Origin of the sequence: Roseobacter sp. AzwK-3b (genome assembly GCF_000170875.1) — a bacterium.
Lineage (GTDB): Bacteria > Pseudomonadota > Alphaproteobacteria > Rhodobacterales > Rhodobacteraceae > Roseovarius > Roseovarius litoreus.
The window spans coordinates 508,630-564,093 of sequence record NZ_ABCR01000001.1 but is presented as its reverse complement, the minus strand read 5'-3'; the positions used below and the strand labels follow the sequence as shown (position 1 = coordinate 564,093).

At 59.5% G+C, this 55,464-nt stretch carries 59 protein-coding genes (2 of these 59 cut by a window edge); 23 read left to right on the top strand and 36 right to left on the bottom strand.

The genetic code is table 11. The features are described 5' to 3' along the window. From RAZWK3B_RS02585 to RAZWK3B_RS02575, 3 genes are all read right to left on the bottom strand, one after another. Window positions 1-120: the 5' portion of a helix-turn-helix transcriptional regulator gene (locus RAZWK3B_RS02585; RefSeq protein WP_232279468.1), read on the bottom strand. Its footprint begins 96 nt before the window's first position; 120 of the gene's 216 nt are visible here — the first part of the coding sequence; it begins with the start codon at window positions 118-120; the stop codon falls past the left edge of the window. Window positions 121-188: 68 nt separating this feature from the next. Next, entirely contained in the window at window positions 189-1,010 is an 822-nt protein-coding gene (locus tag RAZWK3B_RS02580) for a hypothetical protein (RefSeq protein WP_007811909.1), read from the bottom strand. A 73-nt stretch (window positions 1,011-1,083) separates the two neighbouring features. Then, complete coding sequence (locus RAZWK3B_RS02575; protein ID WP_007811908.1) at window positions 1,084-2,277, bottom strand: tyrosine-type recombinase/integrase; 1,194 nt, start codon at window positions 2,275-2,277, stop codon at window positions 1,084-1,086. A 229-nt stretch (window positions 2,278-2,506) separates the two neighbouring features. Here RAZWK3B_RS02575 and RAZWK3B_RS02570 point away from each other — a divergent pair, with 229 nt between their 5' ends. The 6 genes from RAZWK3B_RS02570 (at window position 2,507) to RAZWK3B_RS02545 (ending at window position 6,332) form a co-directional block, all read left to right on the top strand. Continuing rightward, on the top strand, window positions 2,507-3,118 hold the full coding sequence (locus RAZWK3B_RS02570; protein ID WP_007811907.1) for a ribonuclease D: 612 nt from the start codon (window positions 2,507-2,509) through the stop codon (window positions 3,116-3,118). A gap of 3 nt (window positions 3,119-3,121) precedes the next feature. Continuing rightward, window positions 3,122-3,736, top strand: a complete 615-nt coding sequence (gene lptC, locus RAZWK3B_RS02565) for an LPS export ABC transporter periplasmic protein LptC (RefSeq protein ID WP_007811905.1) — start codon at window positions 3,122-3,124, stop codon at window positions 3,734-3,736. A gap of 5 nt (window positions 3,737-3,741) precedes the next feature. Continuing rightward, entirely contained in the window at window positions 3,742-4,245 is a 504-nt protein-coding gene (locus RAZWK3B_RS02560) for an LptA/OstA family protein (protein ID WP_007811904.1), read from the top strand. Window positions 4,246-4,248: 3 nt separating this feature from the next. Continuing rightward, window positions 4,249-5,007 (top strand): LPS export ABC transporter ATP-binding protein, encoded by a 759-nt coding sequence (gene lptB, locus RAZWK3B_RS02555; protein WP_007811902.1) that lies wholly within the window; start codon window positions 4,249-4,251, stop codon window positions 5,005-5,007. A gap of 246 nt (window positions 5,008-5,253) precedes the next feature. Continuing rightward, window positions 5,254-5,817 (top strand): ribosome hibernation-promoting factor, HPF/YfiA family, encoded by a 564-nt coding sequence (gene hpf, locus RAZWK3B_RS02550; protein WP_007811900.1) that lies wholly within the window; start codon window positions 5,254-5,256, stop codon window positions 5,815-5,817. A 50-nt stretch (window positions 5,818-5,867) separates the two neighbouring features. Continuing rightward, window positions 5,868-6,332 carry a PTS sugar transporter subunit IIA gene (locus RAZWK3B_RS02545; RefSeq protein WP_007811899.1) on the top strand — a complete coding sequence of 155 codons (465 nt, stop codon included), beginning with the start codon at window positions 5,868-5,870 and terminating at the stop codon, window positions 6,330-6,332. A 10-nt stretch (window positions 6,333-6,342) separates the two neighbouring features. Here the strand turns inward: RAZWK3B_RS02545 and RAZWK3B_RS02540 are convergent, their stop codons facing one another. From RAZWK3B_RS02540 to cysQ, 8 genes are all read right to left on the bottom strand, one after another. Then, window positions 6,343-7,776 (bottom strand): sulfotransferase family 2 domain-containing protein, encoded by a 1,434-nt coding sequence (locus RAZWK3B_RS02540; RefSeq protein ID WP_007811898.1) that lies wholly within the window; start codon window positions 7,774-7,776, stop codon window positions 6,343-6,345. A 6-nt stretch (window positions 7,777-7,782) separates the two neighbouring features. Then, on the bottom strand, window positions 7,783-9,483 hold the full coding sequence (locus RAZWK3B_RS02535; RefSeq protein ID WP_037294809.1) for a DUF5927 domain-containing protein: 1,701 nt from the start codon (window positions 9,481-9,483) through the stop codon (window positions 7,783-7,785). Between the two features lie 16 nt (window positions 9,484-9,499). After that, entirely contained in the window at window positions 9,500-10,486 is a 987-nt protein-coding gene (locus RAZWK3B_RS02530; RefSeq protein ID WP_007811896.1) for a glycosyltransferase family 2 protein, read from the bottom strand. A 151-nt stretch (window positions 10,487-10,637) separates the two neighbouring features. Continuing rightward, window positions 10,638-11,660 carry a glycosyltransferase family 2 protein gene (locus RAZWK3B_RS02525; RefSeq protein WP_007811895.1) on the bottom strand — a complete coding sequence of 341 codons (1,023 nt, stop codon included), beginning with the start codon at window positions 11,658-11,660 and terminating at the stop codon, window positions 10,638-10,640. 42 nt (window positions 11,661-11,702) lie between these two features. Beyond that, window positions 11,703-12,686, bottom strand: coding sequence for a UDP-glucose 4-epimerase GalE (gene galE / locus RAZWK3B_RS02520; protein ID WP_007811894.1), 984 nt, complete (start codon window positions 12,684-12,686; stop codon window positions 11,703-11,705). Window positions 12,687-12,704: 18 nt separating this feature from the next. Beyond that, a complete protein-coding gene (galU, locus tag RAZWK3B_RS02515) occupies window positions 12,705-13,598 on the bottom strand; it encodes a UTP--glucose-1-phosphate uridylyltransferase GalU (protein ID WP_037294808.1) in 894 nt (297 codons plus the stop codon). A gap of 125 nt (window positions 13,599-13,723) precedes the next feature. Next, the gene (locus RAZWK3B_RS02510) at window positions 13,724-14,524 is read right to left on the bottom strand and encodes a 3-deoxy-manno-octulosonate cytidylyltransferase (protein ID WP_007811891.1); all 801 of its coding nucleotides are present in this window, start codon (window positions 14,522-14,524) and stop codon (window positions 13,724-13,726) included. Beyond that, complete coding sequence (gene cysQ / locus RAZWK3B_RS02505; protein ID WP_007811889.1) at window positions 14,524-15,321, bottom strand: 3'(2'),5'-bisphosphate nucleotidase CysQ; 798 nt, start codon at window positions 15,319-15,321, stop codon at window positions 14,524-14,526. The genes RAZWK3B_RS02510 and cysQ overlap by 1 nt, the downstream gene beginning before the upstream one ends. 137 nt (window positions 15,322-15,458) lie before the next feature. Between cysQ and RAZWK3B_RS02500 the strand changes: the two genes are divergently transcribed. Beyond that, complete coding sequence (locus RAZWK3B_RS02500; RefSeq protein ID WP_007811888.1) at window positions 15,459-16,280, top strand: ABC transporter permease; 822 nt, start codon at window positions 15,459-15,461, stop codon at window positions 16,278-16,280. A gap of 14 nt (window positions 16,281-16,294) precedes the next feature. On the opposite strand, the gene RAZWK3B_RS02495 is transcribed toward RAZWK3B_RS02500, so the two are convergent. Continuing rightward, a complete protein-coding gene (locus RAZWK3B_RS02495) occupies window positions 16,295-16,903 on the bottom strand; it encodes an alpha-ketoglutarate-dependent dioxygenase AlkB family protein (protein ID WP_007811886.1) in 609 nt (202 codons plus the stop codon). Window positions 16,904-17,113: 210 nt separating this feature from the next. On the opposite strand from RAZWK3B_RS02495, the gene dnaK reads away from it, so the two are divergent. Further along, a complete protein-coding gene (gene dnaK / locus RAZWK3B_RS02490) occupies window positions 17,114-19,030 on the top strand; it encodes a molecular chaperone DnaK (RefSeq protein ID WP_007811885.1) in 1,917 nt (638 codons plus the stop codon). A 77-nt stretch (window positions 19,031-19,107) separates the two neighbouring features. Continuing rightward, window positions 19,108-20,265, top strand: coding sequence for a molecular chaperone DnaJ (gene dnaJ / locus RAZWK3B_RS02485; RefSeq protein ID WP_007811884.1), 1,158 nt, complete (start codon window positions 19,108-19,110; stop codon window positions 20,263-20,265). A gap of 63 nt (window positions 20,266-20,328) precedes the next feature. Here the strand turns inward: dnaJ and RAZWK3B_RS02480 are convergent, their stop codons facing one another. Then, window positions 20,329-21,012: an IS6 family transposase gene (locus RAZWK3B_RS02480; RefSeq protein WP_007811879.1), complete on the bottom strand. Its 684-nt coding sequence runs from the start codon at window positions 21,010-21,012 to the stop codon at window positions 20,329-20,331. A 444-nt stretch (window positions 21,013-21,456) separates the two neighbouring features. Here RAZWK3B_RS02480 and RAZWK3B_RS02475 point away from each other — a divergent pair, with 444 nt between their 5' ends. Together RAZWK3B_RS02475 and RAZWK3B_RS02470 are read left to right on the top strand one after the other, a co-directional pair. Then, window positions 21,457-21,732, top strand: a complete 276-nt coding sequence (locus tag RAZWK3B_RS02475; protein ID WP_007811883.1) for a hypothetical protein — start codon at window positions 21,457-21,459, stop codon at window positions 21,730-21,732. After that, window positions 21,732-22,064, top strand: coding sequence for a type II toxin-antitoxin system RelE/ParE family toxin (locus tag RAZWK3B_RS02470; RefSeq protein ID WP_007811882.1), 333 nt, complete (start codon window positions 21,732-21,734; stop codon window positions 22,062-22,064). The genes RAZWK3B_RS02475 and RAZWK3B_RS02470 overlap by 1 nt, the downstream gene beginning before the upstream one ends. Window positions 22,065-22,270: 206 nt before the next feature. Here the strand turns inward: RAZWK3B_RS02470 and RAZWK3B_RS02465 are convergent, their stop codons facing one another. Together RAZWK3B_RS02465 and RAZWK3B_RS21905 are read right to left on the bottom strand one after the other, a co-directional pair. Further along, window positions 22,271-23,053, bottom strand: a complete 783-nt coding sequence (locus RAZWK3B_RS02465) for a LysR substrate-binding domain-containing protein (RefSeq protein WP_198133231.1) — start codon at window positions 23,051-23,053, stop codon at window positions 22,271-22,273. A gap of 27 nt (window positions 23,054-23,080) precedes the next feature. Further along, window positions 23,081-23,179 (bottom strand): helix-turn-helix domain-containing protein, encoded by a 99-nt coding sequence (locus RAZWK3B_RS21905; protein WP_353611279.1) that lies wholly within the window; start codon window positions 23,177-23,179, stop codon window positions 23,081-23,083. Between the two features lie 123 nt (window positions 23,180-23,302). Between RAZWK3B_RS21905 and RAZWK3B_RS02460 the strand changes: the two genes are divergently transcribed. The 3 genes from RAZWK3B_RS02460 (at window position 23,303) to radC (ending at window position 25,637) form a co-directional block, all read left to right on the top strand. Beyond that, complete coding sequence (locus RAZWK3B_RS02460) at window positions 23,303-23,908, top strand: NAD(P)/FAD-dependent oxidoreductase (protein WP_007811880.1); 606 nt, start codon at window positions 23,303-23,305, stop codon at window positions 23,906-23,908. A 33-nt stretch (window positions 23,909-23,941) separates the two neighbouring features. Next, complete coding sequence (locus RAZWK3B_RS02455; RefSeq protein ID WP_007811879.1) at window positions 23,942-24,625, top strand: IS6 family transposase; 684 nt, start codon at window positions 23,942-23,944, stop codon at window positions 24,623-24,625. 247 nt (window positions 24,626-24,872) lie between these two features. Continuing rightward, entirely contained in the window at window positions 24,873-25,637 is a 765-nt protein-coding gene (gene radC / locus RAZWK3B_RS02450; RefSeq protein WP_007811878.1) for a RadC family protein, read from the top strand. Here the strand turns inward: radC and RAZWK3B_RS02445 are convergent. From RAZWK3B_RS02445 to secA, 3 genes are all read right to left on the bottom strand, one after another. Next, window positions 25,634-27,193: a substrate-binding domain-containing protein gene (locus tag RAZWK3B_RS02445; protein WP_037294807.1), complete on the bottom strand. Its 1,560-nt coding sequence runs from the start codon at window positions 27,191-27,193 to the stop codon at window positions 25,634-25,636. The two genes, radC and RAZWK3B_RS02445, sit on opposite strands and share 4 nt — an antisense overlap. 24 nt (window positions 27,194-27,217) lie before the next feature. After that, the gene (locus RAZWK3B_RS02440; protein ID WP_037294806.1) at window positions 27,218-28,279 is read right to left on the bottom strand and encodes a hypothetical protein; all 1,062 of its coding nucleotides are present in this window, start codon (window positions 28,277-28,279) and stop codon (window positions 27,218-27,220) included. A 95-nt stretch (window positions 28,280-28,374) separates the two neighbouring features. Beyond that, window positions 28,375-31,077: a preprotein translocase subunit SecA gene (gene secA / locus RAZWK3B_RS02435; RefSeq protein WP_007811874.1), complete on the bottom strand. Its 2,703-nt coding sequence runs from the start codon at window positions 31,075-31,077 to the stop codon at window positions 28,375-28,377. Window positions 31,078-31,263: 186 nt separating this feature from the next. On the opposite strand from secA, the gene RAZWK3B_RS02430 reads away from it, so the two are divergent. Genes RAZWK3B_RS02430 through mutT form a run of 3 tightly spaced genes read left to right on the top strand, consistent with a single transcriptional unit; the run spans window position 31,264 to window position 33,749 of the window. Continuing rightward, on the top strand, window positions 31,264-32,121 hold the full coding sequence (locus RAZWK3B_RS02430; RefSeq protein WP_007811872.1) for a peptidylprolyl isomerase: 858 nt from the start codon (window positions 31,264-31,266) through the stop codon (window positions 32,119-32,121). A 3-nt stretch (window positions 32,122-32,124) separates the two neighbouring features. Then, window positions 32,125-33,354, top strand: coding sequence for a bifunctional glutamate N-acetyltransferase/amino-acid acetyltransferase ArgJ (gene argJ / locus RAZWK3B_RS02425; protein ID WP_007811870.1), 1,230 nt, complete (start codon window positions 32,125-32,127; stop codon window positions 33,352-33,354). Next, window positions 33,351-33,749 (top strand): 8-oxo-dGTP diphosphatase MutT, encoded by a 399-nt coding sequence (gene mutT / locus RAZWK3B_RS02420; protein WP_007811869.1) that lies wholly within the window; start codon window positions 33,351-33,353, stop codon window positions 33,747-33,749. Before argJ ends, mutT begins: the two co-directional genes overlap by 4 nt. 70 nt (window positions 33,750-33,819) lie before the next feature. Here the strand turns inward: mutT and infB are convergent, their stop codons facing one another. From infB to pip, 5 genes are all read right to left on the bottom strand, one after another. Then, window positions 33,820-36,309 carry a translation initiation factor IF-2 gene (gene infB / locus RAZWK3B_RS02415; protein ID WP_007811868.1) on the bottom strand — a complete coding sequence of 830 codons (2,490 nt, stop codon included), beginning with the start codon at window positions 36,307-36,309 and terminating at the stop codon, window positions 33,820-33,822. Next, window positions 36,306-36,938 carry an RNA-binding protein gene (locus tag RAZWK3B_RS02410; protein ID WP_007811867.1) on the bottom strand — a complete coding sequence of 211 codons (633 nt, stop codon included), beginning with the start codon at window positions 36,936-36,938 and terminating at the stop codon, window positions 36,306-36,308. The genes infB and RAZWK3B_RS02410 overlap by 4 nt, the downstream gene beginning before the upstream one ends. A gap of 23 nt (window positions 36,939-36,961) precedes the next feature. Then, entirely contained in the window at window positions 36,962-38,584 is a 1,623-nt protein-coding gene (nusA, locus tag RAZWK3B_RS02405) for a transcription termination factor NusA (RefSeq protein ID WP_007811866.1), read from the bottom strand. 2 nt (window positions 38,585-38,586) lie between these two features. Next, window positions 38,587-39,159: a ribosome maturation factor RimP gene (gene rimP, locus RAZWK3B_RS02400; RefSeq protein ID WP_007811865.1), complete on the bottom strand. Its 573-nt coding sequence runs from the start codon at window positions 39,157-39,159 to the stop codon at window positions 38,587-38,589. Window positions 39,160-39,437: 278 nt separating this feature from the next. Continuing rightward, entirely contained in the window at window positions 39,438-40,412 is a 975-nt protein-coding gene (gene pip / locus RAZWK3B_RS02395) for a prolyl aminopeptidase (RefSeq protein WP_007811864.1), read from the bottom strand. A 48-nt stretch (window positions 40,413-40,460) separates the two neighbouring features. Between pip and ubiG the strand changes: the two genes are divergently transcribed. Continuing rightward, window positions 40,461-41,207, top strand: coding sequence for a bifunctional 2-polyprenyl-6-hydroxyphenol methylase/3-demethylubiquinol 3-O-methyltransferase UbiG (gene ubiG / locus RAZWK3B_RS02390; protein ID WP_007811863.1), 747 nt, complete (start codon window positions 40,461-40,463; stop codon window positions 41,205-41,207). A 3-nt stretch (window positions 41,208-41,210) separates the two neighbouring features. On the opposite strand, the gene RAZWK3B_RS02385 is transcribed toward ubiG, so the two are convergent. The 4 genes from RAZWK3B_RS02385 to RAZWK3B_RS02370 are packed head-to-tail and all read right to left on the bottom strand — an operon-like array spanning window position 41,211 to window position 43,506. Next, window positions 41,211-41,657 carry a MarR family winged helix-turn-helix transcriptional regulator gene (locus RAZWK3B_RS02385; RefSeq protein WP_007811862.1) on the bottom strand — a complete coding sequence of 149 codons (447 nt, stop codon included), beginning with the start codon at window positions 41,655-41,657 and terminating at the stop codon, window positions 41,211-41,213. Next, the gene (locus tag RAZWK3B_RS02380; protein ID WP_007811861.1) at window positions 41,657-42,487 is read right to left on the bottom strand and encodes a carbon-nitrogen hydrolase family protein; all 831 of its coding nucleotides are present in this window, start codon (window positions 42,485-42,487) and stop codon (window positions 41,657-41,659) included. Before RAZWK3B_RS02380 ends, RAZWK3B_RS02385 begins: the two co-directional genes overlap by 1 nt. Then, window positions 42,484-42,741, bottom strand: coding sequence for a glutaredoxin 3 (grxC, locus tag RAZWK3B_RS02375; protein ID WP_007811860.1), 258 nt, complete (start codon window positions 42,739-42,741; stop codon window positions 42,484-42,486). Before grxC ends, RAZWK3B_RS02380 begins: the two co-directional genes overlap by 4 nt. 33 nt (window positions 42,742-42,774) lie before the next feature. Further along, complete coding sequence (locus tag RAZWK3B_RS02370; protein ID WP_037294803.1) at window positions 42,775-43,506, bottom strand: ComF family protein; 732 nt, start codon at window positions 43,504-43,506, stop codon at window positions 42,775-42,777. Window positions 43,507-43,524: 18 nt separating this feature from the next. Between RAZWK3B_RS02370 and RAZWK3B_RS02365 the strand changes: the two genes are divergently transcribed. Continuing rightward, on the top strand, window positions 43,525-44,334 hold the full coding sequence (locus tag RAZWK3B_RS02365; RefSeq protein ID WP_007811858.1) for a methyltransferase domain-containing protein: 810 nt from the start codon (window positions 43,525-43,527) through the stop codon (window positions 44,332-44,334). Between the two features lie 57 nt (window positions 44,335-44,391). Then, window positions 44,392-45,453 carry a ferrochelatase gene (hemH, locus tag RAZWK3B_RS02360; protein WP_007811857.1) on the top strand — a complete coding sequence of 354 codons (1,062 nt, stop codon included), beginning with the start codon at window positions 44,392-44,394 and terminating at the stop codon, window positions 45,451-45,453. 190 nt (window positions 45,454-45,643) lie between these two features. Here the strand turns inward: hemH and RAZWK3B_RS02355 are convergent, their stop codons facing one another. After that, window positions 45,644-45,832, bottom strand: coding sequence for a hypothetical protein (locus RAZWK3B_RS02355; protein WP_007811856.1), 189 nt, complete (start codon window positions 45,830-45,832; stop codon window positions 45,644-45,646). 141 nt (window positions 45,833-45,973) lie between these two features. After that, entirely contained in the window at window positions 45,974-46,576 is a 603-nt protein-coding gene (locus tag RAZWK3B_RS02350) for a L,D-transpeptidase (RefSeq protein ID WP_007811855.1), read from the bottom strand. A 169-nt stretch (window positions 46,577-46,745) separates the two neighbouring features. On the opposite strand from RAZWK3B_RS02350, the gene dalA reads away from it, so the two are divergent. After that, complete coding sequence (gene dalA / locus RAZWK3B_RS02345) at window positions 46,746-47,261, top strand: divisome-associated lipoprotein DalA (RefSeq protein WP_037294800.1); 516 nt, start codon at window positions 46,746-46,748, stop codon at window positions 47,259-47,261. Window positions 47,262-47,268: 7 nt separating this feature from the next. Here dalA and RAZWK3B_RS02340 read toward each other — a convergent pair whose 3' ends face one another. The 6 genes from RAZWK3B_RS02340 to RAZWK3B_RS02315 form a co-directional block, all read right to left on the bottom strand. After that, entirely contained in the window at window positions 47,269-47,766 is a 498-nt protein-coding gene (locus RAZWK3B_RS02340; RefSeq protein ID WP_007811851.1) for a L,D-transpeptidase family protein, read from the bottom strand. A gap of 80 nt (window positions 47,767-47,846) precedes the next feature. Beyond that, entirely contained in the window at window positions 47,847-49,088 is a 1,242-nt protein-coding gene (locus RAZWK3B_RS02335) for a class I SAM-dependent RNA methyltransferase (protein WP_007811849.1), read from the bottom strand. Beyond that, entirely contained in the window at window positions 49,085-50,230 is a 1,146-nt protein-coding gene (locus RAZWK3B_RS02330; protein WP_037294798.1) for a CCA tRNA nucleotidyltransferase, read from the bottom strand. The genes RAZWK3B_RS02335 and RAZWK3B_RS02330 overlap by 4 nt, the downstream gene beginning before the upstream one ends. After that, window positions 50,227-50,832: a CoA pyrophosphatase gene (locus RAZWK3B_RS02325; protein WP_007811847.1), complete on the bottom strand. Its 606-nt coding sequence runs from the start codon at window positions 50,830-50,832 to the stop codon at window positions 50,227-50,229. Before RAZWK3B_RS02325 ends, RAZWK3B_RS02330 begins: the two co-directional genes overlap by 4 nt. Beyond that, window positions 50,819-51,814 carry an Hsp33 family molecular chaperone HslO gene (hslO, locus tag RAZWK3B_RS02320; RefSeq protein ID WP_007811846.1) on the bottom strand — a complete coding sequence of 332 codons (996 nt, stop codon included), beginning with the start codon at window positions 51,812-51,814 and terminating at the stop codon, window positions 50,819-50,821. Before hslO ends, RAZWK3B_RS02325 begins: the two co-directional genes overlap by 14 nt. Before the next feature lie 133 nt (window positions 51,815-51,947). Next, entirely contained in the window at window positions 51,948-53,156 is a 1,209-nt protein-coding gene (locus RAZWK3B_RS02315; protein ID WP_232279467.1) for a PP2C family protein-serine/threonine phosphatase, read from the bottom strand. Between the two features lie 208 nt (window positions 53,157-53,364). Between RAZWK3B_RS02315 and RAZWK3B_RS02310 the strand changes: the two genes are divergently transcribed. Next, a complete protein-coding gene (locus RAZWK3B_RS02310) occupies window positions 53,365-53,697 on the top strand; it encodes an Hpt domain-containing protein (RefSeq protein WP_007811844.1) in 333 nt (110 codons plus the stop codon). Here RAZWK3B_RS02310 and ilvA read toward each other — a convergent pair. After that, window positions 53,694-54,932, bottom strand: a complete 1,239-nt coding sequence (gene ilvA / locus RAZWK3B_RS02305; RefSeq protein WP_007811843.1) for a threonine ammonia-lyase IlvA — start codon at window positions 54,930-54,932, stop codon at window positions 53,694-53,696. The two genes, RAZWK3B_RS02310 and ilvA, sit on opposite strands and share 4 nt — an antisense overlap. A 141-nt stretch (window positions 54,933-55,073) precedes the next feature. Here ilvA and RAZWK3B_RS02300 point away from each other — a divergent pair, with 141 nt between their 5' ends. Beyond that, on the top strand, window positions 55,074-55,464 hold the beginning of the coding sequence (locus tag RAZWK3B_RS02300) for an argininosuccinate synthase (protein WP_007811841.1). It continues 836 nt past the right edge of the window; only the first 391 of its 1,227 coding nucleotides appear in the window; the start codon lies at window positions 55,074-55,076; the stop codon falls past the right edge of the window.

Genomic DNA, 55,464 nt, shown 5'->3' with positions numbered 1-55,464 from the left:
GATATCGCCATAAATTGCGCTGCGCGAGCGGTTGCCCAGCTTGGCGGAAACCTCTTTAAGCGTCAGATAGCGTTCGCCTTGCGGCGCGGCCATGTGTTTTGCGTGCAGTCGTTTCGGCATTTCGCAACATCCTTTTTGCGTTTCGGATGATGCGATGGTGTTCTCCTTAGTACGGGGAATAATCCGCTTTATTTCTCCGGCGCCTGCCTCTCTCTCAGGCCAAGCTGAAATCCTTGATGCCGCAAGGTGTCCAAGCGGGCGTCCCAATCGCAGGCGGCGGACAGTTTTTCAATTCCGTTCTGTGTATTGGGTATTGCCTGATAGATCGCCGCGGCTGCCGGATCGTGAGGCTTGACCACGTCACGCCACGCGGCCGCAATCACCTCGACTATCGCGCCAGCGCCCTGGCTTTCTCGCACGCCAACGTAGGGAAGCCCGCTGGCCCCCCGCGCATAGCCTAGCAGGTGCGCCGCGACCTCCTGGCTACGCCGCTTGGGATTGGGTCCGCGCTTCGGCGCGATACCATAATGTCCCGTTAGTAATTGCTTCAATTCAGAGACGCGCGCCCGCGTGTGATGTTCAACAGCCCATACATGAGCGGCCAATTCCGCGACCTCAGCCTGAGTTAGCCCAATTTCCTCGCTCCCGTCATAGACCGCGATAATTTCACCTGGCAAAAGCTGCACCAGCGCTTCCTTGCTCCCCGGATCAAGCCGCTTAGCGATAGACTCCATGGCCGCGTCAAGCGCACCTAAATCCGCCTCCGTGTCGTCCAGCAGGCGCAGCAAACGGCCCTGCATCTCTTCATCAAGAATACGGCTAGGTTTCACTCCTGCCGCCTCGTCGTCGGGGTTAATACGGTGCGGTGCGCCGCTCCCAACTCTAGCCTCGCGTTCAAGCATGTGCCGCAAACGAGCTGCGACTTTGCGGGTGACTTCCTGCAATTCGTCGGGCGTCAGCGCCACACCCTTTCGCGGTCTGCCACGCTTCGGCTTTGCTTCGTCGCTCAATTCAGGTCACCTATGTGAGTCTGCTTCCTATGTCGCAGGGGGTGCAATTGCCTCACCATTCTGCTCATATCAATCACTCCCGGCCAACCAACTCCAAGATCTGCCCCGCGCCGCCGGTTACATGGTCGGCCCAGCGTTCGGCCAATTTGCGCCGTGGTTCTAGAAAGTCGGTTCTGCGGTAGGCGCGCACAGTGCCACCATCCACCACATGCGCCAGCATGGCTTCTGCTACTTCGTGCGGGGCATCGGTCGCTTCGGCTATCCATGTGCGCAAGCTTGACCGAAAACCATGTGGACGCACTTCCAGCCCCCGCCGTTCCATATGCCGTGAAAGCGTCATGTCAGAAATAACGCCCTTACGGCTGTTGGGAAACAGATAGCCATTGCGCGCATGCGGGCGCGCTAGGTCAATTATGCGCAGGGCTTCGCCGGATAACGGCATCCTAAAATCTTCGGTTGCGCCTTTACGGCCTTTCATTGCTTCGGCTGGCACCGTCCACACGTCACCTTCAATCTGTTCCAGCCGGATATTGCGCAGCGGTCCCGAGCGCACGCCGGTCAGGATAAGCAAGCGCAGCGCCAGATGGGTCAGTGTAGGTTCTTCGAGGCTTGCGTAGAAGTCAGGCACATTGCGCCAATCCATCGCCGGAATGTTCTTCGCAACATGCCTCGACTTGCCCAAAAGCGCCTTGGCTTTCTCGGTCGCTTGCAAGTCCACATCCAAGCCCAGCGCCGCCGCGTGCTTCATCACGATTGAAAGCCGGTTCATTGCTTTGCGCGCCGTGTCGGCCTTTTCGTGCCAGATGGGGGCCAGCGTGTCGCGAATGTCGCGCTGGTCAATGTCGGTGACAGGAACCTTGCCCAGCTTGGGCAGGACGTGAAGCGTTAGGGGCGAAAGCCACCGTCCCGCCTTGCCGTCGCCTTTCAGTTCAGCCTTGCGGGCTTCGAATGCGTCAGCCGTCAGGACTGCCAGCGATATATCCTCGCGCCTCGCGGCCCGTTCTTCGCGTTCCCTTTCCTTCACCGGGTCGCGCCCTTGCTTCGCCATCGCGCGCCAGCGTTCGGCCAAGTCGCGCACAGCCGCCAAGCCGATCCCAGGATATCCACCTAAACCCATTTCGCGCCGCCGCCCGTGAACGGTCACGCGCAAAACCCATTGGCTTCCGCCATCATCACGTACCACCAGCCAAAGCCCCGCGCCATCGCAGTATTTTCCGGGCGGGGCTTTCTTGACGAAAGCCGGTGACAGCCGATTGCGCGCACGCATGTTCTATCCCTCACATCCACCTTTTTTGCATAGAACAAGTGGTTAAGCCTGCATCCACCCAAATATCCCCCTTACGTTATTGGATAGGGGTGGACATTTCAAGACACCTTAGAACAGTATGCGCCTTGTTTTACTGATTCGGCTGCACATTCCCGGACAGATAAAAACGATTAAAAACAATGGGTTGGTGCCTCTCCTGGGCACCATTCCCTCCACGAAGGGAATGAACATGGCAAATTATCTCTACAAGAACGATCTTCCTGATGGCCTTGACCTGGGTCCTGTTGTCGCCATCGATTGCGAAACGATGGGCCTCAATCCACATCGCGACAGGCTGTGCGTCGTGCAGATGTCCGGCGGAGACGGCAACGCCTATCTGGTCCAGATCGACAAGGGTCAGACCGAGGCACCCAATCTGGCGGCCCTGCTGGAAAACCCCGATATCCTCAAACTGTTCCATTTCGGCCGGTTCGATATTGCCGCGATGTTCAACGCCTTCGGTGCGCTGGCCGCACCGGTGTATTGCACGAAGATCGCAAGCAAGCTGGTGCGCACCTACACCGATCGCCACGGGCTGAAGAACCTGATGCAGGAACTGCTCGACAAGGATATCTCCAAGCAGCAGCAATCGTCGGACTGGGGCGCACCGAAATTGACCGAAGCACAGTTGGACTATGCCGCATCAGACGTTCTCTACCTGCATCAGCTGCGCGACGAACTGAACAGGATGCTGGCCCGCGAAGGTCGTGTCGAAATGGCCCAGGCCTGTTTCGATTTCCTGCCGATCAGGGCCAAGCTCGATCTGGCAGGCTGGCCCGAAATCGATATTTTCGCGCACTAGAGCATGGCGCGGCAGGGGAACCTCCATTCGCAGCTGGTGGCATGGCTGAAGATCATCCTGCCCCTCGCGGCTTTGGGGTTGCTGTCGACCCTGTTTCTCCTGTCACGCTCGATCGACACGAACAATGCGATCCCGTTCAGCGATATCGACATCGAAAAGCGCGCCCGCGAACAGGGAGCCAGCAACCCGGCATTTGCCGGCGTAACCGATAGCGGCGATCAGGTCATCGTGAATGCCCGGACCGCATGGCCGGATCTGTCGAACCCCGAACGCATCCTTGCCGAAGCCGTGGATGCGCAGCTGTTGCTGACCACCGGCGAGGTGATCGACATCACTTCGGACTCCGCCGAGGTGCTCCAGCAAGATTACATCGCCACCTTGATCGGCAATGTCGTGGTAACGACCAGCACGGGCTATCGCATGACCACCGAAACGCTCGAATCCCGGTTTGACAAACTCCATGCCGAGTCGCTTGCGCCGGTCTCGGGCACAGGCCCACCCGGCAAACTCGACGCCGCGCGCATGCTGCTCACCTCGGACCCTGACACTGGTGATGCACATTTGCTTTTCACTGGCGGGGTCAAACTGCTATACCAGCCACAGAATTCTGGAGAATAGCACTCTTGATCCGTCTTTCGTGTCTCGTTTTTTCGGTGTTGCTGGCCGGAATGCCCACTGTCGGCCATGCGCAATCCGCACAGGTCGCGTTTGGCGACAGCCAGCAGGACAGCACCCTGCCGGTCGAGGTCGTGTCCGAAGTGCTCAACGTCAACGAGAATGACGGAACCGCGATTTTCACCGGCAATGTCATCGTCGGTCAGGGTGAGATGCGCCTCTGGGCGCCGCGGGTCGAAGTCATCTACAAGCAGGATCAAAGCGGGATCGAAAGCCTGCATGCCACCGGCGGCGTCACCCTTGTCAGCGGCGAGGATGCCGCCGAGGCGCGCGAAGCCGATTACAACATCGACACCGGCATGATCGAGATGGACGGCGAGGTGCTGTTGGTCCAAGGCCCACAAACCCTGACCTCGGACAAGATGGTGGTCGACACCCGCGCAGGCACCGCCCAGATGACGGGCCGGGTCAAGACAGTGCTGCAGCCACAACAGCAGCAGCCTCAGGACTGACGCTTGCCGAAACCCGACCTTCATATCGCACATGAGAGCAAGGGCCTCGAGGTTCGCAACCTTCGCAAAAGCTACAAACGGCGCATGGTGATCCGCGACGTGTCGATGTCCCTCCGGCAGGGCGAGGTCGTGGCACTTCTCGGTCCGAACGGGTCGGGGAAAACCACCACCTTCTATGCGATTGCGGGTCTTGTTCAGCCCGAAGGCGGCCATGTTCTGATCGACGGGCAGGAGGTGACGAATCTGCCCATGTATCGCCGCGCCAAGCTGGGTATCGGCTATCTGCCGCAGGAAATGTCGATTTTCAGGGGGCTGTCGGTCGAAGACAACATCCTGGCCATTCTCGACATCTCGGAGGCGGATCGCCACAAGCGGCGCGAACGGCTCGAGGAACTTCTGTCAGAATTCTCGATCGAACATTTGCGCCGCGCACCGGCGCTGGCCCTGTCGGGCGGTGAACGGCGCCGGGTCGAAATCGCGCGCTGCCTTGCTGCGCATCCGAAATATCTGCTGCTCGATGAACCCTTCGCCGGGGTCGATCCGATCTCGGTCGGCGACATCCGGCATCTTGTGGCCGATCTCAAGAAACGCGGCATCGGCGTGCTGATCACGGACCACAATGTGCGCGAAACGCTGGAAATCGTGGACCGCGCCTATATCCTGCATGACGGCAAGGTTCTGATGTCCGGAACCCCTGCGGAAGTCGTCGAGAATGAGAACGTGCGCCGCGTCTATCTCGGGGACAATTTCCGCATTTCCTGATGCCCCGGCAGCGACCCGCAGATCGGGCCGGGCCTCTCTAATCTCCATTGACAAGTGCCGGCAAAAGCGCCTCAATCAAGGAATGACATCTTGGTTTTTTGCGCCTTTCCCCTGTCGTTTCCCGCTTCAGCGGGACGGCATCGGACAAGCCAGAGGGATGTCTGTTTCCCGCATCCGGACGTGACAGGCATCGGCGCCCAAGGGCGCAGGATGGGGTCTCTCGGATTGTCAAATGAAGGAGCTAAGATGCGCTATCAAATCAGTGGCAAGCAAATCGACGTGGGTGAAGCCCTGCAGACACACGTCAAGACCGAACTCGGCGAAGCCGTGGCAAAATACGCCGAACGCCCGACCGATGCGCATGTGATATTTTCCAAGAACGCCAGCGAATACGCCTGCGAAACCATTGTCCACCTCTCGACCGGCCTGACCGCGCAGGCCAAGGCAAATGCGCATGAAATCTACAGCGCATTCGATCAATGCTGCGCCAAGATGGAAAAACAACTTCGCCGGTATAAGCGCCGCCTGAAGGACCACCACAGGGATCGTCCTCAACCGGTTGAACTTTCCGGCGCGTCCTCTTATATCCTCGCCTCGGAGCGGGAAGATGTGGATTCGGAGCCGGACAGCCTCCAGCCGATCATCGTCGCCGAGATGGAGACACAGATACCGTCCCTGTCCGTCGGTGAAGCGGTGATGCAAATGGAGCTGGCGGGCGCACCGGTCCTCGTTTTCCGCAATGAGGGAAGCAAGGGATTGAATGTCGTGTATCGCCGCGAAGACGGCAACATCGGCTGGATCGACCCTTAAGACACACGAGCATCGGGACGGTACAAGCCAACCCGAATGAGAGCCGATAGATGGATATTCAAATGATCCTCAAGCCCGAGGCGGTCCGCGTTCTGTCTGCGGTATCCAGCAAGAAACGCCTCCTGCATGAGCTGGGCGGGATTGCGGAATCCGTGTACAAACTCAATCAGTCATTGGTGGTTGAGGCGTTGCAGGAACGCGAAAGCTTGGGGCCGACAGGCGTGGGGAACGGTGTGGCCCTGCCCCATGCCCGTCTCGATGATCTAGACGAAGTCGTGGGCGCGCTGGTGCTGCTGGAAAAGCCGGTTGATTTCGACTCCGTCGATCGTCAGCCGGTCGACTTGGCCTTTGCCCTGTTCGCCCCTCGCGATGCCGGCGTCGAGCATCTCAAGGCGCTGGCTCTGGTGTCCCGCACCCTGCGCGATCCGTCGGTCTGTGCCAAGCTGCGCGCCAATATGGACCCGTCCACGCTCTATACCATCGTGACCGAGGCCCAATCGGCACAGGCGGCCTGACGCGCTCGGGTTACGTGGCGCTCCACGCCTCGAAGCCGAACATCACGTAATCCCGCTGGTAGATGTCACTCACCAGCGCTTCGATCTCGTCGTCATAGATATCCGCCAAGGCAATCGGGCTGTCGGCCGGTGCTTTTTGCGGCTGCTTGGCCGCCGCATATCCAACCTCTCCCGCCAGCATGGTCAGGTGCTTTGCCATGTCAGCCTCCCGGATCACCATGTCCGGTATTCCGAACTGGGCCATGCCCTGCAGGATCGCCACCTGTGACGCCCAATGCGCGTCGATCCGGATATTCGTCTGGCCCGAAAGATTGGCCCGCAGGAAATTCAGAAACCCCACGAATGCCTCTCGATGGGCGCGACGGTCATAGGACTCGTCAGGACCGCCGCCGGGAATGGGTACCTTGTAGAAATTGCGCAGCGTCTTGCGGATATCGGCAAAAGCCCCCGGCCCGGTCGACAATATTCTTTTGCAGAACGCGTCATGCGCCCGGGCCACCGGATGGCGCAGCACGGTAAAGCTACGATGCCCGGCATTGCGCCGCTTCCACTGACGCAGCGCTTTCTGGTTCAGATGCGTGGGCAGCGTATCAGGCGTGACATCATCCAATGCCGCCATCCAGGCGCAGACCTCATCCTCAGGCCCCGAGCGCACCGGCATGTAAAGCAAAGGCGCGTGCGCAGCCGTCACATAGCCCGGCACCGCCGCGCCGCGCCGCGGTTCGAAATTCGGCGTGCGTGACAGGTTGAACAGATCCTGCCCCGACAAAGCCCGTTCCATCTCGTCGAAATTCGACACCTTGCTCTCCAAAGCGCCGGGATTCTGTTTCTTCAAGGACTCGTCAAGCGCATCGAGCCGTTCATCACTGCCAAGAAACCGAGCCAGACCATTGAGCACATCAAGGTCTTGAAGGTCCTCATAAGCCAGATAGAACGCCGTCTGCCCGGTCACCTGAAGCCGGTTCAGCAAGAACACCTGGAACGACTGAAGATGCGCCACATGCTTGTCGAACTCGGCCACATCGAAGCGTACCTTGCTGTCGCGGCGGCGCTTGACGTTGGTCAGTTTCCACTGCCCCGTGGCCTGCGCGATCTTCCATGACACATAGCTGTCCACCGGATTCCGGGTGAGCACGATCTTGGCGCAGCGCGGATCGGTCAGGCTGATATCCAGAACGCGCCGGTCGTGATCGTGAAAGAACCGAAACCCGCCAAGACCTTTGGACTCCGTCTTGATCGTCTCGATCAGGCGCATGGGATCGGCATCGCGCATGGCCTGCGTGACGCCCAGTATCTCGGTCCGGTTGGGATAACCGATGAAATGCGGATTGAACGCCTCTCCGTGGCACTCGAACGCATGAAACGCATTCAGATTCGTCTCGAGAAAATTCGAGCCGGTGCGCATTTCCGCGAACACCACGAAGTAATCAAAAGGGCCGGTCATGCGGGATTATTGCACCAGATAGGGTTTCGGCTTGTTCTGTTGGGGTTCATGCGGTCCATGCGCCACCGGGAAATCCCCCATCAGATAGGGATGCATCCCCTGGTTCTTGAGGTTCTGCAGGAACTGTCCGAACCCGTTCAGATCGGCCATCCTCGGCACCTCCGACAGGCCGCGCATGTTTTGCTGGCCGATCTCGTCGATGATCGTCTGCAGCGGCTCCATCGGTGCCTCGATGAATTCCGCCATGGTCCAGATGCGGATGCGTGCCTTGGCCCACGGAGAACGCAGCACCTCGAGATGTTTGCTTTCGATCTGCTGCAGGCGCGCAGCCTCCTGCCGGATATCGCCGAAATTCTGGTTCGACTTGAACAGCGGCACAGCCCATGCCCCGGTGATCACCGAGATCTGCGCATTGGGATCCTTGGCGATATCCCATTCGATGTTCTTGATATGGTCGCGCGGCCCCATCTGGAAGCACTGCCGCTCTCCGCGTGTGTTCCAGACCAGACTGGCGAAAAAGGCACGCGGATTGTAATCGCGCAGCGCCGCGCTGTCGCTCAACGCGCCGTTCATCACCGTTTGACCATCGGAAAACTCGGCCCGCTCCGGTGCGAAAAGATGCCCGTGCACCCGCGTTCCAGTCGCCCGCGCCAGCCATGGCTCGAAATTCTCGAACAGGTCGGCAAAGCCCTCGAACACCGAATATTGCGCGCAGGTCAAGCCATTCTCACGGCCCTCCACCGGAAACCGGCTTTGCATGTAAAGTCCGGGGCGTCCGCGCGTGCGCCGATCCACCGCCTTGGCGAAGATGCGGTCGATCTTGCCGGGGTTCGGCTCGGTCTGTTTCATCGCCGTGGCGCTATCGGTCAGGAAGGCATCATAAAGCCGGTTGGCGAACGGCCAGATCTTGCGCGCCACAAAGCAATCAGACCGGCGCAAAAGCTGCAGGTGATCGTCATAGAAGATATGCGGCTTGCCCTGATAATCGAACTTCGACAGCGTCAGGGACCGGCTTTCGATCTGCAACGAATACTGCCGTGCCAGCGTCTGGAAATAGCTTTCGTCGGGGATCCAGACATGGCGGAAATACCTGTCATAGATCGGCCTTTCCGGGTCCGAAAGGATCGCCGACAGGGTCTGCCGGGTCAGACACCACCATTGGCTGCCCATATGCGGCACGATGCCATTCGGGATGCGCCGCTTGAAGCGCAACCTGCGCTGCAGCGCGACATAGCGGTCAAAAAGATACTTGTTCTTGCGCCATGAAAACGGAAACCGCAGTGTGAACCGCTCGTGATCCAGACCCCCGATGGTCCAGGGCACATCCGCGGTCGTCGCGGATTCAATGAAATCCGTCTGCGGGCGCTCGGCGAGGTAATCGATCAACTCCTGCACCGGGCGCAGCGGCAGGCACGAACCCGACGCCAGATAGACATGCCGCACATCCTTGAACTCATCCAGCATGATCTGCGCGGCACTCTGGGTCGCAGCCACCAGCCCCCATGTGCCCCATTCACAGCGATGCCGTTTGCAGAACCTGACATCCGGAAGATCAGACAGCGATTTGACGAAGGCGTTATAGGTTTTCGTCGGCACGGATTTGTCGGCGTGGATCACGATCGGACAGCCGCTCGCCGCCCAGTGCCGTGCAACCTGCTCGGCACGGTCGAACGCCGTGTGGACCAGCATTATGATACCCACGCTCACCGAGAACCGCCCTTCCTCAAGCCCAGTTCCCCTTGGACATCAGCCCAAGGATCTCCAGTTGCCGCCAGTTTATATACTTTTCCGACCATTTGCACCACAGCTCGGGATTGTCGCGCAAGTTGTCGTAATACGTCTTGTATTCCATGCTCGCCGCATAATGCTGGTTTCGCTCCAGCTCCTCTTCGGCCTTGGCAGCAAAGGTGTCCAGAAACTTAGCGTGCAACAGGACGCCGCTGGCCTTTTCACCGCCCAACGTGTCGTATGTCTGGTTCAGCCCACGAGGCAAAAGCATATGGGTCGAGCTGACATAGGCATAGCGCCTGTCCCATTTGACAAGCGGGATCTTGTTGAGCGCCGGCGCCTTTTTCGGCGTATCCCGGAAAAACACCCGCGCCCTCGGGCCGCCCTGAATCCACAGGTTACCGAAATCATTATTCTTGGCGATCATGTAATTGCCCGGATCGAACCACGACGTGATCTCGATCGGATTTTGCCCGGGCCGATACGGCACCGCATCGATCCGCCCCTTGGGATACATGTCCAGCAGCATCGCCCCGAATGACCGCAATTGCGACACATCCAGCCAGTCGGTCAGCGCCCTGATCGGTCGCGTATCGCAAAACGGGTAGACGAAGAATTCATCAGGATCGACAACAAGCGTCCAGTGACCATGGCCATATCTGCCCTGCAACCAGTTCAGCCAGTCCACCCCGAACCTCGCACGCTTGTAACTGGCCTTGGTTGTCCAGACCGAGACATCCGGCTGATCCGCCAGATATTCCCGCCCGCCATCATCGCTGTCATTATCGACCATCAGGAAATGCGACACGCCCAGATCCCGGTAATATTTCAGGAAATAGGGAAGGCGCACGTATTCATCCCGAAACGTCGAAAACAACAGGATGTCACCCGGTCCGATACGATCTGTGCGGTCGGCCACCTGCTTTAGAGAATAGTGACTGCGCCACGCGCGCAGCTTGGCGCGCTTGCGCTTCAGGCGCATTCGATATGATTGCAAGGGATTCAAGCCATGCCCCTCTGCGCGCCGCTATAGACCATCGCACTTGGTATCCACTGCCCGGTTAACACGTTCTTATGTTCAATCGGCACATATCCCCAAAGATTTACTCTTATTTTCGGATAATTGCACAAAGTCAAACCCATTCCCCCCGTGACATAAGGCCCAAAGCCTCAAGCTGGCGCCAACTGGTGAAACGGGTCGATCCCTCGCACCACAGGTCGGGATTGGCGATCAGCCTGTCATAATACGCCTCATAAAGATCGCTGTTTGCGAAATGCTCGCGGCGGGTTTTCTCCTCGGCGGATTTCTCGACCACGACATTGAGGAACTTGGTGTGCAGCAAGATGCCCGACAGTCTCTCACCGCCATCCTCACAATACACCCGGTTGAGGCGTCGCGGCAAAAGTGAATGGGTCGAACTGACATAGGCATAGCGCCAGTTCCACTTGACCAAGGGCATCTTGCCCATCGTCGGCGCCCGCCTTGGTCGATCTGCGAAAAACATCCGGGCGCGCGGGCCGCCCTGTATCCACAGATTCTGCAGATCGGGTTTCTTCTGGATCATGTAATTTCCGGCATCGAACCAGCATAGCTCGGTAAACGGATCGTCACCGGGCCGATAGGGATGATCCTGCAACCGACCCTTCGGATACATATCCAGCATGAGCGCGCCAAAGGACTGCCTGTCATTGGCATCAAGCCAGTCCGTCAGCGCCCGCAGCGGCCTTGTGTCGTGATAGGGATAGATAAAGATCTCGTCGGCATCCAGGGTCAGACACCAATGCCCGTGCGCGTGGCGGATCTGCAGCCATGTCAGCCAATCCATCCCGAACCGCGACAGCTTGTAACTATGCGTCGTCGTCCAGAGCGACACGTCGGGTTGCTGCGCCAGAAAATCGGTCGTGCCGTCGTCGCTGGCATTGTCCACCATCAGGAAATGCCCGACCCCCAGCCTGCGGTGATGCTCAAGAAAATGCGGCAGCCGCACCATCTCGTTGCGCACGGTCACCGCCCCAAGGATCGCATCCGGCGCGATGCTGGCGGTGCGGTCGGCCACCGCGCGCAGCTGATGCCGCTTGCGCCAGGCACGAAACAGCAGCCGCCGCCGTTTCCAGCGCAGCCGATAGGCGATACCAGCGTGCCTCAACCACTCCATACCCGTCCGCCTGTGATCCGCCGACTGACGACAGAATCGGTTCTATTTCGTGTAATGTCCAGTTTGATACCAGCGCCACGCATCGCCGATCATCCGATCAAGGCTCGAGCGTTCGGGCGCCCACCCCAACTCGGTCATCGCACGGGTCGATCCGGACACAAGCTTGGTGCAGTCCCCCGGTCGCCTCATGCCTTCGATCACCGGGACCGTCTTGCCGGTGATCGCCTCGGCGCGGTCAATCACCTCACGCACCGAAAATCCGCTTCCGGTGCCAAGGTTGAAGACGCGGCTTTGCCGGTCATCCTGCAGCCATCTCAGCCCGAGAATATGGGCATCCACCAGATCCATCACATGCACGTAATCGCGGATGCAGGTGCCGTCGGGCGTGTCATAATCCGTGCCGAAAATCGTGAGCGCATCGCGCCTGCCTGCGATCGCCTCGAGGATCAGCGGGATCAGATGCGTCTCGGGCTGGTGGAACTCTCCCACTTCGGCCTCGGGATCGGCCCCCGCCACATTGAAATACCGGAAGATCACGTGGCGCAGCCCATGCGCCGCCTCGAAATCGCGCAGGATATCCTCGATCGCGCGCTTCGATCCGCCATAGGCGTTGATCGGGTTGCGATCGCTGGTTTCATCCAGCACCACATTGTCCTGGTCGCCATAGGTCGCACAGGTCGACGAGAACACCACCTTCAGACAGCCCGCCTGCACCGCCGCCTCGAACAGGCACAGCGATCCGGCGACATTGTTGTGCCAATAAAGCCCCGGTTCCCGCATGCTTTCGCCCACCTGGCTCAGTGCTGCGAAATGCAGCACCGCCTCGGGCCGATAGGCGGCAAACACCTGATCGAGCCGCGCGCGGTCTGTCAGATCGCCCTGCTCGAACGGGCCATAGCGCACCGCCTGTTCCCAACCGGTGCTCAGATTGTCATAGGTGACGGGCGTGAAGCCCGCCACCTTGAGTGCCTTACAGGCATGCGAGCCGATATAACCGGCGCCGCCCGTCACGAGAATATTGCTCACTGCATCGACTCCGGCGGCTTACTGCGCCGCCTTCTCCGCATACAAGATGTCGTTCAGAAAGGCCCGCAGGTCATCGCGCAAATCCTCACGCGCCAGCGCAAAGGAAACCGTCGCCTGCAGGAAGCCCGATTTCGACCCACAATCGAAGCGATGCCCTTCAAAGCGATAGCCGTATACCTCTTCACCGGCCTCCCGCGCATCCGAAATCGCATCGGTGAGCTGAATTTCCCCACCCGCGCCTGCACGCTTCTTGTTGAGCATCTTCAGGACGGTCGGCGTCAGGATATACCGCCCGATCACCGCCAGGTTCGACGGCGCCTCACCCAGCTTGGGCTTCTCGACCATGCCCTTGGTCGAGATGATCCGCCCCTTGTCTTCCTTGATATCCAGCATCCCATAGGACGAGGTCTTTTCCTCGGGCACTTCCATCGCGGCGACGATATTGCCCTGCGTTTCCGCGAACGCCTCGACCATCTGCGCAAGACACGGCTTTTCCGCCGCGATCACGTCATCCGGCAACATCACGGCAAAGGGCTCGTTCCCGATCAAATGCCGCGCGCACCACACCGCATGACCAAGCCCAAGCGGCTTGTGCTGCCGGACATAGGCGATCTGGCCGCTGTCCATATTGGTGCTTTTGAGAATCTTGAGAAGATCGTCCTTGCCCTTCCTGCGCAGCTCCTGCTCGAGCTGCGGGGCAAGATCGAAATAATCCTCAAGCGCGCCCTTGCCGCGCGACGTGACGAAAATGAAATCCTTGATGCCCGCTTCACGGGCTTCATCAATCGCGTATTGGACAAGGGGACGGTCCACCAAAGTCATGATTTCCTTCGGCACCGACTTGGTTGCCGGCAAAAATCTCGTCCCCAGACCCGCGACAGGAAAAATGGCTTTTGTTACTTTCTTTCGCATGTCTGCTCCTCACCTGCACCAACGCTGAAATAATAAACCAGCCCTGATGTCATTGCACTGATTAATGGAAGATTATGAAGATTTCTGGACCAGACATTGTCGATGACCACAGAAACACAGCTTTTTCAGTCCGATCCCATCTCTTTCATCATCCGTTCGATGCGCGGCACATCCTCAGGGTTGTTTAACTCCCAGAATTGTCGCCCGCGCGCCTCGACCTCGACACAGCGCACCGCGCGCCCGTTTTCCAGGAACCTGAGCTGCTCCAGCCCCTCCAGCCCCTCGAGCGGGCCCTCCGACCAGCCCGGATAGGCCGACAGCGCCGCCGCGCGATAGGCATAGACCCCGACATGATGAAACACCGGTGTCGCCTCGGCATCGTCATAGGATTTCGAGGTGTAGGGGATCACTTCCTTCGAGAAATAAAGCGCATGGCCACCGGTGTCGAAAACCGCCGTCGTGCCACCCACACGGCCTGCGCGCCGATCTTCCAGAAAACCGTTCAACGCGCGCCCGTCACAGCGCAGCACCGGCGTCGCCATGCCGGCCTCGGCATCGTTGCCCAAGGCCTCGATCAACGCCTCCACGAACCAATGCGGCGTCAGCGGCGCATCTCCCTGCAGGTTGACCACGATATCATAGCCGCCGCCAAGCACCTCATGCGCTTCCGCGCAGCGTTCCGTGCCATTGCGACAGGCCTCCGAGGTCATCGCCACCTCGGCGCCGAACCCTTCGGCCGCCTGTCGGATACGATCATCATCGGTGGCCACCACCACCCGGTGATTGCCCCCGACCTTGCACGCCGCCTCCCAACTGCGCTGGATCAGGCTCTTTTTGGCACCGCTCGCGCCGGTCAATTCGACCAGCGGCTTGCCGGGATACCGGCTTGACGCATAGCGCGCCGGAATGACGATCAGAGCCCGCATCAGCCCGCCTTCAACGTGACGCCCGGCGCATACGCGATGAAGAACGGGTTTGCGAACCCGTCCTTGCCATAACGCAAAGGCTGGTGATCGTCGAACCGCACCACCTGACCGCCTGCACCCTGCAGCACGGCTTGGCCTGCGGCGGTATCCCATTCCATCGTGCGCCCAAGCCTTGGATACAGATCCGCCTCACCCGTCGCCACCAGACAGAACTTGAGCGACGATCCCGCGCTCGTCATGTCCTTGACGCCATATTGACCAATGTAATCATCAGTCGCCTGATCGCGGTGCGATTTACTGGCCACCACCATCAAAGCCGCATTGTCGGGCGTCGACACGGCGATCTCGGTCATCGCACCCGGCATCTGCGGATCGAACGGCCCGGCCTCCTCGACCGACACACCGTCGGCGCGGGTGAAAAACATCCGCTCTTTCGCGGGCGCATAAACCACACCGCGCACCGGAACGCCGTTTTCCACATAGGCGATGTTCACGGTGAAATCCCCACGGCGATGGATGAATTCCTTGGTGCCATCCAGCGGATCCACGATCAGAAAGGTCTCGACGCTCTGCCCATGCGACGCCGCCTGCTCTTCGGTCACCAGCGCCACATCCGGAAACGCCTTGCGCAGACCCTCCGAAATCAGCGCATCCGCCGCCTCGTCGGCTTCGGTCACCGGGCTGTCGTCGGACTTCACCTTCACATCGAAATCGTCGGAATTGTAGATTTCCATGATCCGGTCACCCGCTTCCAGCGCCAACCGGCGCATGACCGTAACAAGCTTGTCGTGATCCAATGTGATACTCCTGCCTACCTTTTGTACCGCGTTGACACGGCATGTTGATCGAATGCCTCGCGCCCTTTATGGTATGCAGGTAACGGGACAGCAAGAAGTCCGTGCTACATTCCGGCAGGCTGACAGGCGACGAGTAGATGTTTCAGAAAGTATCCCCAAGAAGTAACCTGCAATCGGCCCTCGCCATTCTGGAGCTGATCTATCACTCCACGGTGCGATCTGTCCGCAAGTCGCATGGCAACGCGTTCTTCGCGATCCTCAACAACATGTTGCAGGCCATAATCTTCGTCATGGCCTTCTACATCATGTTCTGGATGCTCGGCATCAAAAGCGCGCGCATTCGCGGCGATTTCCTTTTGTACATGCTGTCAGGGGTTTTTCTGTTCCTTACTCATGTCAAGGCACTCGGCGCAGTGGCCGGAGCCGAAGGGCCATCGTCACCGATGATGCAGCATGCGCCGATGAACACGGTCATTTCGGTCGCCTCTGCGGCACTTGGGGCGCTCTACGTTCAGGTATTGTCTCTCTTCGTTATCCTGTTCATCTATCACGTCGCCTTCACCCCCTTCGAAGTGTCGCAACCGTTTGCCGCCTTCGGGATGCTGGTTCTGTCATGGTTCACAGGCTTGGCTCTCGGTTTGGTGTTCCTGGCACTCAAACCCTGGTTTCCGGCAGCGATCGGCATTGTGACCACTGTCTATCAGCGCGCCAACATGATCGCGTCGGGCAAGATGTTCGTGGCCAATTCGCTGCCGCCCTTCATGCTCAAGATGTTCGACTGGAACCCTCTGTTTCACGCCATCGATCAATGCCGCGGCTTCACCTTCGCCAATTACTTTCCGCGCAATTCATCGCTGGAATATCCTTTGATCGTCGGGCTGGTGTTCCTCATGATCGGCCTGATGGGTGAATTCTACACCCGCCAATACGCCTCGCGGAGCTGGGACGCCCGCCGCTGAGGTCTCTCCCTCGGTCAATCCACGACCCGCAAAGTCAGGTTGATGCGACCTCCTCCCGTCAAAAGGGTGGACGACCCCGGCCTGATCCTGTCGATCCCATGATAGATCAGCCGCGCGTCGCCCCCCATGACGACAACATCCCCCGATCCCAGCCAGATCGACTCGGTCTTGCCTCCACGCGTCGTGCCCCCAACCCGGAACAGCGCGTCATCCCCCAAGGAGACCGACAAGACCGGCCAACCAAAATCGGCCTCGTCGCGATCTTGGTGCATCCCCATCTTCGCCCCCTCGCGATAGACATTCACCAGACAGCAATCCGGCGCACGAAGGTCGCTCACCAGATCGCGCCAGATCGCCAGCACCTCCTCGGGGATCGGCGGCCAGGGCTGACCATCGGGATGGCGCGGCACATAGCGGTATCCGCCCCGGTCCGCATACCAGCCATACGTGCCCGCCGAGGTCATCCTGACCGACATCGGCTTGCCATAGGGCGTCATCGGCGAGAAAAGCGGCGCCTGCCGCACAACCTCTCGCAGCGCATCCCTCAGAGCCTCCTGCGCCCCGCCATCAAGCCACCCCTTGTAGATATGCACACCCCTCAGGGTCAGCGTTGGGTCCGTCATGCATCCTCCCTCATGGGCCTGTCATACAGAATTAACGACAAATTCCCGAAATCCATCCCCTCGGGCCGCTTGCAGCCCCTGATTGCCCTGCCTATATACCCGCAAAGCGTGGACGCACGGCCTCCCGTGGTCCGCCCTGAGATCGGGGGCCCGGTGCCGTAATCGGGTTGGGCGTCCGGAACATCGCCTTATTGAAGAAGGGATATAAAAATGTCCAAAGTGATCGGTATCGACCTCGGAACCACAAACAGCTGTATCGCCATCATGGATGGCAGCCAGGCCCGCGTCATCGAAAACTCTGAAGGCGCCCGTACGACGCCCTCGATCGTGGCCTTTACGGAAAACGAACGTCTCGTCGGCCAGCCTGCCAAGCGTCAGGCCGTGACCAACCCGGAAAACACCATCTTCGGCGTCAAGCGCCTGATCGGTCGTCGTGTGGACGACGTTGATCTGGCCAAGGACAAGAAGAACATGCCGTTCACGGTCGTCGATGGCGGCAATGGCGACGCATGGGTTCAGGCTCGCAGCGAGAAATACAGCCCCTCGCAGATTTCCGCCTTCATCCTCGGCAAGATGAAGGAAACCGCCGAATCCTATCTCGGCGAAGAGGTGACGCAGGCCGTCATCACCGTTCCCGCCTATTTCAATGACGCTCAGCGTCAGGCCACCAAAGACGCCGGCAAGATCGCCGGTCTCGAAGTGCTGCGAATCATCAACGAGCCGACAGCCGCCGCGCTGGCCTATGGTCTCGACAAGAAAGAAACGCAGACCATCGCCGTCTATGACCTTGGCGGCGGCACCTTCGACGTCACCGTGCTTGAGATCGACGATGGCCTGTTCGAGGTGAAAGCCACCAATGGTGACACCTTCTTGGGTGGTGAAGACTTCGACATGCGGATCGTCAACTACCTCGCCGACGAGTTCAAGAAAGAGCATGGCGTCGATCTGACCAAGGACAAGATGGCTCTGCAGCGCCTCAAGGAAGCCGCCGAGAAAGCCAAGATCGAACTGTCCAGCAGTTCGCAGACGGAAATCAACCAGCCCTTCATCTCGATGGGCTCGGACGGGCAGCCGCTGCACATGGTCATGAAACTGACCCGTGCCAAGCTCGAAAGCCTAGTGGGCGATCTCATCAAGGCCTCGATGAAGCCCTGCGCCGCGGCTCTCAAGGATGCCGGCATCTCCGCCAGCGAAATCGACGAGGTCGTTCTCGTCGGCGGCATGACCCGTATGCCCAAGGTCGTCGAGGAAGTGACCAAGTTCTTCGGCAAGGAACCCCACAAGGGCGTCAACCCCGACGAAGTCGTCGCCATGGGTGCCGCCATTCAGGCCGGCGTGCTTCAGGGTGACGTCAAGGATGTGGTCCTGCTCGACGTAACGCCGCTGTCGCTCGGCATCGAAACGCTCGGCGGTGTCTTCACCCGCCTGATCGACCGCAACACCACGATCCCGACCAACAAGTCGCAGATCTTCTCGACCGCCGAGGACAACCAGAGCGCCGTGACGATCCGTGTCTTCCAGGGCGAACGTGAAATGGCGGCCGACAACAAGATGCTCGGTCAGTTCAACCTCGAAAACATTCCGCCCGCACCGCGCGGCATACCCCAGATCGAGGTGACATTCGACATCGACGCCAACGGCATCGTCTCTGTTTCAGCCAAAGACAAGGGCACCAACAAGGAACAGAAGATCACGATCCAGGCGTCGGGCGGCCTCAGCGACGAAGACATCGAGAAGATGGTCAAGGAAGCCGAAGAAAACGCCGAGTCCGACAAGGCCCGCCGCGAGCTGATCGAATCGAAGAACCAGGCCGAAAGCCTGATCCACTCGACCGAGAAATCGCTCGAGGAACATGGCGACAAGGTGGATCCAACCACTGTCGAAGCCATCGAACTGGCGATCGCCGCTCTCAAGGACGACCTCGAGAAAGACGATATCGGGGCCGACAAGATCAAGTCCGGCATTCAGAACGTGACCGAAGCGGCCATGAAACTGGGCGAGGCGATCTACAAGGCGCAGTCCGAGGAAAACGATGGCGAGCCGTCGCCTGCGGATCGTGCCCGGTCGGATGACGACGATATCGTCGATGCCGACTTCGAGGACCTCGACGACAACAAGCGTTCGTAACGCGCCTGACGGGACCAATGGGGCCGGTCCGACCTTTGGGCCGGCCCCGTGCAGTTCCATGACCAAGGAGATCCCCGATGGCCAAACGCGACTATTATGAAGTGCTGGGTATATCGCGGGGTGCGTCTGCGGACGAGATCAAAAAGGCCTATCGTACCAAGGCCAAGGAACTTCATCCCGACCGCAACAAGGACAACCCCAACGCCGAAACCCAGTTCAAGGAAGCCGGCGAAGCCTATGACGTCCTGAAAGATCCCGACAAGAAAGCCGCCTATGACCGCTTCGGTCATGCCGCCTTCGATGGTGGCATGGGCGGCGGCGGCCCTCGGCCCGGGGGCGGTTTTGGCGGTGCGGGGCAGGGCGATTTCGCCTCGGCCTTTTCCGACGTGTTCGACGATCTGTTTGGCGATTTCATGGGCGGGCGCGGCAGTGGCGGACGCCAGCGCGCGGCGCGTGGCGCCGATCTGCGCTACAACCTGCGTGTGACGCTGGAAGACGCCTATAAGGGTATCCAGAAAACCATCAACGTGCCCACCTCCGTGGCCTGCGGCGAATGTAACGGCACCGGCGCCGAAGGCGGCTCTGAGCCGACGACCTGCCCCACCTGTTCCGGCATGGGCAAGGTTCGCGCTCAACAGGGCTTCTTCACCGTTGAACGGACCTGTCCCACCTGTTCGGGCCTCGGCCAGATTATCAAGAACCCGTGCAACGCCTGTCACGGTCAGGGCCGCGTCGACAAGGATCGCGCGCTCAACGTCAACATCCCCGCCGGCGTCGAAACCGGCACCCGCATTCGCCTCGCCGGCGAGGGCGAGGCCGGGATGCGCGGCGGCCCTCCGGGCGACCTCTATATCTTCATCGAGGTGGCCAAGCACGAGATCTTCGAGCGTGAGGAAACCAATCTCTTCTGCCGCGTGCCCGTGTCGATGACCGCCGCCGCTCTTGGCGGCGATATCGAGGTGCCCACCATCGACGGCGGGCGCTCCCGCGTGAAGATCCCCGCCGGATCGCAATCCGGGCGTCAGATGCGTTTGCGCAACAAGGGCATGCCCGCGCTGCGCGGCGGGGCAACCGGCGACATGTTCATCGAACTGGCCGTGGAAACACCGGTCAACCTGACCTCCCGCCAGAAAGAGTTGCTGCGCGAATTCGAGGCACTGTCCGAGGACAACAACCCCGAAAGCAAAAGCTTCTTCTCTTCGGTGAAAAGCTTCTGGGATTCGATGAAGTCCTGACCCGAAGCCCGGCTCTGTCGCAAATTTTTCTGATGGCTGCAAACAGGCTTCCAGCGGACATGATTATGCTGCCAGCTCCGCAAAGATCTGGAACGCCGAAGCGCCGTTGGCCGCGATTTGACCCTTGCGGATCATGTGAACGGCCTCGATGCCAGCAATGGTTGCGGCGGCCGAGTGGAACGCCTTGAAGCCCATCATCGGGGCGGTGATCCGCTTGATGAAGCGATGGTCCTGCTCAAGAATATTGTTCAAGTATTTGACCTGTCGGATCTCGACCGTGCGGCCTTTGCCGGTGAATTTCAGGATCACGTTTACCGCCTGCAGGCCGGCCAGGTTTGCGCCGCTCTTGTCGATAACGACCCTGTCGGGAACGCCGTTGATGCCGATCGCCCGATTGAAGAAGCGCCGTGCGGCAGCCAGGTCCCGGCGCTCGGACAGCATAAAATCAAGCGTTTGACCATCGCGGTCCACGGCACGGTAGAGGTAAGTCCAGCGCCCTTTCACCTTGATGTAGGTCTCATCAATTCGCCAGGATTTGGCTGTCTTGCGCTTTCTCGCCTGGGCCCGATCGGCAATGAGTGGCGCGAATTTCACCACCCATCGGTTAAGCGTGGCGTGGTCAACCGCGACGCCGCGCTCCGCAAGGATCTCTTCAAGGTCCCGGTAGGAGACTGCGTAACGAACATAGAAGAACACCGCATGCAGGATCACTGACTTCGGATAATCCACGCCCTTGAAATCGATCACGTCAACCGCCTTTTACCAACTCACTGACAATGCTCACATATTCGGGGATACCAAGGAACCCAAAACTTTGCGACAATACCCTCATGTGTGTGTGTTTAGACGGTAGATTTGCCCGACCCGAGCAGGCAAACGGCCTGACCGGACGCGGGAGACGGATGAAGCGGCGGGATCGTTTTGCCCCGCAAAACAGACCAGAGCGCAATCCGGCGGAGCGGCCGGGGAGGGACGTGCTCGCGAGGCGGGCAAACCGGGGGCCTGGGTGCAACGCCGCGCTGAGGCCACATGGCCGAATGCGCGACGGACCGAAGGGCCGTTCTCCCCTGCGACACGCGAAGCCGAGCTGGGGAGACCGGTAGGCTATTGAAGCATTTCACTTGATCGGCCTGACCGGCTTGCCAGATGAGGTAGAATTCGGTAGTCTATTGGAGCACCAAGGAGTCTGCTATGACCGTTCAAAAGCAATCTGTCAGTTTCACCGATACCGCCTACACCTTCGCAAGGGAGCTGGTCGAAGCTGGCGAGTACCCCAATATGAGTGCGGCGGTTTCGGGTGAATTGGCGAAGGCCAAGGCAGAGCGAGATCGTGAACGGTCTTTGCTCGAAGCAGAATTGGAACGCCGCCTGTCTCTGCCACTCGAGCAATGGGAACCCGTCGGTGAAACCTCCGAGGTCACTGCAGGCGCAAGGGCGCATCTTGCCGCAATGGCACCTAAGACCTAATGCGTTTTGTCAGACACCCGTTTTTCGAACGGGACCTCATCGGTATCGTCGACCATATTGTCGAAGTGACCGACGGTGACCTTGCGGCCGCGAGCCGTCGACTAGATGAAATTGATGCCCTTATCCAAAAAATCGCCGCAAACCCGCAATCTGGGACTCGGCTCGGTGGCAAGCTGGACGGATGGCTCGTGCGTCATGGCGGCGCAGGTCACCGACTGACAATCGTATTCAAACCGGATTTAGATGCCGAGCATGTTTATTTCGCTCTCGTCGCATTCGGTGGCCGGGATTGGATGAGGCTGGCCTCGGCAAGACAGGTATTCGCTGATTAGGCCTACAGCCGTAAATACTGCAGAAGTCGTTTACCGGACCTTCGCTGCGTTCGAATTGAACTGGAAATTTGCGGGACAAAGCCACCACTCATCGTTACCTTGAGAATGTCTCCTTGTATTCGCATTACAGACTTTCGCTATATTTCAGCGATGCTGCCGGTCTGATTGAAAGGCAATGCCAGAAATCGAATGCTGCAGTCTCTTTTTTAACTGTCATTGAGGACAATCAGTTCAGCACCTTGCGGCCCCTCGCAAAAGGCGGTGCACTTGTCGACAAACATTTGCACCAGTCGTCGTTTCGGTCCCGGCGGGAATCCCAGCGAAAGTGTGACGCCGGATAGTGCGCCGGACACCGGCAAGCAGCGAATTTCGCGGCCCGCATAGGGTGTCACCGCGCGTGGCCGCATGTTCAACAGCGACACCCCGATCCCGGCTGACACGAGCGAGCGCACCATTTCGGTGGAATTGGCCGTGGCGACGATGCGAAACTCTTCGCCGCTTTGTTCCAACAGATCCATGTAGTAGCTCCGCGCGGCAGGCCGGTCCAACAAGATCAGCGGCTCCCGCGCTATTTGCGAAACTGTTACAGCCCCGTTTTGCGCCATAGGGTGATCCGCAGCACACAAGCAATAGGTCGGTGCGAAGATCAGCGGTTGTGTCGCGATTTGAGGGTTGGGCAGCTCGGCCACAAAGATTATTACGTCAAACTGACCGTCCAGCAGCCCCTTCTGGACGGATGTATTGTCGCCTTCGGTCAATGACAGCGTAACCTCGGGGTGGGCGGCAAGCAGCGGCGCGCAGATTTCTGGCAAGAACGCTGGCGCGATCGGAGCGTTGAAGCCGATCGACAACGTCCCGGAAAGACCTGATTGCAGGTCGGATACACCGGTCAGCAAGGCGTCATAGCGTTCCAACAGGTCATCCACGCGTCGCTGCACATCGCGCCCCGCCAACGTCGGAAAGACCCCTTTCGCCCGTGCCCGCGTCACCAATGCGACGCCAAAGGCCTCTTCGGCCTAGTTGAGTGCAGAGGCAATCGCCGACGGTGCGACGCGCATCGCTTCTGCCGCCGCTGTGATGCTTCCCAGTTTCAACGCCGCCTGAAGGTAGCGCATCGCGCGTAGGGATAGAACCATGCTGAAACCTCTGAATTTAAGATGTAATATAGCTTATTAAACTATTTTTCAAAGCATCGTCTATTTGCAATTGTGAATGCGAGCGCAATCGGGAGCCGTGCCATGAAAACCAGAACCAGAGTTGTCGTCATCGGCGGCGGCATTGCAGGTTGCTCGACGCTCTATCACCTCACACAGGAAGGCTGGACCGACGTGGTTCTGGTGGAACGCAATGAGTTGACCAGCGGCACGACGTGGCATTCGGCGGCGCAGGTCACCAATTTCGGGATGACCCAGACGATGGTTGGCCTCAAGTCCCACTCGATCAAGCTCTATCAGGAGCTGGCCGCGGACCCGGACTACCCGATCAACTACCACCACGGAGACGGTGGCATCCGCCTTGCCAACACGCCCGAGCAGATGCAGGGCTACCGCCACTTCGCGTCGATGGCGCGGGGCATGGGCGTGGAGTATGAAATCCTCGACCCCGCCGAATGCGCGCGGCGTCACCCGCTGATTACAACGGACCGGCTTCTGGGCGGGCTATGGGACGGGATGGACGGCGACATCGACCCTGCGCAGTTGTGTCAGGCGCTGGCGCGCCGCGCGCGCAATGCCGGGGCGGAAGTTTATCGCAACACGCCCGTCACCGCCCTGACCCAGCACAAGGACAACACCTGGAGGTATTGTCGCAAAGTTTTGGGTTCCTTGGTATCCCCGAATATGTGAGCATTGTCAGTGAGTTGGTAAAAGGCGGTTGACGTGATCGATTTCAAGGGCGTGGATTATCCGAAGTCAGTGATCCTGCATGCGGTGTTCTTCTATGTTCGTTACGCAGTCTCCTACCGGGACCTTGAAGAGATCCTTGCGGAGCGCGGCGTCGCGGTTGACCACGCCACGCTTAACCGATGGGTGGTGAAATTCGCGCCACTCATTGCCGATCGGGCCCAGGCGAGAAAGCGCAAGACAGCCAAATCCTGGCGAATTGATGAGACCTACATCAAGGTGAAAGGGCGCTGGACTTACCTCTACCGTGCCGTGGACCGCGATGGTCAAACGCTTGATTTTATGCTGTCCGAGCGCCGGGACCTGGCTGCCGCACGGCGCTTCTTCAATCGGGCGATCGGCATCAACGGCGTTCCCGACAGGGTCGTTATCGACAAGAGCGGCGCAAACCTGGCCGGCCTGCAGGCGGTAAACGTGATCCTGAAATTCACCGGCAAAGGCCGCACGGTCGAGATCCGACAGGTCAAATACTTGAACAATATTCTTGAGCAGGACCATCGCTTCATCAAGCGGATCACCGCCCCGATGATGGGCTTCAAGGCGTTCCACTCGGCCGCCGCAACCATTGCTGGCATCGAGGCCGTTCACATGATCCGCAAGGGTCAAATCGCGGCCAACGGCGCTTCGGCGTTCCAGATCTTTGCGGAGCTGGCAGCATAATCATGTCCGCTGGAAGCCTGTTTGCAGCCATCAGAAAAATTTGCGACAGAGCCCGAAGCCCACCGATCCTGCTCCGGGGCGCGCCGCATTGGCGCGCCCTTTTTCTTTGCCCGGTTACTTTGCCTGACAGTAAATGGTTAACGCCCAACGGCACCGACATGATACCGACGCAATACCGACGTGATACCGATGCGCTTTTCGGGCCGCTGTTAACGCTTTTCTAACCCTCGCGCGCCACTCTCCGGATATGTCCGATCCGCATGCCTTTTCCGATCTGCCGCTGCCGCTTTTCGCCGCAGACACCTCGCCTCCCGGCAGCCTCCCCCCCGGCGGGCGCCTGCCCTCCTATATCCGCGATCATCGCAAACGGTTGCGCGACAGGTTCCTGTCGGGCGGTGCTGCCGCGATGCCGGATTACGAGCTTCTGGAACTGGTGCTTTTTCGGGCCATCCCGCGCCGGGATGTCAAACCTCTGGCCCGCCAACTCCTTGATAGATTTGGTGATTTCAACGCCGTCATCTCTGCCTCCGCCGCCCAACTGACCGAAGTGCCGGGCATCGGCGACGCCGTGATCTGCGAGCTCAAGATCATCGAGGCTGCGGCCCACCGCCTGTCTCGTGCGCGCGTCCTGCAGCGGCCGGTCATCTCGTCCTGGGATGCGCTTCTGGACTATTGCCACACCACCATGGCCCACCGTGAAACCGAACAATTCCGCGTCTTCTATCTCGATCGCAAGAACATCCTCATCGCCGATGAGGCGCAGGCCAACGGCACCGTCGATCACGTCCCCGTCTATCCGCGCGAAGTGGTCAAGCGCGCCCTGCACCTCAATGCCAGTGCCTTGATTCTAGTGCATAATCACCCATCAGGTGACCCCACCCCATCCGAGTCCGACATCCACATGACCCACCAGATTCAGACCGCTGCCCAAGCCTTGGGGCTGACCTTGCACGACCATCTCATCATCGGCAAATCCTGCGAGATCAGCTTTCGCGCCCAAGGCTATCTCTAGCGCACCCAGACCTCTACGCGCCGGTTCACCTGCCGCCCCCATTCACTGTCATCGCAGGCCATCGGCATCGCCTCACCAAAGGCTGCTGTCTCAATCGTGATCCGCGACAGATTGGCCGTCTCCGCCGCCGCGATCACCGCCGTCTTCACCGCCTCGGCGCGCTGCTCGGCAATCCGCCTGTTGCCCGCCGCTGGCCCTTCACCATCGCTAAATCCCACAAAAACAAGCCTGCGCGCGTCATAAAGCCCAATCTCCAACGCCCGGGCAAGCTGCTGCACATTCGACCGCGACTGCGCATCCAGCCGCGCCGACCCGGCCTCGAAACGGAATGTCGTCGTCAACCGCCTGAGCGGCGAGAGCAGCGCCACCATGCGCTGCAGCTCCTCCAGCCCCACCTCGCTGCCCGCTTGTGTGATGGCATTGGCGAACCGATCACCCTGTGCGTTGATCTCGATTTCCTCCGGCGCCTGATCCACGAATCCCGCCCGCCGCACCACAAGCTGTGCCGACGGATCGCGCAGATACGTCAGAAACTCCCTGACCAGCTTGGGAAACCGCCGCGCCGGCATATACAGGAAAAGCGGCGCGGTCAGCGGATAATCTTCGGTCTTGACGGCCCGGCGCGTCGCCCTGAGCGTGAACCCGCACGTGCCCCTCAAGGCCAAGGTCCATGTATTCCCGGTCTCCGAACGGCTGGTCACACCCAACCCGAAAGGATCACCCGCCACCGCCTCTATCAGGGCCTGACCATCGGCATGGCGTATCGCACCCTCCACCAGCGCCCCACCCCGCGCCGCCAGCAAGCGATCCTGCGTCGCCTGTCCGATGCCCGATTTTTCAGTGACGACATGCACCGTTATCGGCGCATCGGGGCCTCCGATATCCGACCAGTTGGTGATTTCACCCGCCAGAACAGCGGCCAGTTGCGGCGTGGTTATCGCCTGTAGGGGATTGCTCGGGGCGACAATAGGCACCAGCGCATCCAGCGCCACGATCATACTGCGACCGCGCGCGTTCAAATCCCCCAGGCCCAGCTCTTCGGCGCGCCTCACCTCGTCGTCGCGGACCTCGCGCATGGACATGACGATATCGGTCGCATCAACCAGCAAATCGGCGAAACCCTCATCGCTCGTCGACAGATTCAGAGTGAACTCTCCCACCAGGGCACCGCTTTGCGCATTGGTCAGACCATAGACATATTGCCCATCCTCAAGGCTGGTTCGGCTCAGCTCGTACTCATACCGGATCGCGAAAGCCTCGAGCAACGCAGGGATCAGGACACGCCCGATAACGGGGGCACCAGACAGGGTAACGCGCGCCACGAAATCCTCGAGATTGGGGCATCCCGGACCCTCGCACAGCACTCCCGAGCCATCGACCGTCAATTCACCGAAAATGGTATCGACCCGGTAGAACTCACCATCAAACCCCAAAAGATTACCAGAGATTTCCACATCTCCGTCGCGCGACGTGAGTGTCACATCCTGAGCATTCACCGACAGGCCCGTTCCGATCGTAAAAAGTGCGGCGATCATCGCCGCACGTACTGGTCTCATGGATTGGCCCTCGATTGCTGCGATTTAGTTCCGCGCGATCTTCAGGTCATTGACGATGTTTTTCAACACCAGAAAGTCTCCCGTGGCGTCGCATTGCGGCATCGCCAGCGAAATCTCCTGTATGGATGGCGTCTCGCCCTGCAGGATCGTGATCGTCTGCGCGTCGATATCCCGGCCACAGGTGTGCGCCGTGACCTCGGCCTCGACACTCAGGGTCACCTCACCCGGACGGACCGCGATGGCCGATGGAAACGTATAGATCTCCGCCATGCGCCCGTTCCCGGCGTCCTGTGTGCCAAGCCGCGTGATAAACCCGCCTTCCCCGGCGGCCGCAACCGACATATCCCGTGCCGCATCGGCCCAGACATGCCCGTCATCACCATAGCTTGCGCCATATTCCCGCGCATGGATCTGCATACCGCTATGGCCGCTCCATTGCACTACGACCCGGTCATAAAAAGACACCGAGGTCACATCGACATTCACCAGCGCACCTTCGCCATTACCGAACGCAGCGATATAAAGCGCGTTTTCCGCAAGGGCCGGCACCGTCATGTTCCATCGACCCTCGGCATCGGTGACCCCGGTGAACATCATGCCTTGATGATGCAGCGTGAAGCTTTCATTGGGCAGGCAAGCGGCATCCAGCGCAAGGTCAACCATCGCGGCGGCCGTGACAGCCCCGGTCAGCGTCAAGTCACAGTCGAAAGACGGAGGGGCCTGTTCGACCGGAAGATCAAGGGCCGGGGTCTGCTCGAGACTTGCGTTGACGAAGGCGGAAGCGTCCAGCGATCTGTCCGGCAGCGGCATGGGCTGCGGCGCCGCGGGCGGCATCTCGGGCAACGCCGATGTCAGCGTCACATCCGATAGATCAAGCGGCGGCTCGGGGTTCTCGGCGGCCTGAGCCGCTCCTGTCACCGCCAGCGGCGTCGTGGGCCCTGTTGCCGCGACGCTTGCCTTCGGTATCGCTGCTGCGCCTGCCTGCGATGGCTCTGGCGTCTCCGCCACACTCTGCATGATGAACCCGGTTGTCAGGGCACATGCAAATGTGCCGCCTGCCATCAGGTACCGTCTTAACTTCGACATGATCCGTGCCTCGCACCTACACTACGAGGTCAGGAATATTCCGGAAAAACGGCGCCCCTATGGCGCTGTCAAGGAGTCATTCGGGCCAAACCGGGTCAGGCAAGCCGCCCGTGGCAATGCTTGAACTTCTTGCCAGACCCACAAGGACACATCTGATTGCGGCCCGGATTGCCCCAGGTAGCTGGGTCATTTTCATCAAAGCCAGGCGCTGCATCCTCAGCCGAAACCATGTCCTGATCCGCTGATGGTGCCGCAGCCGCTTCCATTGCGGCACGCTGCCTGAGAAGCTCATCCATCATGGATTTCTGCTCTTCTTCGGTCATCGGCCGGATCTGCGACAATTTTTGCGTCACATCCTGACGCAGACTGTTCAGCATGGTCTCGAAGAGCTGGAACGCTTCGTTCTTGTATTCGTTCAGCGGATCGCGTTGCGCATAGCCCCGGAAGCCCACGACGCTCCGCAAATGCTCGAGCGTCAGAAGATGCTCACGCCACTTGGTGTCGATGGCCTGCAGCAGGATCTGCTTTTCAACCGACCGCATCGTGTCAGGGCCGAAGGCGGCCGCTTTCTGCGCCATCATCTCGTCCGCGGCCTTTTCAAGGCGTTCCGCGATATCCTCGTCGTCCACGCCCTCTTCGTCGGCCCATGCGACGACCGGCAGGTCCATGCTCAACTGGTCCTTCACGGCAGCATGAAGACCCTCGGTATCCCACTGATCGGCATAGGTCTTGGGCGGCATGTAGGTGTCGACCAGATCGTCGATCACTTCGCTGCGCATGTCCTGCACGATCTCCGACAGGTCCTCGGCCTTCATGATGTCCAGCCGCTGCTTGAAGATCACCTTGCGCTGCTCGTTCATCACATCGTCGAACTTGAGCAATTGCTTGCGGATGTCGAAGTTGCGCCCTTCGACCTTGGCTTGCGCGCGCTCCAGCGATTTGTTGACCCACGGGTGCACGATCGCCTCGCCTTCCTTCATGCCAAGCGTCGACAGCACTTTTTCCAGCCGCTCCGATCCGAAAATACGCATCAGATCGTCTTCAAGGCTCAGGAAAAACGCCGAACGCCCCGGATCGCCCTGCCGCCCCGACCGGCCGCGCAACTGGTTGTCGATCCGGCGGCTTTCGTGCCGTTCGGTGGCCAGAACGAACAGACCGCCCGCGTCGATCACGGCCTTTTCGTCATCGGCGTGTTCGGCCTCGATGCGGGCGCGCAGCTCTTCGGGGTCGGCTTCGGGATTGGCGGCAATCGCCTCCATCACCTTGAACTCGACATTCCCGCCCAATTTGATGTCGGTACCGCGGCCCGCCATGTTGGTGGCGATGGTCACGGCGCCCAGCTTGCCGGCATCGGCGACGATCTGCGCCTCCTGCTCATGCTGGCGCGCGTTGAGCACGTTGTGAGTGATCCCGGCAGAGGTCAGCAACCGGCTGAGCATTTCCGACTTCTCGATCGAGGTGGTCCCCACAAGGATCGGCTGACCCTTGTCATGGGCTTCGCGGATCGTCTCGACGATAGCATCGAACTTTTCCTGCGCCGTGCGGTAAACGGCGTCATCCTCGTCGATACGGGCGATCGGCTTGTTGGTCGGCACTTCGACCACACCCAACCCGTAGATCTCGGAAAATTCCTCGGCTTCGGTGACAGCGGTCCCGGTCATGCCAGACAGCTTTTCATACAGGCGGAAATAATTCTGGAAGGTGACACTGGCGAGGGTCACGTTCTCAGGCTGGATCTTGCAGCCTTCCTTGGCCTCGATCGCCTGATGCAGCCCGTCCGACAAGCGTCGGCCCGCCATCATCCGTCCGGTGAATTCGTCGATCAGAACAACCTCGCCATCGCGAACGATGTAATCCTTGTCCTTCAGGAACAGCTTGTGCGCGCGCAGACCCTGATTGACGTGATGCACGATGGTCGTGCTCTCCGGATCATAAAGCGACTGCCCCTGATCCAGCAGACCGCGGTCGTGCAGAACCTCTTCCAGATATTCGTTCCCCTCGTCGGTGAAGGTCACGTTGCGGGTTTTTTCGTCGATCTTGTAATGCTCTTCGTTCAGCAGCGGGATCAGCTCGTTGATGCTGACATAAAGCTCGCTGCGATCCTGTGCCGGACCGGAAATGATAAGCGGCGTGCGCGCCTCGTCGATCAGGATACTGTCCACCTCGTCCACGATGGCGAAATAATGGTTCTTCTGATTCATCTCCTCGAGCGACGATTTCATGTTGTCGCGCAGATAATCGAACCCAAGCTCGTTGTTGGTGGCATAGGTCACGTCCGACGCATAGGCCTGCTGTTTCTCGGACTCGGGCTGCTGCGGGTAAACCACGCCTGTGGTCATGCCCAAGGCGGCATAGACCTTGCCCATCCATTCGGCATCGCGCTTGGCCAGATAGTCGTTGACCGTTACGATATGCACACCCTTGCCCGTCAGCGCGTTGAGGTAGCCGGGAAACGTCGACACCAGCGTCTTGCCCTCGCCGGTCTTCATCTCGCTGATATTGCCCTGATGCAGGAAAATGCCGCCCATCAACTGCACATCGAAGGCGCGCAATCCAAGCGCTCTTTTTGCCGCCTCCCGACAGTTCGCAAAGGCTTCGGGCAGAAGGGCGTCAAGGCTTTCGCCCTCTGCGAGTCGCTTCTTGAATTCCTGGGTCTTTTCGATAAGCCCCGCGTCACTCAACGCTTCGTACTCAGGCTCTAGCGCGTTGATCTTCTCGACCAGCGGGCGTGTCGCCTTGATCTTGCGGTCATTCGGGGTGCCGAAGATCTTCCTGGCGACAGTTCCAATACCCAGCATATCCAATCCGTTCCGGTGTTTGCACTTGTCAGTGAGAGGCAATTGCTTGCCCCGCCTTCCGCACCACCCTAGAAAGGCACAGAATGGCGGTGTCTTGGTCCAAAGCCGATGTAAGGGGCCGCCGTTAGAGTGTCAACGTCGCGCAGGCGCGCGTCACCCAACGCAGCACTGCAAAGGAAAGACTTCATGACCTTCCGTACCAAGCTTTTCCCGGCCCTCGCGATTGTCGCAGCGGTCGGTTTCGCGCAAGCCCCGGCAGCTCAGGACAGCCCGGATATCGATACCGTTCTGGCCACTGTGAACGGCACGGATATCACCTTGGGCCACATGATCGCGCTGCGCGCCAGCCTGCCTGCGCAATATGGCCAGCTGCCGCCGGAAATCCTGTTCAACGGCATTCTCGATCAGCTGATTCAGCAAACCCTCCTCATGCAAAGCTTCGAGGGCGAAGTGTCCAAGCGCAGCGCCCTGGTGCTTGAAAATGAACGCCGCGCGATCCTCGCCACCGAGGTTATCGAAAAAGTGATGCAAGGCGCTCTGACCGACGCCGACATACAAGCCGCCTACGAAGAGCGTTATGCCAGCGCCGGCCAAGAGACCGAATACAAGGCCGCGCATATCCTTGTCGAAACCGAGGAAACAGCTCGCGATCTGATCGCCCAACTGGAAGGCGGCGCCGACTTCGCCACTCTTGCCCGCGAGAATTCGACCGGCCCCTCTGGCCCCAATGGCGGCGATCTGGGCTGGTTTGGCCCCGGTGTCATGGTCGAGTCGTTCTTCAACGCCGTGGCAAGCCTCGAGCCGGGACAGGTCTCCGAGCCGGTGCAGACCCAATTCGGATGGCATGTCATCAAGCTGAATGAAACCCGGCTTACCGAAACACCCCCGCTGGAAGAGGTCCGCGCCGAGATCGAAGAAACTCTTCAGCAGGAAAAATTCGACGCCCATGTCGACACCCTGACCGACCAAGCCACGATCGAACGTAGCGATGCATCGGGTATCGCGCCGGAAACGATCAACAATCTCGATCTTCTGGAGAACTGACAAATGGGCGCAAAGCCTCCGCTGTCCCCGCTTGCTCCTGCCTCTTTTCCCGATCTTCCGCATATCGCCGGGGTGCGCTTTGCAACCGCTCAAGCCGGGGTGCGCTACAAGGGCCGCGAAGACGTGATGCTGGCCGTTCTGGCCCCCGGCACGGCCATGGCCGGGGCCTTCACGCGCTCGGCGACGCGGTCTTCGGCAGTGCTCGATTGCCAGCGGAAAATCGGGCAGCACAACAGCGCCGGGGCGGCGATCCTCGTCAATTCGGGCAACGCAAACGCCTTTACCGGGCGCCATGGCGATGCATCGGTCAAGGCGGTGACCGATGCCGCTGCAAAGGCTCTGAACCTGCCCGAAACGCGGATTTTCACCTCATCCACCGGTGTCATCGGCGAGCCGTTGCCGCATGACCGCATCACCGCCAAACTCGATGAGCTGTCAGCCAACTTGGCCCCCGACGCGATCGACGCCGCCGCGCGCGCCATAATGACCACCGACACCTTCGCCAAGGGGTCTGGCACAACCGTCACGATCGACGGGCAAAACGTCCATATCGCCGGTATCGCCAAGGGATCGGGCATGATCGCGCCGGACATGGCGACCATGCTGGTCTATATCTTCACCGATGCGGTGATCGACCAGCCGGTGTTGCAATCCATGGTCACCGCGCTGAACCGCACCACCTTCAACTGCATCACCGTCGACAGCGACACATCGACCTCGGATACACTTCTGGTGGCGGCCACCGGCGCGTCCGGCATCCGGGTCACCGACGAAAGCATCGGCTTCATGGCTGGTCTGCGCCAGGTCATGCTCGATCTCGCCCATCAGGTCGTGCGCGACGGCGAAGGCGCCACGAAATTCGTCGAGGTGTCGGTGACCGGCGCCGCCAGCGACACCGACGCCCATACCCACGCCATGGCCATCGCCAATTCGCCGCTGGTCAAGACGGCCATCGTCGGCGAAGATCCCAATTGGGGGCGGATCGTCATGGCCATCGGCAAATCCGGCGCGCGGGCCGACCGGGACACGCTGTCCATCTGGTTCGGGCATATCCGCGTGGCCCGCGATGGCTGGGTCGATCCCGATTACGACGAGGCAGACGCGGCCCTCTACATGAAACAGCAAGAGCTCGTGATCCATGTCAATCTCGGTCTTGGCGGCGGCACGGCGGTTGTCTGGACCTGCGATCTGACCCATGGCTATATCGACATCAACGCCGATTACCGCTCATGAAGACCGTGCTTGTTTCTGCCGTGGCACTTATCGACGTTGATGGCCGCATTCTTCTCACGCAACGTCCCGAGGGCAAGTCGATGGCTGGCCTGTGGGAGTTTCCGGGCGGCAAGGTGGAGCCGGGCGAAACGCCCGAACATGCGCTGATCCGCGAACTTGAAGAGGAATTGGGCATCAACACCTGGCAAAGCTGTCTCGCGCCCCTGACCTTCGCCAGCCACAGCTATGACGATTTCCACTTGCTGATGCCGCTCTTCGCCTGTCGCAAATGGGACGGAACCCCGCAGGGGCGCGAGGGGCAGACCCTGAAATGGGTCAAACCGAATGCCCTGCGCGACTATCCCATGCCGCCTGCGGACATTCCCCTGATCCCGATCCTGCGCGACTGGCTGTAGGACCGTCCTGCAAAATGCGAAAAGGGGCCGCCCTTGGGCAGCCCCTTTCAAATTTTCGTTGATATCAGGATCAATCCAGCGTGCGTTCGACCTCTTCGCGCTCGAAGATCTCGATCACGTCGCCCGGACGCACATCTTCGTAGTTCTCGAACGCCATGCCGCATTCCTGACCCGACTGAACCTCTGAGACTTCATCCTTGAAGCGCTTGAGCGTCTTCAGCGTGCCTTCGTGGATAACCACGTCGTCGCGCAGCAGGCGCACCCCGGCAGACCGGCGCGCGATACCCTCGGTAACAAGACACCCGGCAACCTTGCCGACGCCCGACACCTTGAAGACTTCCTTGATCTGCGCATAACCGATGAAGTTTTCGCGAACCTCGGCACCAAGCAGACCGCTGGCCGCCGCTTTCACATCGTCCACCAGATCGTAGATCACGCTGTAATAGCGGATTTCCACGCCCTTCTGGTTGGCGCTGTTACGGGCCGGCGCATTGGCGCGGACGTTGAAGCCCAGAACCGGTGCGCCTGACGCTTCGGCAAGGCCGATATCCGATTCCGTGATGGCGCCGACGCCCGAATGAAGAACGCGCACGCGCACCTCTTCGTTGCCGATCTTCTCCATCGCCTGAACGATCGCCTCGGCAGAACCCTGCACGTCGGCCTTGACCAGAATCGGCAGTTCCTTGAGGTTCTCGTCTTCCTTGGCCTTCGCCAGAAGCTGCTCCAGCGATGTGCCGGCACCAGCCGCCGCGCGCTTTTCCTTGGCCGCTTTCTCGCGATACTCGGCGATTTCGCGCGCCTGCGCTTCGGTCTCGACCACGTTCAGAACGTCGCCCGCTTCGGGCGTACCGTTCAGGCCCAGAACCTCGACCGGAACCGAAGGGCCAGCAATCTGCACCCGCTCGCCACGGTCGTTAATCAGCGCGCGCACCTTGCCCCACTGCTCGCCGACGACAAAGATATCGCCCTGCTTCAGCGTGCCTTTCTGCACAAGCACAGTCGCCACCGGGCCACGGCCCACATCAAGCTGCGCTTCGATCACCGCACCTTCGGCAACCCGATTCGGGTTGGCCGTCAGTTCGAGGATCTCGGACTGCAGCGCAATCGCCTCTAGCAGCTCTTCAAGCCCCTTGCCGGTCTTGGCCGAGACTTCGATATCCTGCACATCACCGGACATCGCTTCGACGACAACTTCGTGCTGCAACAGATCGGTGCGGACCTTGTCGGGGTTCGCATCGGGCTTGTCGCACTTGTTAATCGCAACGATGATCGGAACCTGCGCCGCCTTGGCGTGGTTGATCGCCTCAATGGTCTGCGGCATCACCGCATCATCTGCGGCCACCACCAGCACCACGATATCCGTCACCTGCGCACCACGGGCACGCATGCTCGTGAAGGCCGCGTGACCGGGCGTATCGAGGAAGGTCAGCAACGCACCCGAGTCGGTCTCGACCTGATAGGCGCCGATATGCTGGGTGATTCCCCCGGCTTCACCCGACACCACCTTGGCATCGCGGATCGCATCCAGAAGCGATGTCTTGCCGTGGTCCACATGGCCCATCACCGTGATGACCGGCGGACGCGGTTCAAGATCCTCGGCCTTGTCCTGAACCTGATCGATCACGTCTTCCACGTCCGAGTCACTGACCCGCACGACGCGATGTCCGAACTCCTCGATGATCAGCTCGGCGGTATCAGCGTCAATTGTCTGGTTCTGCGTGACCATCATGCCGTTGCTCATAAGCGCCTTGATGATGTCGCCAACGCGTTCGGCCATGCGGTTGGCCAACTCCGAGACAACGATCGTCTCAGGCAGCTGCACGTCGCGCACAACCTTTTCGCGCTCCTGCATGCCGCCCATCGCCTTCTGGCGGGCGCGTTCCTGCTTGCGCTTCATCGCGGCCAGCGATTTCTGGCGGCCGCCTTCGCCACCGGCCAATGCCTGATTCAGCGTCAGCTTGCCAGCGCGGCGTCCACCGTCATCGCGGACCTTGCCACGGCCACGCTCCTGATCCCGGTCCGTATTGACCTTTTCCTGTTTGCGCGGCGGTTGTTTGGCGGGTGCGCGTGTGGCCGCATCCTCGCCGGGCGGCGGCGGAGGCGGTGCCGCGGCGGCCTGCTCGGCTGCGAGGCGCTTGCGCTCTTCCTCATCGGCCTTGGCGCGGGCGCGCTCTTCGGCCTCGCGCTGTTCGCGCTCTTTGGCCTCGGCTTCTTCACGACGGCGCTGGCGCTCTTCCTCGCGCTCCTTTTCCTCGGCCTCACGGCGCGCGGCATCCTCGACTTCGCGGGCCTGTGCGGCCTGCAAGGCGCGCATGCGGCGTTCCATCTCGGAATCGGAAATGCCGGCAGGGCGCTTGGACGCATCGCCAGAGGACGACTGCGGTCTCGATCCCGCAGCACCGCCCGCCGCAGGCCCACCCGGCTTGGGTTTGACCACGCGCTTGCGCTTTGTTTCCACGACGACGTTCTTGGTCCGTCCATGGCTGAAGCTCTGCTTCACATTCCCCGAACGGGGACCGCCACGCACACCCAAAGTCTTTTTCTCGTCGTTGTCGCTCATCTGGTTCCACTTCCTTTCCGGCGGCTCTGTCCGCCGTTCGAGACGCGCAGGCCCTTCAACCTTGCCGCCTCCTCTACAACACGTTGGGCCAAACCGCCAGCACCCAGTACGGCGTGCACAGCCGTTTGTCGCCCGAAAGCCTGACCCAGTTCCGCCGCGGTCAACCACCCGATAAAGCGGCCGCCATGGGGAGTGCTCAATTTCGATTTGCCCCGTTCCGATCCGTCGCTGGCCTGCAGCAAGACGGTGGCCTCCTCCTTGGAAAGCCAGTCTTTGACCTTTTCGTAGCCCGTGACCGCGCCTCCGCCCTTCCGGGCAAGGCTGATCAGGTTCACGACCCGGCGCACCAACTGATCTTCGATCAAGTCGGGCAGGTTCTCGGGCATGGTGACGGCCTGACGCGCCGCCTTGGCAAACAGCTTCTTCTTTACCGCCGTCTCGATCGCATCGCGATCGGCGGACACCCAGATGCCGCGCCCGGGCAGCTTACCGGCGATATCCGGCGCAAGCTGCCCATCAGGACCAATCACGAACCGGATCAAGCCGTGCGCCGGGCTCACCTCACCCGTGGCAATGCACTTGCGTTCGGGACCTTCGCTCCGGTCCTTGGGTTGCCCACCGCGCCCCATCAATGCCTCCGAGGCCTGACGGATCAGGCCTCGGCCTCCTGATCTTCGCTCTCGTCGCCGTCGATCTCTTCGAGATCCGGCTCAAGCTCTGTTGGATCGACCCAGCCCAGCATGACCCTTGCCGTCATGACCATGTTCTGTGCTTCCTCAAGCGACACCTCGAACGGTTCCAGAACGCCCTCGTCCTTGACGCGCTGCCCATCAACCGTTGTCCAGCCGCCAGCCAGCTCCCAGTCGGCGCAGGTGGCGAAATCCTCGAGTGTCTTCACACCGTCTTCCGCCAGCGCAACGATCATCTGGGGTGTCAGACCCTCGAATTCAATAAGGCTGTCCTCGGCGCCAAGCTCACGGGCCTTCTCCATCGCTTCGCGCGCCTGCGCATCCAGCACGTCGCGGGCGCGGGCCTGAAGCTCGTTGGCGGTATCCTGATCCACCCCGTCGATCACCAGAAGCTCGTCGAGCTCGACATAGGCGACTTCCTCGAGATTGGTGAAGCCCTCGGAGACCAGAAGCTGGGCGAAGAACTCGTCCAGATCCAGCGTGTCCACGAACAGTTTCGTGCGCTCCTCGAATTCCTTCTGGCGGCGCTCCGAATCCTCGGCCTCGGTCATGATGTCGATATCCAGACCAGTCAACTGGCTGGCAAGGCGCACGTTCTGACCACGGCGACCGATCGCCAGGCTCAACTGCTCTTCGGGAACGACAACCTCGATCCGCTCGGCTTCCTCGTCAAGAACCACCTTGCTCACCTCGGCGGGCTGCAACGCGTTCACAAGGAAGGTCGGCTGATCCTCGTTCCACGGGATGATGTCGATCTTTTCGCCCTGAAGCTCGTTCACGACGGCCTGCACACGGCTGCCGCGCATACCCACACAGGCGCCGACCGGGTCGATCGAGTTGTCATAGGATATGACCGCGATCTTCGCCCGGCTGCCGGGGTCGCGCGCGACGGCCTTGATCTCGATGATGCCATCGTAGATTTCCGGCACTTCCATCTTGAACAGTTCGGCCATGAATTCCGGCGCGGTCCGGCTCAGGAAAATCTGCGGACCGCGGGCTTCGCGGCGCACATCCTTGATATAGGCGCGCACACGGTCGCCGGGGCGATAGCTTTCGCGCCCGATCTTTTCGTTGCGGCGCAGGATCGCCTCGCCACGGCCGACATCGACGATGACATTGCCGTATTCCTCGCGCTTGACGACACCGTTGATGATGGTGCCCGCACGATCCTTGAATTCCTCGTACTGACGATCGCGCTCGGCTTCGCGGACCTTCTGCAGGATCACCTGCTTGGCCGACTGCGCCGCGATGCGGCCCAGATCGACAGGCGGGATCTCTTCGATGAACTCATCGCCGATCTTGGGATCGTCAAGGTACTGCTTGGCCTGATCGACGGTCATTTCGGCCTGATAATTCTCAAGCTCGTCATCCGCCACCACGGTGCGCACGCGGGTGAAATTCGCCTTGCCGGTCTTGCGGTCGATCGACACCCGGATATCCATCTCGGCGCCGTAACGGCTCTTGGCCGCCCGTGCGAGGCTTTCTTCCATCGCCTCGACCACGAGGCCGGGATCGATCATCTTCTCGCGGGCCACGGCCTCGGCGGTTTGCAGCAGCTCAAGCTGGTTTGCAGAGGTAATTGCCATCTTCAGTCCTCCTCAGACCCTTCGGTCTCGATCTCGTCAAACGCGTCTTCATTCAATGTGCCAGCGGCCTTTCGGGCCTTCAGCATTTCCTTGATCAGCTCGTCGGTCAGCACCAGCTTCGCGTCGCTCAGCCAGTCGAATTTCAACCCGACCGTGCCTTCCTCGATATTGATCAGAACCTCGTCATCCTCAACGCCAGCCAGAACGCCCTTGAAGCGCTTGCGCCCGTCGATCAGCTCCGAGGTCTCGATCTTGGCCTCGTATCCCTCGAAGTCCGCGAAGTCCTTCAGCCGTGTCAGGGGCCGGTCGATTCCGGGGCTGGACACTTCCAGCGTGTAGGGGTCCGTGACAGGATCTTCGACATCCAGCACCGCACTCACCGCATTCGATATCTTGGCGCAATCATCCACCTCGATCCCGCCCTCGGGCCTCTCGGCCATGATCTGCAGCAGATGGGTCTTGCCGCCCATCAGACGGACACGCACCAACTCGAACCCCATGTCCTCGATGACCGGGGTGATGATCTCCGCCAGTCGGCGGTCGATCGCGGCTTTTGCAATCAGGTCGTTCGTCATGGATCCTGTCAGCACAAAAAAACGGGCGCGCGGCCCGTCACATATCTCCGGTGGAGCCTTCCGGTTTGGACCCGGAGGCGCCGCTGTTGAGGTGCGTATACGCCTCATGCGCCGAGTCTGCAAGAGAAAGCGGAACTTTCCTGCGACCACTCTCGTAACCCTTTGCCCGATGTTCCCTATCGGTGCCCGGCACAGTCGCGATACCGACGCAATACCGACGTGATACCGACGCAATACCGACGTGATACCGACACGCATTTTGCGCCGGTCCGGCGTCGTTAGCCCTCTCGTGCCAGCCGCGTCATCACCTTGACCAATTCTGCGCTGATCCCCGGCTCAGAAAGGGCATGACCCGCCACGGGGATCATCCGCAAACTGGCATTCTGCCAACGCTCTGCCAGCGTATACGCGGCAGCAGGCGGGCAGATCATATCATAACGCCCTTGCACGATCGTGCCGGGAATATGAGCGATTTTTGCAATCTTATCAATTATTTGACCATCATACTCCAGAAAGCCGCCATTGATGAAATAGTGGTTTTCCAGTCTGGCAAAGGCCCGCGCATAATCCGGCGGGCTATCACCTCCCGCCCCGTTCGACTGCACCGTCGCCAACGCATTTTCCCAGGCAGACCAGGCCTTGGCAAAGCGGATCTCCTGCGGCCGATCTCCGGAAAACAGGCGTCGGTTATAGGCCGCGATCATGTCGCCGCGCTCATCCTCCGGCACAAGCTCTTGAAATCGCGCCCAAGTTTCCGGCCAGAACCGCCCGGCACCCCCACCATAGAACCAGTCAAGCTCGGCCTGCGTCATGGTGAAGACACCCCGCAAGACCAGATGCCTTGCCCGATCCGGATGGGTCTGAGCATAGATCAGCGCAAGCGTGGCGCCCCAACTGCCTCCGAAAACGATCCAGTCATCTATCATTAACGCTTCGCGAATACGCTCGATATCGGCCACAAGGTGCCACGTCGTATTTGCCTCAACACTGGCATGTGGGCGTGACCTGCCGCACCCGCGCTGGTCGAACAGGATGATTCGGTAAATATTCGGATCGAAATACCGCCGCATCGCCGGGCTGCATCCACCTCCCGGCCCGCCATGCAACACCACAACGGGCAGCCCATCGGGTTGGCCCGACTGTTCTACGTATATCTCATGCCCATCGCCCACATCCATCATGCGCCGGTCGAACGGTTCGATTGGCGGATGCAGGTACTGAACTGCGCTCTTTTGATCCGAGAATTTATCCATGACGTCCTATATAGAGGGATAATTCCAAAAGAGCATATGGAGAGCAGAATGCAAGCCGCTCGAAGCACGATCGACCCAGCCGAAGTCGCCAAATTCGAGGCGATGGCCGCCGAATGGTGGGATCCAAACGGCAAATTCAAACCGTTGCACATGCTCAATCCCTGCCGTCTGGACTACATCACCTCCCAGATCGCCACCGAGTTTGATCGCGATCTGGGAACCGATAAACCCTTTTCGGGCTTGCGTATTCTGGATATCGGCTGCGGCGGTGGCTTGCTGTCCGAGCCGATGGCGCGTCTTGGCGCAGACATGGTTGGCGCCGATGCCGCCGAGCGCAACATTCCCGTGGCCCAGGTTCATGCTGAACAATCCGGCCTGACGATCGATTATCGCCACACCAGCGCCGAAGCCCTCGCCGCCGCAGGCGAGCAGTTCGATGCCGTGCTGAACATGGAAGTGGTCGAACATGTCGCCGATCCGCTGTCTTACCTGAGCGCCTGTCAGCAGCTTCTCAAGCCTGGCGGATTGCACATCTGCTCGACCATCAATCGCAACGCCAAAAGCTTCGCCATGGCCATCGTCGGCGCGGAATACGTGATGCGCTGGCTGCCGAAGGGCACGCACGAATGGAAGAAGTTCATCACGCCGGACGAGCTTTATGCCCTGTTGAAACAGGCGGGCCTGACCCCGGTGGATCGCAAGGGCTTCGTGTTCAACCCGATCACTTGGAGCTGGTCGCTGTCGTCACGCGACCTCAGCGTCAACTACGTCACCGCCAGCACCAAACCGGACTGACGGTCAGTCGCTTTCCAGCTTGGCGCGCAATTCCCGCAGAACGGGCAGCGTGGCGCGCACCTTGGCCTCGCCCAACTCGCCGACCATTTCGGTGATCATCGGTGTGATTGCGGCGATCGCCGCCTCGCGGGCCTGTCGGCCTGCGGGGCTGATCGACACCATCTTGCGGCGGGCATCATCCCAGTCTGGCCGGATATGCACGTATCCGGCCCACTCCAGTTTGTTCAGAGTGTTCGTCATGGCGCCGCGAGTGACGTGAAAACTCTTGGCCAATTGTGCCGGACTGCGCTCATCGGAAATACGCGCCAGATGGTTCAGAACCGAGAAATGGCTGATCTCCATCCCTTTCGGCAAAACACGGCTAAGCCTGTTTCGAATCAACTGGTCGTTGGTCAGGATCTCGCTGAACAGCGCCACGGCCAGGGAATTATTGCTGTTGCCATCAGTCATCAAGGTCCGTCGAACTCGGTTGTCGCGTCAAGCGAAGGGATGCGCTGTCGCGCCTTTGTGACCTCGGAAAGATCCACGTCGACATATACGATACCCGGCTCGGTTCCACCATCTGCCAGAATGTCTCCCCATGGTCCAACCGCAAGCGAATGGCCAAATGTCTCGCGCCGCTTGGCCGACACGGACCCATGCTGGCCGGTTTGCGCAGGTGCCAGCACGTAACAGCCCGTCTCGATCGCCCGAGCACGCAGGAGCGTTTCCCAATGGGCTGCACCGGTCACCGGCGAAAACGCGGAGGGCACGGTCAGGATCTGGGCACCGCCGCGCGCAAGCTGGCGATACAGATGCGGAAAGCGGATATCGTAGCAGACAGTCATCCCGATGCATCCGATCGGCGTTTGGGCGAGCACGCTTGTCGTGCCGGGCCTGTATCCTGCGGATTCGCGATAGGTTTCGGTCTCGGACACTTGCACATCGAACATATGAATCTTGTCATAGCGTGCCACGATCCGTCCTTCCGGCGACATCAGAAAGGACCGGTTGGCAAAACGCCCATCCGCGTCCTCGGTCTTGAGGGCAAGCGATCCGATCAAAAGCCAGATGCCCAAATCCCGCGCCTGCGCCTGCAAGCCTGCCAGGGTCGGGTCCGTCATCTCGGGATGCAGAACCTTTTGCTGACGCGTTCTGTCCGCCGAGACACAATTGGTGACTTCCGGCGTCAGAACGAAATCGGCCCCTGCGCCGGCGGCCTCAGCCACCAGAGATTGCGTGACAGCCAGATTTTCATCCGGGTCGTCACTGCTATTAAGCTGTATGAGTGCTGCCTTCATGCCGACAGCAGGGCATCCAGCTTACCGGCCCGTTCAAGTGCATAAAGCTCGTCGCATCCACCGACATGGATGTCACCGATGAAGATCTGCGGCACGGTCTTCTTGCCACCGGCCCGCTGGATCATTTCCGGCTTGCGGGCGGGCTCAACCAGTACATCCACTTCGGTGAAGTTGGCGCCCTTCTGTTTCAAAAGGCGCTTGGCGGCGTGGCAGAAACCACAAAGCGGCGAGGTATAGATTTCCACGGGTTGCATGATCTCGGGTCTCCTGGATGTGTTTCCGAGAACTTATGCATCCTTTGACACGCGCGCCAGTACCAGAACACGGACATCCGTCGCGCCACCCGCCAGACAGATTTGCGTCAAGGCCGACAGCGTTGCACCCGATGTCATGACATCATCCACCAGAAGTATCGTCCGACCCTTCAGATGATGCGCCCGTCCGGGATGCGCCCGAAACACGCCGCAAACCGTGTCATGCCTTTGGTCATAGCCCAAACCGTCAAGGCCCGGCGTACGCGCATGTCTGACCAGAAGATCCGGACAGCACTCGAGCCCGAGCTGGTGCGCGATGGCACGCGCCAGCACCGCCGACTGATTGAACCTCCGGCGCAGCATCCTAGTCCAGTGCAAAGGCACAGGCGCCAAAATCATGCCCTCGCAGGTCATCGGTTGTGCAGCGCGGGCCATCCATCGCGCGGCAGGGCGAACGATGTCGTGGCGATCAGCATGTTTCAGTCCAAGCACCAGCTTGCGGCCATTGTCGCGGTAAAGGACGGCCGCGCGCCCCATGCTCCATGGTTTTGCGTAGCGCAGACAATCATCGCAGTATTCAGGCGTATCGTTGTTTTCGCCCGGCAAAGGGACACCGCATGTCTCACAGCACAGGCCAAAAATGAACGGAGTATCGCTCCAGCACGGCCCGCAGAGGGCGAAATCACTTTCCACCCCCTCTCCGCAGACGATACAACGCGCAGGATAGACAAGCCTTAAGGCTGTTTGAAAAGCTCTCCCGCTCACTCTATTTCCCAAGGCATGATGACTCAACTGACCGATCGCAAAGCTCTGATCCGGAACCGCGAAAGAAGCCGGGCAAATCCGGCCCTTTTCCTGCACGAAGCGGCAGCGGACGAGATCAATGATCGCCTGAGCATGGTTAACAGATCATTTACCGATAAGGTGGTCGTCTCCGGTTTCCCTGATTTCTGGGCAACGCAAATTCCGGGCGCAGTCTGCGTCAGTGATGATGACACTCTCGACCTTGAGACAGAGCGTTACGATCTGCTTGTTCATGCCATGTGCCTGCATTGGGCAAATGATCCGGTCGGTCAGCTGATACAGGCCCGACGCGCATTGAATCCCGACGGGCTGTTTCTGGGCATCTTCTTTGGCGGCGCCACATTGAACGAGCTGCGCAGCGCCTTGGCGCAGGCTGAATCCGATGTGACAGGGGGCTTGTCCCCAAGGGTAACCCCAATGGCCGAAATCCGGGATTTGGGCGCCTTGCTGCAGCGAGCCGGGTTTGCCCTGCCTGTCGCGGACACCGTAAAGTTGACCGCGACCTATGCATCACCCCTTCACTTGATGCGTGATCTTCGTGCGATGGGTGAAACAAGTGCCCTTGCAGCAAGACCGCGCCACATGATGCGGCGCGATGTCCTCTTTCGGGCATCAACCCTTTATGTTGAAAGCTTCGGGTCCGATAACCGGGTTCCTGCAACATTCGAGTTGATGGTCCTTACGGGTTGGGCACCGCATGAGAGTCAGCCACGACCGCTACGCCCCGGATCAGCGTCGGCGCGACTTGCCGATGCTCTTGCGACAAAAGAAAAACCGCTCAAAGATTGACGATTGCCTCCAAGTCGTTATTTCCACGGCTAACCTGACGCAAAGAGGGACTGGATAATGCTTGACGCAAGCACCACCGCCACCCGACCAACCCATGCACCCGCCGATCATCCGGCGATACCGAAATACAAGACCGGTATTCTGCTGGCGAACCTGGGAACACCCGATCACTATAGCTACTGGCCGATGCGCCGGTACCTGAACGAGTTTCTATCGGACAGGCGTGTGATTGATTACAGCCCGTGGAAATGGCAGCCTCTTCTGCAATTGATCATCCTCACCAAACGCCCCTTCACAAGCGGCGAGGCCTACAAATCGATCTGGAACGAGGAAAAGGGCGAAAGCCCCCTGATGACCATCACCCGAGATCAGACCACCAAGATGGCCAAGGTTCTCGAGGATCGTTACGGGGATCAGGTGATGGTCGATTTCTGTATGCGATATGGAAACCCGTCCACCAAGTCCAAGGTCCGCGAAATGGTCAAGGCGGGATGCACGCGCATCCTTTTCTTCCCGCTTTATCCGCATTACGCGGGCGCCACTTCGGGCACCGCGAATGATCAGTTCTTCCGCGCCTTGATGGAAGAACCTTGGCAGCCGACCGCTCGTACAGTGGAGCCGTATTACCAGAATCCGCATTATATCGAGGCGCTCGCACAATCGGTTGAAAAAGCCTATGCGAAAATCGAGGATCGGCCTGACATCCTTGTTGTGTCGTATCACGGTATGCCCAAACGCTACTTGATGCAGGGTGATCCGTATCACTGCCAATGTCAGAAGACGACGCGCCTTCTCAAGGAACGTCTTGGCTGGGATGACTCCGAGATCACCACGACGTTCCAATCCGTATTTGGACCCGAGGAGTGGCTGAAACCCTACACGGTCGACCATGTGGCCGAACTGGCGAAACAGGGCAAAAAGAAGATTGCTGTCGCAGCACCCGCGTTCTCGGCGGATTGCATCGAAACACTCGAAGAGATCAACGAAGAGATCAAGGAAAGCTTCGAAGAGGCGGGCGGAGAGCAGTTTACCTACATTCCCTGCCTCAACGACGATGACGCACATATCAACGCGCTCGCCTCGATCATCAGCGACAACCTCAAAGGCTGGCTGGACTAAAGCGTTTCGCGAAAAACCTGAATCACAGATTTTCGGGAAATGCAGTGCTCCGTTCAATCGTTGCACGCGTTCCGACTTTAGCTGATGCCTCAGATTAAAGGCGGAACGCTTTAAGCCAGCAAAAGCCTGGCACAAATAAAAAGGCAGTGGTTTCCCACTGCCTTTTCTTTTGGTCTCTAAGTCGTGAGACTTAGTCCATTGCAACTGCAGCTGCGATGATCGCCAGAACAACCAGCGGGATCACAACGCCAGCAGCCGAAGAGCTTGCTGCGGTTTCTTCAACAACAACGGGCGCTTCCATGACCGGCTCTTCCATCGTGCCAGCGGAAACGGTCGAAGCAGCAGCGGCGAACGCGGCGGCGAGAGCGAGTTTTTTCATGTTATCCTCCAGAAATTAGCTTGATGCTGCTTTGCAGCATAAAGCACCCAAGACTTACCTCGTATATATTTGTTAATCAGCAAAAATAGCTGATTGCAAATGCAACCTTCGACAAACGATCCACACAATGTCTGTTTTTCGTCAAATAAGCAACACTTGCGTGCCAACCTTCGCCATCCTAAACAATTCCGCTATGTGCTCATTATACAGGCCGATGCAACCGTTTGAGGAACGGCGACCGATCTTGCGCGTATCGTGGGTTCCGTGGATGCGATAATACGTCCAGCTCAGATACAAAGCATGGGTTCCGAGCGGGTTGTCGGGGCCTGGCGGAACAAAGGGCGGCCAGTCCGGATTGCGTTTCAGCATCGACGGCGTCGGCCGCCAGCTGGGCCCCTCGACTTTTTGTGTCACCCTTGTGCGGCCTCGACGGGTCAAATCTTCGGACAGGGGAACACTGGATGGATAGAGTTTGTAGGTTTGCCCATCTTCAGACCAGTAATGCAGCGCCCTGGACGAGATATCGACAAGGATCGCGCCGTTGTTCAGGTTCGAGAAATAGGGCTGCCAATCCAGAGACCGAAAGCTCGAGATATTGCGCCGGACAGTTTCGGTCACCTCTTCTTCTATCTCGACAGTGTTGGAACTATCCATGCTCTGAGCGAAAGCAGGCGCACCGACCAGAGCCGCGCTCCCCGCCAGAAACGAGCGACGATTGAGCGTATTCTTGAATTTAAAAGCCATGTCCGAACTCCGGCTTGGGTCAATCACATATCATTATAATATATGGCGCGAATGCCGCAGTCGCAATTCAAAGAACCGTCATTCGGCAACTCAAAGCCCATGCGGGTTTGAATCGTATCCAAAGGCGATATACGACGTTGGCATCGAATCTTGTACAAGGGTGCGCAAAATGGCTCGAATTCTGGCTTTGCTGTTGTCAGCTCTCTTGGCTTTGTCCGCTTGCGCCGCACCACCAGCACCCCCACAGCTTGGCGCAGATGGAAAACCGCTGCCGAGAGTGTATCGCATCGGGCCGGGCGACACCGCGCGCATCCAGTATCGGATACTTGATTCCGTCAACTCCCTGCGAGAAGCCGCAGGCCGGCCGCCTGTGCAACTCAATGCGCAGCTGAACGCCGCCGCTGCAACGCATTCGCGCGACATGTCGGTTCAAAATCGCCCCTGGCATTTCGGGTCTGACGGGTCTTCCCCGATCGATCGCGTCCGTCGTGTCGGCTACAACGGCGGACTGGTCGGAGAGAACATCTCCGAGACCTACGAAACGGAACTCGAGACGCTGGCGGCCTGGATGCAAGAGCCCACAACCCGAGACGTGATCCTGTCACCAGACGCGCGCAACATGGGCTTTTCCTGGCTACAGGAAGATAACGGCAAGATCTGGTGGACTTTGGTGATGGGCGACTAACCTCTCTTTACGGGTTTATCGTGATCGGCGTTCCGTCTTTTACCATCGCGTAAATGATTTCCATTTCCTTGTCGGTTACAGCGATACAGCCTTCGGTCCAGTCCGGCCTGTGCCGCCGGACAGTTTGCGGTGCCCCGTGGATGAAGATATCGCCCCCGGGACTCATCCCCATGCTTGCAGCGCGGGCCACATCCATTTCATTCGGATAGGAAATCCCGATCGAAAGGTGAAAGCTGCTGTTGGGGTTACGCCTGTCGATGAAGTATTCGCCCTCGGGCGTCTTGCCATCGCCCTCGACTTGCTTGTGGCCTTCCGGGGCAAATCCAAGATGAATATCGAATGACCGAAGAACGCGACCGTGATGCAAAAGATGCATTTCACGCTCGCCCTTATTGACGATGATACGTGTCACCTCCGGCCCATTGTAGGTCCGGAATTTCGAACCGCTGCACGCGGTCAGCGCCACCAACAACAAAGCGCCAACCAGACCTCTGATCACCCGCATCGCACATCACCTGTATAAACTGCTCTGAGGCAGTTTTAACCGGTTCGTGCGCGTTTTAAAGATCTGTTTGGACGCGTCGCTCAGTTGCGCCGAAACTCTGCGACAAGCTCCACATGCGACGACCAGCGGAATTGGTCTACAACGCGGATGCTTACAAGCCGATATCCGTGATCTATAAGTTGTCTGGCATCCTTGGCGAAGGTCACCGGATTGCAGGACACATAGGCAATCACCGGAACGGATGACGCGCAGATCTGAGCGGTCTGCGCAGACGCGCCTGCCCGCGGCGGATCGAGCACCACCGCATCGAATGGCGCAAGCTCATCCGGCAACAAGGGCCTGCGGAACAGATCGCGCGTTTCATGCGTCACAGCCTTGAGGCCGGGTGTTCTACGCCACCCAGCATCAAGGGCGGACATCATCGCGGCATCACCTTCGACCGCATGCACCGCCATGTCGCGTGCCAGCGGGAGCGCAAATGTGCCGCATCCCGCGAAAAGATCCGCAACCCGGCGCGCAGCGCCGACTATTCGGCGCACATCCGCGCGCAAAGCATCCTCACCCTCCTGCGTGGCTTGCAGGAAAGCCCCGGACGGCGGGGTGACGACGACATCGCCAAACCTTTGTTCGGGCGGCGCACGCGTCACGACAACCTCGTCATCGAAAGACAGGCGGGCAAGGTCATGACGCTCGGCAAGGGCCGCCAAGTCCCGCCGCATGGGACCATCGAGAGGCTTGCCATTCGAGACGGCGATATCGAGACCGTTTCGCGACATCGTTACCGCCACGGCAAGGGTTTGCTTGCGGCTTGCACCGATTGTTGCGAGCTCCTCGGCCACGGGTAAGGCTTTCATCAAATCCGGGTGGAACAAACGGCACTCCGGGATTTCGACCATCACATCCGATCCGCGCGCATAAAGACCGGCCATGGCCCCTTTCTTGGTGCGTCGCGCCGCCAATGTGGCCCGCCTGCGAGATTGCGGGGGCGATACGGAAATGGGAAGGAATTCAGCCGTAAGATTGTTGGCAGCCAGTGCCGATCTGACGACTTCCTGCTTCCAGGACGCCAGAAAGACATCCGAGGCGTGCTGAAGCTGACACCCGCCACAGGACCGAAAATGTCGGCATGGTGGGGTCACCCGATCGGATGACGGCTCGATAATACGAATATCGGTCAGAACCTTATCCGCAGTCCTGGCCTCGATCACCTCACCGGGCAGCGTGCGCGGGGCAAAGAACGGCCCGTCGACAATTCCATCACCATGGTGCCCCAGGCGGGTGACGGAAAACCGGCGCAGCGGTAATTGATGATCGTCCGTCACAGAAGATCCTCCCGGCCAAGCGAAAAACCCGACTCGATCCAGCGCTGCTCCAACTCGGACAGGCGCCGACCAAGAGCAGGCCCGCTATATTCCGACATGAGATCATGCGGGGTTACGGGGAATTTCGCATGCGATGCCTGCTCCATGATTTGCCGGACTGCCGAGTCGAACGGCGACTCGAGCAAGGCGTGTCGTAGCACGACGATGTCCAGCCCCGGATCAATGCCGTAACGATATCCGAGCTCCATTGGCGGCTTGGCCAGCGCGGCCTCGGCCAACAGAAGATCAAGTCGCTTTGACTGCGCCTTGCTCAAACGCAAACGCGAGGCCACCATGTCACCCCCAAGCGATGAAAGACGACGCATCGGCTCTGGCTCAAGTCCCGCGATCTGCTCAAGATGGACCAGCGGCGCCAGCGCGCGATCATCGCTTCCGGGCAGAACCGCCGCCAGAACACCACAAGCCCGCATGGCAGCGACCGAAGGGGCGGGATCCGGCGCGGTCAAAAGCTTGACGATCTCCGAACCGGTCCGTTCCCGTGAAAGGCCCGCAAGGCCATCAACATGCTCGGACACGGCGGCAAGACCATCGGCATCAAGACCCATATCGGGATCGCCATACCAGGCATGAAACCGGAAGAACCGCAGAATGCGAAGGTAATCCTCGCGGATGCGCTGGTTCGGATCGTCGATGAACCGCACGCGTCTTGCCTTGAGATCCGACAGCCCACCAAGCGGATCGACAAGCATGCCATCGGGTCGGGCATAAAGAGCATTCATCGTGAAATCGCGGCGCCGGGCATCCTGCATGACATCATCGGAATACGCGACAACGGCGTGTCGCCCATAGGTTTCAACATCCTCGCGAAAGGTCGTAACCTCATGTGGAACGTGATCGGACACGACCGTAACGGTCCCATGATCCAGCCCCGTCGGAACCGGCTTCAGCCCGGCTGCCTCGGCCAGGCGGATCACCGTTTCGGGATGGGCATCCGTTGCGATATCGATATCCGACACAGGCTTGTTCAGCAACGAATTGCGCACGCAGCCCCCAACGAACAGCGCCTGATGCCCGGCGTCCTCGATCATCCGACAGACCGCTTGAGTCGCTGGTCGATCTATCCAGTCTCCGCCAATCTTCATGCTTTTTCCGCTGCGTCAGCCATAGCCCTTAAGATACGCGCGGTTGCCCCCCATATGTAATAGGGACCGAAGGGAACTATGTAGTATTTCCGCCATGTCCCACGCCAGCGACGCGCCTGAATGCTGTATTGTGCGGGATTCATGACATGCGACAGGGGCACATCGAAAATCTCGGCGACTTCTCCAGTTTCCGGCCGCGGATCGAATGGCGCGAGAATCCGCGCCACGACAGGGATCACATGGAACCCGGTGACCGTTTCATGGGCAGGCAAACATCCCAGAACTTCGACATTCGAAGGATCGAGACCAATCTCTTCATGCGCCTCGCGCAGGGCCGCTGCCGTGATATCGGGATCTGCTTCATCCTGCTTGCCCCCGGGAAAGGCAATCTGACCGGGGTGATGTCTGAGGGCCGAAGACCTCTTGGTGAGGAATAGCCGCGCCTCTGAACCACCGCAAAAGATCGGCACAAGCACACCTGCGGGGCGCAGTTTGCGACCCTCCGGCAACGCGATATCGGCATTCAGATCATAGTCAGACGAAGCGATCCCAGTGTTGCCGAGGGCCGCATAAACAGGGTCGAGTGGATCACGCATCGCCATCGGGTGGATTTTGCGCATCGAACCCCAAAGTCTTCGGGTCCAGCCGATAATGCGCACCACAAAACTGGCAATCGGCGGTCACGATGCCTTCTTCGGTTGTCATTTTCTCGATATCCTTGGCGGAATAGATCGACAGGCTGTTGCGCACCCGATCTTCGGAACATGTGCAGCCGAACCGCACCGGCTGCATGTCGAAGACGCGCGGCACTTCCTCATGGAAAAGCCGAACAAGCAAATCCGTCGGAGCAACCGAGGGGCCGATCATTTCCAGATCATCGACCGTATCCAGCAACATATTGACCCGGTTCCAGTTTTCTTCGTCATCGCCGTCCAGAATATCAGCGGACAGCAACAAGCCTTCTTCTCCCGAACCGCCGCCCTCTGCAAAGGGTGACGCTGCGGGCATGTGCTGCAGCATGATACCGCCGGCACGCCAGTGTTCAGCCCCACCTTTTTCAGTCGACTTGCCGAAAGTCAGTGCAAAGCGCGTGGGCAATTGTTCGGACTGGGCGAAATAGGCTTCGGCACTGGCACTGAGGCCGTTACCGGAAATCGGAGTGATCCCCTGATAAGGTTCCGATCCTGGACCTTGATCCATCAGAACCGCGAAATAACCCTCGCCAACTTGGGAAAACGGGTCATCCCCTGAGATGCGGTCACGATCGAAACTGGCATAGGCCCGGATGCGCGCAGAGTCGCCCTCGGCAGCAGGCGCGTAGTAATCCGTGGCGATCATCCGGACCGGACCATTGGTCTGAATCTGCAGCGACAGCTTCCAGCGCAGTTTTATCGTTTGGCCGATAAGCGCCGTGAGAAGAGCCATTTCCGCGACAAGGGCTTCCACGGCATTGGGATAATCATGCTGCTTGAGGATGCCATCCAATACGCCGTCAAGGCGGGCGACGCGCCCACGGATGTCCGCATTGTCCAACTGGAACGGCAGGATTGTGTCATCCCACGCGATTTTCTGTCCGAGTGTCATGGAGTTTCCTTGTTCGCCAGAGATCGGCATACCGCGTCTATATAGGCGTCGCAACACACTGGCCAAGAGATTGCCCATGATGGCCCGGCATGGACTGACACCAATTGCAGGCAGGCAGTGGGTTCCCGGGCGCTCAAGGATGCGGGTTGAATTCCAGAAGTATGGCCGAAACATCGTCGGCAAAATCATCCGAACCTGAAAACGTGGACAGGTTCCATGTCAGAGCCTCAAGGCAGGCGGGACCATGAATGTCGCGCAGCTCGGACAGAATGCCGGAGAGGCCCTTGTTGTCCAGCAGTTGACCCTTGATGTCCGCGCATTCGACAATGCCATCCGAATGGATCAGCAGCCTTTCACCAGGGCCGAGGTCAAAAGAAACCTGCTCGAACTTTGCAGCAGGCAAAAGCCCGACAGGAAGGCCGCCATGTCCCGCCCATTCGATCGTTCCATCGTGGCGCTGAATGGCTGGATGAGGATGCCCCGCCTGCGCCAGATCAACCTTGCCACAGGCCAGATCCACATCGGCCAGGATCATGGTGAAATACAGTTCGGTATCCATTTCATCGAGAATCAGTTTGTTCAGGGCGGCAATGGTTTCTGCGGGCGGTCGCATATCGAACCGACCGGCGTCGACCTCGAATAGGGCGAGGTTCTGCTCGGGCGCAAAAGCCGAGAGATACCCCGCCAGCCGCGCGGTCATCAGCGCCGAGCTGATGCCATGTCCGGACACATCGATGGCATAAAGGCCAATCCGGTTTTCACCGACCGGAAACATGCCCACAAGGTCGCCACCGACATGCCCGCTCGACCGTAGCAAAAGCGACACCTGCGCCGCGCCGAAATCGCGGTAGCGGTCATGGACAAGCGACTGCTGAAGTTTTCGTGCTTCGACAAGATCGCTGTTGAGGGACTCGTAAAGAACCTGCAGTTCTTCCAGCGTGCTGGCGATCAGTCGGTTCTTTTCCGTCAATTCCCGTTCCATACGCAAAATACGATCACCGGCAGCAATCCGCGCGCGCAATTCCGAGGAATTCACCGGTTTTGTCAGGAAGTCGTCGGCGCCCGCGTCCAGCCCACAGGCGATATCCTCTTTCCCGCTTTTCGATGTGAGAAGGATAAAATACCCGTAGTTTTCACGCGGCATGTCCCTGAACATGCGGCAGAAATCAAGACCGTTCATGCCCGGCATCACCCAGTCGCTGATCACCAGATCGGGGGGACTGGATGTGCAGATGGCCATTGCGGCAGCCCCATCATCCGCCTCCATCACGTCGAAGCCCCAACGGCTCAGCGCGGCGCTGACGATCCGACGCTGAGCCGGACTATCGTCGACGACCAACACGCGGCGGATCGCCTGCGGCTGCGAACCGATGTGAAAAGCAACTTGTTCAGGACTTCCCAATGACGACACCCTTTTCCATGAGGGCACGGTTTAGGGCCGGTCACTTAAATCTTGGTGAAAGATTGGATTTGATCTTTTCGACCGCCACGCTTGAGATTTGCTTAGGGTTTTTGACCGAACATCGTCCGGTCGCAACCAGAGGCCTGATATGATCGACTGGAACCGAGTGAAAATTCTTCGGACGGAACTTGGCGCTGAAAACTTCGCAGATGTCGTCGGTCTGTTTCTGGATGAAATGGAAACCGAATTGCCCAAGCTGCCACATGCGGACACGCAGTCCGAATTGGTGGATCTGCTGCATTTCCTGAAAGGTGGGGCCCTGAACCTGGGCTTTACGGAATTTTCGGAGTTGTGCCAGGACGGCGAAACCAAAGCCACGGGACACGGGCCTCAGGATGTGAATATCGGGCAGATCGTCGCGTCCTATCACCAGTCACGCGCGTGTTTTGTCGATGGGCTGGACAAGTTTGACGCCGATTAGATCAGGAATTCAGCCAGCACTTCATCATTGGTGATGTCGCGATAATCGAAACCGGCAGCATCGAGTTTTCGAAGAATATGGACAAAGTTTTCCGGATTTCTGGTTTCGATGCCAATCAGGACCGAGCCGAAATTTCGGGCCGATTTCTTCAGGTATTCGAAACGGGCGATATCGTCATCCGGTCCAAGAATCGTCAGGAAGTCCTTGAGCGCTCCGGGGCGTTGCGGCATGCGAAGGATAAAATATTTTTTTACACCGGAATAGCGCTGCGCGCGTTCCTTGACCTCGGGCAGGCGTTCGAAATCGAAATTCCCGCCAGAGGTGACACAAACGACGGTCTTGCCGCGAATCGCATCGGCCATGTCCTTGAGGGCATCCACGGCCAGAGCGCCGGCCGGTTCCAGCACGATGCCTTCGATATTGAGCATCTCGAGCATGGTGGTGCAGAGGCGGTCTTCATTGATGGTGCGGATGTCAGCGGGATCGACGTCACGCAGGCGCGCGAACGTCCGCTCGCCGATCTGGGCCACGGCGGCGCCGTCGGCAAAATTGTCGACATGCTTCAGGCGCGTGGGGTGACCGTGTTGCATGGCCGCCATGAGACAGGCGCCGCCCTCTGGCTCGACCAGGATCAGGCGGGTCCGGTCACCGAGATAGCTGCGCACGCCGGCGGACAACCCGCCGCCACCCACGGGCATGATGATGATGTCGGGCATGGTTTCGGCCTGTGCCTCGATCTCGACCCCGACAGAGGCCTGACCGCCGATGACATCCTCGTCATCGAAGGGCGAAAGGAAATGCCCTTTGATTTCAGCGCAATAGGCTTGAGCCGCGGCAAGCGTATCGTCAAAATAATCCCCCGTCAGCCGGATCGATACGGCATCGCCCCCGAATTTCTCGGTCTTGCCGATCTTCTGCTGTGGGGTGGTCACCGGCATGAAGATCACACCCTTCACCCCGAAGTGGCGGCACATGAAGGCGACGCCCTGCGCGTGATTACCGGCGCTGGCGCAGACGAATTGCCTTGTATCGGGGCTGTCGGCCAGAACCTTGCGCATGGCGTTGAATGCACCGCGCAGTTTGTAGGACCGCACCGGCGACAGATCCTCGCGCTTCAGGAGGATTTCGGCATGATACCTTTCGGAGAGGTGATCGTTGCGCTGCAGCGGCGTGGGTTCAAAGACGTCGCGCATGGCGGCTTCGGCGTCTTGGGCAAGGGTGCGGAAATCGGTCATGACCCTTGATTGGCTGAATGTTTCCGGGCTGGCAAGGGCGCGAGGCAAAGCATACTCAAGAATACCGAAGCGGGGGGCATCTTGCCCCGCGCCACAAAACCGGATAATCGCCGGGCGCATGTCTGACATAAGGGGAAACTGATGTCCGCGCCCAAAAAAGTCGTGCTGGCCTATTCCGGCGGCCTCGATACTTCGATCATCCTGAAATGGCTGCAGACCGAATATGGCTGCGAGGTGGTGACGTTTACCGCCGATCTGGGCCAGGGCGAAGAGCTGGACCCCGCACGTCAGAAAGCGGAAATGCTTGGAATCAAACCGGAAAATATCTTCATCGAAGATGTCCGGGAAGAATTCGTGCGCGATTTCGTCTTTCCGATGTTCCGTGCCAACGCGGTCTATGAGGGGCAATACCTTTTGGGGACCTCGATCGCGCGGCCGTTGATCTCGAAGCGGTTGGTGGAGATCGCGGAGGAGACCGGGGCGGATGCTGTGGCGCATGGCGCAACGGGCAAGGGCAACGATCAGGTGCGGT

Bases quoted from the DNA above. Each gene is read 5' to 3' on its own strand.
- RAZWK3B_RS02575 (WP_007811908.1), bottom strand. From the start codon at position 2,277: ATGCGTGCGCGCAATCGGCTGTCACCGGCTTTCGTCAAGAAAGCCCCG.
- RAZWK3B_RS02570 (WP_007811907.1), top strand. From the start codon at position 2,507: ATGGCAAATTATCTCTACAAGAACGATCTTCCTGATGGCCTTGACCTG.
- lptC (WP_007811905.1), top strand. From the start codon at position 3,122: ATGGCGCGGCAGGGGAACCTCCATTCGCAGCTGGTGGCATGGCTGAAG.
- hpf (WP_007811900.1), top strand. From the start codon at position 5,254: ATGCGCTATCAAATCAGTGGCAAGCAAATCGACGTGGGTGAAGCCCTG.
- RAZWK3B_RS02545 (WP_007811899.1), top strand. From the start codon at position 5,868: ATGGATATTCAAATGATCCTCAAGCCCGAGGCGGTCCGCGTTCTGTCT.
- RAZWK3B_RS02540 (WP_007811898.1), bottom strand. From the start codon at position 7,776: ATGACCGGCCCTTTTGATTACTTCGTGGTGTTCGCGGAAATGCGCACC.
- RAZWK3B_RS02530 (WP_007811896.1), bottom strand. From the start codon at position 10,486: ATGCGCCTGAAGCGCAAGCGCGCCAAGCTGCGCGCGTGGCGCAGTCAC.
- RAZWK3B_RS02525 (WP_007811895.1), bottom strand. From the start codon at position 11,660: ATGGAGTGGTTGAGGCACGCTGGTATCGCCTATCGGCTGCGCTGGAAA.
- galU (WP_037294808.1), bottom strand. From the start codon at position 13,598: ATGCGAAAGAAAGTAACAAAAGCCATTTTTCCTGTCGCGGGTCTGGGG.
- RAZWK3B_RS02510 (WP_007811891.1), bottom strand. From the start codon at position 14,524: ATGCGGGCTCTGATCGTCATTCCGGCGCGCTATGCGTCAAGCCGGTAT.
- RAZWK3B_RS02500 (WP_007811888.1), top strand. From the start codon at position 15,459: ATGTTTCAGAAAGTATCCCCAAGAAGTAACCTGCAATCGGCCCTCGCC.
- RAZWK3B_RS02495 (WP_007811886.1), bottom strand. From the start codon at position 16,903: ATGACGGACCCAACGCTGACCCTGAGGGGTGTGCATATCTACAAGGGG.
- dnaK (WP_007811885.1), top strand. From the start codon at position 17,114: ATGTCCAAAGTGATCGGTATCGACCTCGGAACCACAAACAGCTGTATC.
- dnaJ (WP_007811884.1), top strand. From the start codon at position 19,108: ATGGCCAAACGCGACTATTATGAAGTGCTGGGTATATCGCGGGGTGCG.
- RAZWK3B_RS02475 (WP_007811883.1), top strand. From the start codon at position 21,457: ATGACCGTTCAAAAGCAATCTGTCAGTTTCACCGATACCGCCTACACC.
- RAZWK3B_RS02470 (WP_007811882.1), top strand. From the start codon at position 21,732: ATGCGTTTTGTCAGACACCCGTTTTTCGAACGGGACCTCATCGGTATC.
- RAZWK3B_RS21905 (WP_353611279.1), bottom strand. From the start codon at position 23,179: ATGCGCTACCTTCAGGCGGCGTTGAAACTGGGAAGCATCACAGCGGCG.
- RAZWK3B_RS02460 (WP_007811880.1), top strand. From the start codon at position 23,303: ATGAAAACCAGAACCAGAGTTGTCGTCATCGGCGGCGGCATTGCAGGT.
- radC (WP_007811878.1), top strand. From the start codon at position 24,873: ATGTCCGATCCGCATGCCTTTTCCGATCTGCCGCTGCCGCTTTTCGCC.
- RAZWK3B_RS02445 (WP_037294807.1), bottom strand. From the start codon at position 27,193: ATGAGACCAGTACGTGCGGCGATGATCGCCGCACTTTTTACGATCGGA.
- RAZWK3B_RS02440 (WP_037294806.1), bottom strand. From the start codon at position 28,279: ATGTCGAAGTTAAGACGGTACCTGATGGCAGGCGGCACATTTGCATGT.
- secA (WP_007811874.1), bottom strand. From the start codon at position 31,077: ATGCTGGGTATTGGAACTGTCGCCAGGAAGATCTTCGGCACCCCGAAT.
- RAZWK3B_RS02430 (WP_007811872.1), top strand. From the start codon at position 31,264: ATGACCTTCCGTACCAAGCTTTTCCCGGCCCTCGCGATTGTCGCAGCG.
- argJ (WP_007811870.1), top strand. From the start codon at position 32,125: ATGGGCGCAAAGCCTCCGCTGTCCCCGCTTGCTCCTGCCTCTTTTCCC.
- mutT (WP_007811869.1), top strand. From the start codon at position 33,351: ATGAAGACCGTGCTTGTTTCTGCCGTGGCACTTATCGACGTTGATGGC.
- infB (WP_007811868.1), bottom strand. From the start codon at position 36,309: ATGAGCGACAACGACGAGAAAAAGACTTTGGGTGTGCGTGGCGGTCCC.
- RAZWK3B_RS02410 (WP_007811867.1), bottom strand. From the start codon at position 36,938: ATGGGGCGCGGTGGGCAACCCAAGGACCGGAGCGAAGGTCCCGAACGC.
- nusA (WP_007811866.1), bottom strand. From the start codon at position 38,584: ATGGCAATTACCTCTGCAAACCAGCTTGAGCTGCTGCAAACCGCCGAG.
- rimP (WP_007811865.1), bottom strand. From the start codon at position 39,159: ATGACGAACGACCTGATTGCAAAAGCCGCGATCGACCGCCGACTGGCG.
- pip (WP_007811864.1), bottom strand. From the start codon at position 40,412: ATGGATAAATTCTCGGATCAAAAGAGCGCAGTTCAGTACCTGCATCCG.
- ubiG (WP_007811863.1), top strand. From the start codon at position 40,461: ATGCAAGCCGCTCGAAGCACGATCGACCCAGCCGAAGTCGCCAAATTC.
- RAZWK3B_RS02385 (WP_007811862.1), bottom strand. From the start codon at position 41,657: ATGACTGATGGCAACAGCAATAATTCCCTGGCCGTGGCGCTGTTCAGC.
- RAZWK3B_RS02380 (WP_007811861.1), bottom strand. From the start codon at position 42,487: ATGAAGGCAGCACTCATACAGCTTAATAGCAGTGACGACCCGGATGAA.
- grxC (WP_007811860.1), bottom strand. From the start codon at position 42,741: ATGCAACCCGTGGAAATCTATACCTCGCCGCTTTGTGGTTTCTGCCAC.
- RAZWK3B_RS02365 (WP_007811858.1), top strand. From the start codon at position 43,525: ATGACTCAACTGACCGATCGCAAAGCTCTGATCCGGAACCGCGAAAGA.
- hemH (WP_007811857.1), top strand. From the start codon at position 44,392: ATGCTTGACGCAAGCACCACCGCCACCCGACCAACCCATGCACCCGCC.
- RAZWK3B_RS02355 (WP_007811856.1), bottom strand. From the start codon at position 45,832: ATGAAAAAACTCGCTCTCGCCGCCGCGTTCGCCGCTGCTGCTTCGACC.
- RAZWK3B_RS02350 (WP_007811855.1), bottom strand. From the start codon at position 46,576: ATGGCTTTTAAATTCAAGAATACGCTCAATCGTCGCTCGTTTCTGGCG.
- dalA (WP_037294800.1), top strand. From the start codon at position 46,746: ATGGCTCGAATTCTGGCTTTGCTGTTGTCAGCTCTCTTGGCTTTGTCC.
- RAZWK3B_RS02340 (WP_007811851.1), bottom strand. From the start codon at position 47,766: ATGCGGGTGATCAGAGGTCTGGTTGGCGCTTTGTTGTTGGTGGCGCTG.
- RAZWK3B_RS02330 (WP_037294798.1), bottom strand. From the start codon at position 50,230: ATGAAGATTGGCGGAGACTGGATAGATCGACCAGCGACTCAAGCGGTC.
- RAZWK3B_RS02325 (WP_007811847.1), bottom strand. From the start codon at position 50,832: ATGGCGATGCGTGATCCACTCGACCCTGTTTATGCGGCCCTCGGCAAC.
- hslO (WP_007811846.1), bottom strand. From the start codon at position 51,814: ATGACACTCGGACAGAAAATCGCGTGGGATGACACAATCCTGCCGTTC.
- RAZWK3B_RS02310 (WP_007811844.1), top strand. From the start codon at position 53,365: ATGATCGACTGGAACCGAGTGAAAATTCTTCGGACGGAACTTGGCGCT.
- ilvA (WP_007811843.1), bottom strand. From the start codon at position 54,932: ATGACCGATTTCCGCACCCTTGCCCAAGACGCCGAAGCCGCCATGCGC.